The organism is Streptomyces spiroverticillatus, from assembly GCA_014650415.1.
Lineage (GTDB): Bacteria > Actinomycetota > Actinomycetes > Streptomycetales > Streptomycetaceae > Streptomyces > Streptomyces spiroverticillatus.
Genome location: BMUX01000001.1, coordinates 453,628 through 509,762, shown reverse-complemented (window position 1 = coordinate 509,762; position 56,135 = coordinate 453,628). Strand labels below are relative to the sequence as shown.

The following is a 56,135-nucleotide window of genomic DNA, read 5'->3' as shown; positions in this document are numbered from 1 at the left end:
GACGCTGCTCGCCGCCCTCGTCACGGCTGTCGAAGATGAAGCGGTGCGCGTTGACGATCGCCGCCGGGCCGAAGTACTGGCCGTCGTTCCAGAACACCGGGCACGAGGACGTGCACGCGGCGCACAGGATGCACTTGGTGGTGTCGTCGAAGCGCTCGCGGTCCTCGGGGGACTGCAGACGCTCGCGCGTCGGCTCGTTGCCCTTGGTGATCAGGAAGGGCATCACGTCGCGGTAGGCCTGGAAGAACGGGTCCATGTCCACGACCAGGTCCTTGAGGACCGTCAGGCCCTTGATGGCCTCGACCGTGATCGGCTTGTGCGGGTTGATGTCCTTGATCAGCGTCTTGCAGGCGAGCCTGTTCTTGCCGTTGATCCGCATCGCGTCGGAGCCGCAGATGCCGTGGGCGCAGGAACGGCGGAAGGTGAGCGTGCCGTCCTGGTCCCACTTGATCTTGTGCAGGGCGTCGAGCACGCGCTCCTTCGGGTCCATGTCGACCTCGAAGTCCTGCCACTCGGCGTCCTCCGAGATCTCCGGGTTGAACCGGCGGATCCGGAAGGTGACCTTGATGTACGGAGAGTCGGCGAAGCCGGGCTCGGGAGCGCCCTTGCCGGCGGCCTCCGCCTTGTCCATCGTCGGGGTAGCCATCAGTACTTACGCTCCATCGGCTGGTAGCGGGTCTGGACGACCGGCTTGTAGTCGAGCCGGATCGAATCCGAGCCGTCGGCCGCGACCTCGCGGTACGCCATGGTGTGGCGCATGAAGTTGACGTCGTCGCGGGTGGGGAAGTCCTCGCGGTAGTGACCGCCGCGGGACTCCTTGCGCGCCAGCGCGGACACGGCCATGACCTCGGCCAGGTCGAGCAGGTTGCCCAGCTCGATGGCCTCCAGGAGGTCCGTGTTGAAGCGCTTGCCCTTGTCCTGGATGGACACGTTCAGGTAGCGCTCGCGCAGCTCGGCGATCTTCTCGACGGCCGTCTTGATCGTCTGCTCGGTGCGGAACACCATGACGTTGGCGTCCATGGTCTCCTGCAGCTCCGTGCGGAGCGCGGCCACGCGCTCGGTGCCGGTGGAGTTGCGCAGCCGCTCGACCTGGTCGACGACGAGCTGGGCAGGGTTCTCCGGCAGCTCGACGAAGTCGCTCTTGTGGCTGTACTCGGCGGCCGCGATGCCCGCACGACGCCCGAAGACGTTGATGTCGAGCAGCGAGTTCGTGCCGAGACGGTTGGCGCCGTGCACCGAGACGCAGGCGACCTCGCCGGCGGCGTACAGGCCCGGGACGACGGTGGTGTTGTCGCTGAGGACTTCGCCTTCGACGTTGGTCGGGATGCCGCCCATGGCGTAGTGCGCGGTCGGCTGGATCGGGATCGGGTCCGTGTACGGCTCGATGCCCAGGTACGTCCGCGCGAACTCGGTGATGTCCGGGAGCTTGGCGTCGAGCTGCTCCGGCGGGAGGTGCGTGAGGTCGAGGTAGACGTGGTCGCCCTCGGGACCGCAGCCGCGGCCCTCACGGATCTCCGTGTAGATGGAGCGGGACACGACGTCACGGGACGCGAGGTCCTTCATGACCGGCGCGTACTTCTCCATGAAGCGCTCGCCGTCCTTGTTGCGGAGGATGCCGCCCTCACCGCGGGCGCCCTCCGTCAGCAGGATGCCCATGCGCCAGATGCCCGTCGGGTGGAACTGGAAGAACTCCATGTCCTCCAGCGGCAGCCCGCGGCGGTAGCACGCGGCCTGGCCGTCACCGGTCAGGGTGTGCGCGTTGGAGGTCACCTTGAAGAACTTGCCGGTGCCGCCCGATGCGTAGATGACCGACTTGGCCTGGAAGACGTGGATCTCGCCGGTGGCCAGCTCGTACGCGACGACGCCCGCCGACTTCTTGACGCCGTCCTCCTCCACGATGAGCTGATCGAGGACGTAGAACTCGTTGAAGAACTCCACACCCTCCTTGATGCAGTTCTGGTAGAGGGTCTGGAGGATCATGTGGCCGGTGCGGTCGCCCGAGTAGCAGGCGCGGCGGACCGGGGCCTCGCCGTGGTTGCGGGAGTGACCGCCGAAACGGCGCTGGTCGATCTCACCTGCGGGCGTGCGGCCGAACGGCAGGCCCATCTTCTCCAGGTCGAGGACCGCGTCGATGGCCTCCTTCGCCAGGATCTCGGCGGCGTCCTGGTCGACCAGGTAGTCGCCGCCCTTGATCGTGTCGAAGGTGTGCCACTCCCAGTTGTCCTCCTCCACGTTCGCCAGCGCGGCGGCCATGCCGCCCTGCGCGGCGCCCGTGTGGGACCGGGTCGGGTACAGCTTCGTCAGCACGGCGGTGCGGCTGCGCTTGGTCGACTCGATGGCCGCGCGCATGCCCGCGCCACCGGCGCCGACGATGACGGTGTCGTACTTGTGAATCTTCATCTTGATTGCCTCAGCCCCGGGCCTAGCGGATGTTCGGGTCGAAGGTGAAGATCACCAGCGTGCCCAGAAGGACGGTGAACACCGTGGCGGTGTACAGCAGGTTCTTCAGCCAGAAGCGCGTCTTCGGCTTCTCCGCGTAGTCGTTGATGACGGTACGCAGGCCGTTGGCGCCGTGCAGCATCGCCAGCCACAGCATGACGAGGTCCCAGGCCTGCCAGAACGGCGAGGCCCAGCGGCCGGCCACGAAGGCGAAGCCGATCTTCGACACGCCGCCGTCCAGCACCAGCTGGATGATCAGGTGGCCGAGGACGAGGACGACGAGCACGATGCCGGACAGGCGCATGAACAGCCAGCCGTACAGCTCGAAGTTGGTGCGCGTGGTGCGCGGGGTCTTCGAGGTGCGCTTGCGCGGCGGCTCGATGACCGGTGCCGGGTTGTCGGCGTCGTAAAGGCTCACGCCCTCGACGGGGCCGACGCCTGCGGAAGAGGTCTCAGCGGACATGTTCTGACTCAGCTCCCGAAGACTTCGCGTACGGCGTGACCGAGCACGGGGTACAGGGCGCCGACCATCAGCACGATCCAGACGGCCAGCACGGTCCAGAGCATCTGCTTCTGGTAGCGGGGGCCCTTGGACCAGAAGTCCACCGCGATGACCCGCAGGCCGTTCAGCGCGTGGAACAGGATGGCGGCGACAAGGCCGTACTCGAGGCAGGCCACGAGCGGGGTCTTGTAGGTTGCCACGACGTCGTCGTACGCCTCGGGGGAGACGCGGACGAGAGCGGTGTCGAGGACGTGTACGAACAGGAAGAAGAAGATGAGGACACCGGTGACTCGATGAGCCACCCATGACCACATGCCTTCCCGGCCGCGATACAGCGTTCCAGCCGGCACGGAAATACCCTCCGGGAGCGGGGATTGGGGTCGGCCGGCTTGGTTTGTCGGTCAGACCCGGCCGGGTACGGTCCACCGGCCCCGGTCATCGTAGCGACGAGTTGTCGGTTCCCTCGCGCGGGGGCCTCCGGTGTGATCAAACAGGCAGTCAAACGGCCACGGACGGGCTATCCGGACCGGCCGCCAGCCCTTCGTGGTCGTTCCGTACCTCTTGTACGGTCCTGGCGAGCCGCCCCCGGGCCAGCCGCCGGAGCTCCTCGGCGGCCACGGCCCGCTCCTCGTCCCGCTCGTTGCCGAGGCGGAAGCGGATTCCGGCCAGGACCTGGTCGAGCTGCTCGCCGGGGGCGAAGCCGTCCAGGCAGATCACGAAGGCGTGCCCGAAGCGGCTCTCGTACGCGGCGAGCGCGGCCCGCAGCGCGGTGTGCGCGGCGGGCGGCGTGTCGGCGGCCGGGCGGGGCGGGACCTCGCAGGCCAGGGCGTCGGCGACCTCCGCGACCGACAGGTCGTAGGAGGCTTCGTCGGCGGCGGCGAGGAGGGAGTCCAGATCGGGGTAGGGGCGGTGTGCGGCGAGCCGCTCGGCCCACCGGCGGCTGCGGCAGCAGGTGAGCAGCGCGGCCTCGGCCGTGTGCGCGGGGGCCGTGTTGAACCGCTCCAGGGGTGACAGATGTGCCGGGCCGCCACGGCCGCTCGTTGTAAGGAAGCCAGGAAAGACGGAGGGGTGCAGCGTGACTCCTTGGACGGGCTCGGCGGACGGGACACCGGCCGGGGCCGGTCCTGTGGCGGGGGCGGTAAACGCTAGCGAGGACAGTAAGGAAGTGTCCGACGAATGCGCGAATTTCATCCGAACGGGAGGGTTTATGCGCGCGCGGTAGACGTTTCAGGCCCCGGGGGCTCGTACTTTCGGGGTGGTTGGGTGCGGTATGTGACACAAGTGAAAGTTGGGCACGGATGAGTTTTTCCCGAGGGCCGCAGGAACCGGAGTCACGCGCGCACGGGACGGGCGCGCACCGGGCCGGTGCACACCGCGCCGCGCGCCGGGCGCCGCGCGGTGCGCTGGTGGCCGGGGCGGTCGTGGCGATCGCCGCGGCGACGACGGTCACCGTCGCCGCCTGGCCGCAGTCCCCGGAGCCGGCCGCGAAGACTCCGGCCGCGCCCGGCGCGTCCACCCCCTCGGGGGCGTCCGGCGGCGACGCCAAGCCGCCCGCCCCGCCGGCCCCGGCCGCTTCCCCCACCCGCCCGGTGAGCGGGCCGCCCCGCACCATCCCCTTCGTACGGGACGTGAAGGCGGCCAGGGGCACCGGCTGGCGGCCCGTGGCCACCACCAGGGTCGTCGTCGCCGCGGGCAGCGAGAAGGCCCTGGCCGACGAGGGCAGGCTGCTCGCGGGAGAGCTGAAGAAGAGGTACGCGCAGGGCGTCCCCGCCCGGCCCGGTGACGTGGAGCTGGCGATGGGGGCGCCGGGCGCGCCCGAGTCGTACACCGTCACCACCTCCGGCGGGAAGGTCCGCATCAGCGGCGGCGACGAGGCGGGCGTCTTCTACGGCACCCGCACCCTCAAGCAGGCCGTCCGCTCCGGCGGCGGGCTCGCGGAGGGCGTGCTGAAGGACGCACCGGCCAAGCCGAAGCGCGGGTTCGCGCTGGACACCGCCCGCAAGCACTTCGACGCGGCGTGGATCGAGGACCGCATCCGCGAGATGGGCGACCTCAAGCTGAACGAGTTCGGCCTGCACTTCTCCGACGACCAGGGCTTCCGGATCGCCTCCGACTCGCACCCGGAGATCGTCTCCAAGGACCACCTGACCAAGGCCGAGATCCGCCGCATCGTCGCGCTCGCCGCCTCCCGGCACATCCGGGTGATCCCCGAGATCGACTCGCCGGGGCACCTGGGCGCGGTCATCGCCGCGCACCCGGACCTCCAGTTGCGCAGCGTCTCGGGCAAGGCGTCGCGGGGTGCGGTCGACATCGCGAACCCCAAGGCGGCGAAGATCGTCGACGAGCTGCTGGCCGAGTACGCGGACCTCTTCCCCGGCTCGTACTGGCACCTGGGCGGCGACGAGTACCGCGCGCTGACCGTCTCCGACCCGGAGGCCACGTATCCGCAGCTCACCCGGGCCGCACGGGCCAAGCACGGCGCGCGGGCCCGGGTCCAGGACCTGGCCACGAGCTGGCTGAACGACCGGGCGACGGCGGTCCGGAAGAAGGGCAAGTCGGACATCCGGGCCTGGAACGACGGTTATTTCGAGGGGGGAATCGTCGACGCCCCGAAGTCCCGCGAGGTCGCGTACTGGACCGGCAAGGAGATCGGTGCGCGCAAGCCCCTCGCATACCTCCAGGAGGGCCGTCAGGTCCTGAACGTCAACGACGAGTACCTCTACTACGTGCTCGGCGAGCCCAACACCTTCACCTACCCGACCGGCCGCCGCATCTACGACGAGTGGACGCCGCGCGTCCTGCGCCACAGCGACAGCGTCCCGGCGCGCTACGACGCGCAGATCACCGGCGGGCAGCTCGCGGTCTGGTGCGACTACCACAACGCGCAGACGCAGCGGCAGGTGGCGAAGGGGGTCCGGCTGCCGCTGCGGGCCGTCGCCCAGAAGCTGTGGGACCCGAGGAAGCCGAAGCTGGACTGGGAGGGCTTCAAGGGGCTGGCGGGGGAGGTGGGTTAGCCGGCGTGACTGTGGGCCTGGGCCCCCGCTGTGTGGCGGAACACCGCCGTCTGCAAGCAGAATGCTTGCAATGCGGCTATTCTTGCTGCATGGCGACTCTCTATGTACGCGACCTGTCCGAGGAAGCGCTCACCGAGCTGAAGATAAGGGCGGCGCGCAACCGCCAGTCCTTGCAGGCCTATGCGCGGACCCTGCTGGAGGAGGAAGCGGCCACGCCCTCACTGGAGGACGTGATCGGGCGCATCGAGGAACGGGCGACGGCCGACCTTTCCGCGACCTCGTCCACCGACGAGATCGTCTCCGACATCGATCACGGAAGGCGTCGCGGATGATCGTGGTCGACGCGGGGCTGCTGGTCTGGCTCCTCTGCGACAAGGGCCGCATCGGCAGAGCGGCGCGGGACAGGGTGCGGGGCGAGCGACTGCTTGCCCCGCACCTGGTCGACGTAGAGGTGACCTCGGCCCTGCTCGGGCGTCATCGGGGCGGCAAACTCACCGACACCGAACGGGACGAGGCCTTCGCGGCTCTTGCGATGTTGCCGGTGCGGCGCTTCAAGCACCTCCCGCTGGTGCCGCGCGCCCGGGAGCTCTCCGCCAATCTGTCGCCGTACGACGCCATGTACGTCGCTCTCGCGGAGGGCTTCGGCGTCCCGCTGCTGACGAGCGACGGGCGCATCAAGGACGGTGCGGCGAGCGTCGGGGCCAAGTGCGAGGTCGAAGTTCTCAACGAGCGCACCGTGCCGAACGACGGAAGCTGACCCGCATGCAGGACGCCAAGGCCGGAAGGGCAATTCCGGTCGGATCAGCGGTGTGATTCAGGCCGCAGTCGGACTCCGATGGCCATGACCCCCCGTCATGTGGGCACAATGTGCCAGGACTGTGGTGGATACGTGCGCAACTGGCCGTTCCGGCAAAGTCCGGGTGAGGCTTGAGCCTCTTGAGGTCAACGCGTGGGGGGAGTGGGAAACATGGGTTTCTGGGGTTACTTCGTCGTAGGGAAGAACGCCGGGCCGCTCTCGGAGCTGGATGCATTGGCCGAGGTCAGACAGGATCTGGCGCTATACGACGAGCGCACCGGCGGCTGGCAGGTCTGGGAGCGTCCGAGCGAGCCCGAGGTCGGGGACATGGGCGCGCTGGCGCGCGGCGTGTGCCGGGACACCGGGGCGCCGGCGCTGTTCGCGTTCGTCATGGGCAGCGACTGCGTGGTCATCGAGGCCGCGTCGCCCGAGGGCGGTTCGTGGTTCGCGTGCCTGGGCCGCGAGGCGATGGCCGAGTACCTGAAGGCGGACGGGCTGCTCCTGGAGGACCTGTTCCTGTCGGCGGAGGACGCCGCCGAGAAGGCCGTGGCCTGGGCCGCGGAGGCGGGCCGGACCGTCGAACTGGAGCCGCTGACCGCGGTGCTGAAGGCGGAGGCCGACCCGCTGGCCGAGGAACTGTTCGGGTACTTCCTGGACGTACTGGGCCTTGAGCGCCGGCAGTGACGTTCCGCCACGCGTGAGGCGTCGTGTGAGGCGTCGTGTGAGGTGACGTTTCCTCGGGGCCTGCCCCTCGCTGCCGCTCGGCGGTGGCGAGGGGCAGGCCCCTGTGCGTGGAAGATGCCGGTGTGACGCATTTCGTCCCCCGTACGCAGACGGAAGCAGAGGGTCCGTGTCAGGCGGGCCGAACTGCCGCCGTACGGTGGCGTCCACCGTCCCGCGCGGGGCGGCCGGGGACACCGCCCGTACCGGGGCCGAGGAGGACGCGTGAGCCTGCCGACGGTCGAACTGACCGACCGGATCTCCCGTGCCGACGAGCGCGCACTCGCCGTCAGTGCACTCGCCTGCCTGGATCGTTGCCTGCCGCTCCTGGAGTACGAGGCCGGAGTCGCCGTCGACTCGGACGCCGCCCTGCGTCCGCTCTGGGAGGCCGCCGAGGGCGGCGAGGAGTGGCTGAGCCGGTTGCGGCAGGCCGCCGCCCTGGTCGTACGAGCCGTGACGCAGACGGAGTCCGCGCCGGTGGCGGTGCTGCGCCGGGCCGCGGCCGTGCCCCGTGTGTACGCGGCGGACGAGCTGCGGATCTGGGCCGGGGAGTGCTCGGCCGCCGCCCTCGCCGTGCACCGGTACCTGGACGGCGACCGGGACGACGGGCCGCTGGCCACCGGTGAACTCCGCCGCCAGGAACGCCTGCTCGGCCTGCTCGCCGGGGACGGCGACGGACTGCGGGCGGCCTTCGTGCAGTCGACGGAGGGCAAGCGGGTACTGCGGGCTGCGGCGGCGCGGAGGGCGCGGCGGGCCTGAGATTCCCGTGGGCTGTGGGGCCGGAAGGGCGGCCGGAGTCGCCACCCCCCACAGGAGTGACCCCGGCCGCCGATCCGTGCGGGCTGTGCGACGAGCCCGTATCCCTTACTGCGCCGCCGGTGCGTTTTCTGTCACACCTCGGTGAGTCAGCAGGTCGTTGCAGGTTGTACAAGTCATGGACTAATCGCCCGTCGGCGTCGTAGCGTGCACATTCGCGCTGGGGCGGGTGCAAGTGGTGCACGTGGTGCACGGGGTGCACTCCGGGGACCGGCACCGACTGGGGACAGCCAGCATCGACTGGGGACAGGTTGAGATAGTGCTGGGGGACGACGCGGAGCTGACCGCCGCGGTGCTCGCGGCACAGGACGGGAACGAGCAGGCGTTCCGGACTGTGTACCGTGCCGTGCATCCACGGCTTTTGGGCTACATACGCACACTGGTCGGCGAACCGGACGCGGAGGACGTCGCGTCCGAGGCCTGGCTCCAGATAGCCCGTGACCTGGACCGCTTCCACGGCGACGCGGACCGGTTCCGGGGCTGGGCGGCGAGGATCGGCCGCAACCGGGCGCTCGACCACATCCGGATGCGGGGCCGGCGTCCCGCCGTGGGCGGCGACGACACCGAACTCGCCGAGGAACCCGCCGCCTCCGACACGGCGGGCGAGGCCATGGAGTCGCTGGCCACCGACCGCACCATGGCGCTCATCGCGCAGCTCCCGCAGGACCAGGCGGAGGCTGTCGTGCTGCGCGTGGTCGTCGGGCTGGACGCGAAGAGCGCCGCGAAGACGCTGGGCAAGCGGCCCGGTGCCGTGCGCACGGCTGCTCACCGGGGCCTCAAGCGGCTGGCCGAACTGCTCGGCGGTGCGGGTCAGGAAGGTGGGGCGCCCTGGGGCGACGGTCCGGCGGATGGTCTGCTGGACGTCGTGCCGCCGCAGCGGGACAGGCGGCATGCGGGGCCTGCGGGTGCGGGTGTCGGGGCGATGGTGCAAGGCCCGTGTGTGACGCATTCACGCGCGCGGACGCAGAGGGAAACGTGATGGCCGACGAGCGCTACGAGTGGCTTGACGAGGCGGCGGCGGAACGCCTGCTGCGCGGCGAGCCGGACGAGAACGCGGGGCCCTCGGGCGGGGGCGCGTTGGGTGTGGGTTCCTCGGGTGATGGTGCGGTTCCGTTCGGTACGGACGCGGAGGGTGCGGCGGCAGCGGCGGCGGGTGCGTCGGGTGAGGCCGTCTCCGGTGCGGGCCTCTCCCGGGCCGGGGCGGATTCCTCCCGGGTGGGAGAGGTGGAAGTCGCGGCTGCGCTCGACGGCTTGCGCGCGGCGGCGGACGGGGGCACGGCTTCCGGACACGGATCCGGTACGGGCTCGGGCTCCGCTGCCGGCTCCGGGGTGCGGGAGTTGCCAGGGGAGGCGGCTGCGCTGGCGGCGTTCCGGCAGTCCCGGTGCGTGGCTTCGGCCCGGCGGCGCTCCCGGTGGGGGCGGCCCCTGCGGCTGGGCCTGGTCACGGTGGTGGCGGCCGGAGCGTTGGGCGGTGTGGCCGTCGCCGCCGGTACGGGAGTGCTTCCCGGCCCCTTCCTGTTCGGGCACGTGGAGCCCGACCCCGCCTCCTCGGTGTCGGTGGCGAGCCCCGACTCCGCGGAGCACGAGGTTGATCCGGAATCCACCGAGGGCCCTCAACCGGAACGTTCCGGACCGCCCGAGAAGCCGACCGGGGGCAGCCCTCCGCCGGCCACCGGCGGCGAGTCCTCCGGCGGCAGCCGGGTGAGCGGAGGCACCACCGGCGACGACCGGGACGGTTCGGCGGATCCGGGCGGCGGCTCGAAGGGCACCGACCAGGACACCGGTTCCGGGGCGTCGACCACCGACCCCTCAAAGGGCCGGGAACCGGACTCCTCCCAGGGATCGGGCGACAAGGAGGGCCAGGGCAAGGGGTGGCAGCAGCGCACCGTCAAGGCGTGCCGCGACTACCGGGCCAACCGGCTGCCGGACCAGGTCAAGCAGTACCTGGAGGCCCAGGCCAAGGGTGCCGACGGCATCGCCCGCTTCTGCGACCGCCTCCTCGACGGCAAGGGCGGCGACAACGGAGCCGTCCCGCCGCTCCCCGGCGATGACGGCAACCAGGGCCCCGGCAGCGGAAACGGAACCGGTTCCGGAGGCGGAACCGGCGGCAAGGGCGAGAACGACGACCACGTCAACGACGACGGGGGCCGCGGCAACGGCTCCCGGGGCGGCAAGGGCAACCACCGCACCGACGCGAAGGCCCTGAAGCGCGCCCCCGCGCGTGCCCTCACCCCCGCCCGCCGCACGGCGTTCACACCCTCCGGGAAACTTCCTTCGTCGCAGGTGTGACGTTTTTCGAGCCGGTGACGCTGTAGGGAATGTGCCGACTGGTCATCGGCCGCGCACGAGCCGGGGTTCCCCCCGTACCTGTGGCTCTGCGCACCTGGCGCGGGCGGGATTCGTTCCCCCGATCCCGCCCGCGCCTCCTTTCCTCGCGCTCTCCGCCGCGTCCCGTGTCTCGCGCACCTCCCGCACACCTCGTATGCGCAACAGGGCTGACGCGCACAGCGGCCCCCACACCGCCCCGCCCTTCGCGCATGTCACACGCGTACGGACCCGTGTTGACACATCCGGACCCGACGACCTCTAATGATCGGCGTGCAGCGCGGTCCCGGCCACAGAGCAGTGGGCAGGCCGGTGACCGAGCCAGCACCCTTCCCGCAGAGGGCGATCGCGATGAGCCGAGACTCCGCACGCTTCCGCAGTACCTGACGCCAGCACCTGACGCCACCGTTCCGCGTCCCCGCACCACCCCTCCTTCCTCTCCTCCGTGCCGCACGGGCGTGCCTTGTTCAGGGCACCCCGCCTGCCGCGGAGTCACCCACACCTGTTCAGGAGACGGCGACACCGTATGAGATTCAACCAATGGGTCATCGACGAGTTCCGCGCCCACGAGGGAAAGGTGGGCGGCCCCTTCGAGGGCGGTGACCTGCTCCTCCTCACCACCACCGGCGCGAGGTCCGGCGCCCGGCACACCGTCCCGCTCGGTTACGCCCGCACCGAGGACGGCCGACTCCTCGTCACCGGCTCGAACTTGGGCGCCGACACCCACCCCGCCTGGTACCACAACGTCCTCACCCACCCCGCCGTCGAGGTGGAGGTCGGCACGGAGTCCTTCGGCGCGGTCGCCGTCCCGGCCGAGGGGGAGCGCCGCGACCGCCTCTTCGAGCGGATCGTGCGTACGTCCTCCGGTTACGCCGACTACCAGGCGCAGACCGCGCGCATCCTCCCGGTCGTCGTCCTCGAACGCACCGAGTACGGTCCCGCAGGCGGCCCGCGCCCGGCCCTGACCGTCGGCGACAAGCTGCTCGAGATCCACGTCTGGCTGCGCGGCCAGCTCGCCCGCGTCCGCGCCGACGCCGAGGCCCACTTCGCGGCGGCCGCCGCCGACCCGGGCGCGCCGACCCTCCCCGGCCTGGGCCTCCAGATCCGCCAGCACTGCCTGGCCTTCTGCGAGACCCTCGACTTCCACCACCGCAGCGAGGACGCGGCGGTCTTCCCCCAGATCGAGCACCATCAGCCGCACCTGGCGGAGGCCCTCGCCCGGCTCCGGGAGGAGCACCGCAAGGTGGCCGACCTGAAGTCCGAACTCGCCGCCCACATAAGGGAGTTCAGGACCGCCGACCCCGGCACCTTCCTCGCCGAACTCACCCGGATGTCCGAGGAGCTGACCGCCCACATGGACTACGAGGAGTCGGTGATCCTGCCGATCCTCTCCGGCATCCCGCTCCCGTCGGGCCCGCCCCCGGCTACCGCATGACCGAGGCGGCGAACTGGCCCACGTAGGAGGCCAGTTCGCCGCCGTCGCGCCCGGCCCAGGTCAGATACCCGTCCGGCCGGACCAGGAAGAGCCCCTCGCCGTACGCCGCCAGCCCCGGCGCGTGCACGGTGTGCAGCCAGTCCTTCTCGTACTCGTACGCCGCCGGGGCCGCCGCCCCCACCGCCACCAGCGTGAAGTGCGGCCCCCGGTAGGCGTCGAACAGCCGCGTGCCGTCCGCGAGGCGGGCGTCCGGTGCGCGGTCGCCCGCCTCCAGCGCCCCGGCGGCACCGGCCGACAGCGGTCCGCCCCGGTAGCCGAGCCCCAACTGCTGGGTGGCAGCGCCGCGTTGCCGCTCGCCCCGGTGCACCTGTGTGCTGAGGCCGAGCATGTCCGCCGCGACGGGGCGGCGCTCCTGCTCGTACGTGTCGAGGAGGGCGGGATCGGCCCCGTACCGCAGTACCTGGCCGAGCTTCCACCCGAGGTTGTACGCGTCCTGCACGGAGGTGTTGAGGCCCTGGCCGCCCGCCGGGGAGTGGATGTGCGCGGCGTCCCCGGCGAGGAAGACGCGCCCGTTGCGGAAGCGCTCGGCGAGGGCGGCGCGCGGGCGGAAGTCGGAGGTCCACAGGACGTGCGCGATGTCGTCGGGCCTCAAGTGGCTGCGCGCGCCGACGAGTTGACGTACGCCGTCCGGAGAGGTGTCGGGGGTGGCGGTCTCGTCGGCGTACTGGGCCATCAGCTGGAAGTCGTCCGTGCCGGGCAGTGGGCACAGCGCGAGGAGACCGTCCTCGGCCTGCGGGAAGAGGTGCCAGTTGTCCCGGTCGAGCGCCTCGGGCCGTACGCGGACGTCGGCGACGAGCATGGGCGCGGGGTCGACGGTCTCGCCGTCCATGCGGATGCCGAGTGCGCCGCGTACGGTGCTGCGCCCGCCGTCGGCGGCGACCAGGTAGGCGGCGCGGATGCGGCGCCCGTCGTGGAGGCGGACGGTGACGCCGTCGGTGTCCTGCGTCAACTCGGCTACCGCAGCGTCGAACTGGACCGTGCCACCCAGCTCCCCGAGCCGCGCGTGCAGGATCTCCTGCGTCCGCCACTGGGGGATCATCCGGGGCCGCCCCGCGTACGGCTCGGCCTCGGTGCGCTCGGTCGGCTCGAACATGTCGTACGGGCCGAGGCGTGAGCCGTCCGCGCCCCAGGCCATGCCGACCGGGGCGGGACCGCTCGCCGCGAGGACCGCGTCCACGACCCCGAGGTCGTCGAAGACCTCCAGGGTGCGCGGCTGGAGGCCCTTGCCGCGCGAGCCGGGGAACAGGCGGCCGGCGCGCTCGACGACCAGGGCGTCGACGCCGCGCCGGGCGAGGTCGCAGGCGAGGGCGAGGCCGGTGGGTCCGGCGCCGACGATCAGCACGGAGGTCTCGGTGATCGCGGAAGTGTCGATTCCGGAGGTGTCCTTAACGCTGTTAAGTTCCATGTTCGCCAGCCTGCGCTTAACGCTGTTAAATTGTCAAGGTGGCTACGACGAAACTGGACCGGAAGCTGGTCGCCGAGACGGCCCTGCGACTCCTCAACGAGGTGGGGCTGGAGGGGCTGACCCTGCGCCTCATCGCCAAGGAGCTGGACGTCAAAGCCCCCGCGCTCTACTGGCACTTCAAGAACAAACAGGCCCTGCTCGACGAGATGGCCACCGAGATGCTGCGCCGAATGACGGCCGACTTCATGGGCCACACCGACGGTCTGGCCTGGGACGAAGCGCTGGTGCTCGCCATGCGCGGCCTGCGCGCCCACCTCCTGCGCCACCGCGACGGCGCCAAGGTCTACAGCGGCACGCACTTCACCGACCTGTCCTACGCCGCCCCCATGGAGGCCCACCTGCGCACCCTTGTGGACGGGGGTTTCACACCGGCCGGGGCGGCACGGGCCTGGTTCACGGCGTACGGCTACACGATCGGTTACGTCATCGAGGAGCAGTCGATGGGCCCCGCCCCCGACGCCGACCCGGACGGGGGCTACGACCTCGCCGCCCGCGCGGAACGCCTCGCCGCGTACCCGCTGGCGGCACAGTCCGGGCCGGTGATCTTCGCGCAGACGGAGGAGAGCTTCGAGCAGGGGCTGCGGGCCGTGGTGACGGGGATCGGGGCGGTCCTGCGGGCCGGGCCGGACCCGGCCTGAAACGCCCCGGCGGGCCTGTCAACTCACCGGTTGCCGGAGGAGTCCTTACCGGCAAGGGGGCGCCCGGCGGACGGTGTGTGCCCAGGGAATGGCACCGGGAGCCGGGGCAAGACGCGGGGAGACGGCGTTGCACGCGGAGGGCGGGAGGGGTGACCGGACGTGACGGTGCGGGAGAGGGGCTCGGCCCCGGGGATGTTCCTCAAGCGGGCCTACCGCACCGTGCAGCCCCTCCTGCCGCTCCTCGCCGTGTCGATGCTGGTGCAGACGGCCTGGCAGCTCGGCCCCGACGCGCTGTGGGGGAAAGTCCTGGTGTCCCTGGGCGTGTTCGCCGTGCTCGCCCTCTTCCTCTGGTGGCGGTGGGACGGCGACGGGCCCCCGCCGGACCCCGAGGAGATCAAACTCCGGTTCCGCCGCGAGACCGCCGCGACCGGCGAGTGGGTGCGGCTGGTGATCCCCGTACGGGCCGTGGAGCAGGGCCTCCCGGCCGGCGGCCACCATCTGGCCTTCACCGACCGCACGGTCACGGCCTTCACCTACGATCGCGAGACCGACACCTGCACCCGCCTGTGGCGCGCCGACCGCGACACGGTGACCTTGGAAGGCAAGTACCTGGTCGTGGCGCAGGGCGGGGAGTCCGAGCGGCGGGCACTGGTGCCGTACGTACTGCGCGGCGACGTGGAGTACTGGCAGCAGACCGGCTGAGCGTGGGGGAGCCGGTCGGCCGGAAGGGGGAGGGCATGGCGGCGGTACGAAGAACGACCCGGGCGGTGTCGGGTGCGGCGGGAGCGGTGGCCTTGGCGGCGGCGGTGACCTCGGGGGCCGTGGAGCTCGGCGCGTTCCGGGGCGCGTTCGCCGTGCTCGCGCTGACGATGGCAGTGCTGCCCGCACGGCTGCTGCTGCCGTCCCGGCGTCCGTCGGCGCCGGACGGTAGGGGGATCCCGCGCGGCCCGGTCGGCTGGCGGGCGACGCGCGTGCTGTACGGCGCGGCCATCGTCCTGGCGCTGGTCGCAGCCGGGTCCAGCGCAGCCGAGGGGGACTGGGGGGAGGCCCTCTTCCCGGCTGCCGTGGCCCTGTTCTTCCTCTCCTCGCTGCTGCTCCTCGTCGACATCCGCCGGGCCGGGCGGACGGGGCGGCCCCCCGGTGAGCCCCGCCGACGGCACCCGCACGACGCTCACCGAACGCGTTCTGCTCGCGTCCCTGCGGAAGCCGGACCCGGAGCAGTACGCGATCCGCATACGCCGCGTCTAACGTCCGCCCAGCACATCCACACTCGGCTGACCGCGATGCTCCCGCACCGCCGTCACCAGCTCCGCCAGCAGGGGCCGGTCCAGGGCCGTGTACGCCAGGACCAGCAGTTCATGGGCCTGGGCCTCCCGCACCGGGTCGCCCCACGACGCCCAGTGGAGGTCCCGGCCCAGGACGAGGGCCTCCGCCGGGTCGCCCGCCGCGCAGCGGGCACGCGCCTCCGTGACCCAGGCGGCGACGGTCTCGGGCTCGTCGAACCTGGCGTACAGGTACTGCGCGAACTTCTCCTCGTCCGCCCCGTTGTGCGGCGGCCGGTCCAGGATCGTGTCGCCGGTGACCAGGGCGCCCGCGCCGTCGAGGGTGGTGAGGCGGGCCGGTTCGGCGGGGGAGCGGAAGAAGGACCGGTCGTGGGCGCGGGAGTAGTCGAGGCCGGTCTCGGGCCGGTCGTCGGTCTCGAACGCCCTTATGTCCGTACGGAGTTGAGCCGCCGCCTCGATGCGGGCGGTCACCGCCGGATCGGTGGTGTCGTCGTCGTGGAGGTCCCGCCAGACGCGCTCCAGGGTGTCGCGGACGGTGGTCAGGGGGGTTCCGGTGGGGTCGTACTCGATGCCCCCGCCGTCGTGCGTGTAGTAGGACGCGACGCCCGCGCAGGTGCGGCCGTCGTCGAACCAGAGGCCGTGGTGCAGGCCGTCGGAGCCGCCGTGCAGGAAGGTCAGGAACTCCGGGGGGTCGCAGTAGTAGCGGCCGTGGGCCCGGAACTCCTTGCCGGGGAGAGGGGTGCGCGTCGGGTCGGCGAGGACGTCGACGACCCCGGCGGAGGAGACACCGAGGTCGGCGAGGGCGCGGGCGCTCCCGGGGGTGAGCGCGGCGAGGAAGTCGCGGAAGCGGAGGAGGGAGTCGGGGGTCTCGAACCCCCACGGGTGCAGGGCGGTCGTCGTCATGGGGTGAGGCTAACGACCGCCGCTTCCGGGCGGGCCGGGGAGTCCGGGGAGCCCTGGGCCTGCATCAGCGGAATGTGCAGGACGAGGGCGACGCAGGCGATGACGAGGTGTCGGCGGGGGATGCGGGTGGCCACGGGAGGACTCCCTTCGCTGGTTCCGGTGGTGCTGGGGGGCCAGTGCTTCGAAGGTAGGTCCGGCACGGGTACCGGGTCGTCACCCCGTGGTTCTCACTTCCGCGTAGTACTTGGGTACGAGGGGGCCAGGGCCGCGCCCCCCTCGCCCCGCCAGGGGGTCGCGCCCCCTCACCCCGCCAGTCGGCGGACCCGGCGGGCCACCCTGCGCACCGTCGGGTTGCGCGGGACGAACGCCAGCCGCCTCGGCAGCCCCCCGGGCAGGCCCAGCGCGGTCAGCCGCCGCCGCTTGAAGTAGCGGCGCGTGCGGGCGGAAAGGCCGGAACGGAGGTAGCGTTCCGCCGCCCCCCGCCGGTCGGACAGCACCTGTGGCTGCATCGCGTACCCCACCGCCGCGACCAGTGCCGCCGGGTCTGCCTGCGCGGCGGGGGCGGCCGCAGGAGCCTCCAGGTCCGGGAGGAGGGCATCCGCGAGCGTCACCGGGATGCGGTTGCTGTTCTCGTACGGAGTGAGGCGTTCGAGCAGCACGTCCGTGCCGACCCGCGCCACCGGAATCCCGTACAGCGCCTGCGCGGTGAACAGGGCGGTGGAGAAGCACCCCACCACCAGCGCCGGCCGCAGCCGCCGGAACAGGACCTCCGCGAGCAGCGGCGAGTCGAAGACCGCGAGGTCCGCGCCGAGCGCCCCCGCCTCCTCCTCCAGCCGCCGCGACCAGCCCGCCGGTGCCGACGGGTGCGGCTTGAACACCACCCGCCGGTGCCCGCGCGCCACCGCCCCCCGCAACATCCGTACGTGCAGGGCCTCTTCCTCCTCCGGCGTGAGGATGTCCAGCGCGGACAGGTACTGGCCGAGGAGCAGGGCGGGAGCGGTCGACGTATCTGTCAAGTCGCCGTCCGTGTAAGGGAGTTCACCGAGCACCTTGAGGAAAGCGTCCGTGGGTACGAGCGTCGACGGCACCCCGAACTCGCTCAGCAGCAGCGGCTTCAGCCCCGGTACCAGGTCCAGGTGGAGCAGCCGCCGCACCCGCCCCCCGACCAGCGGATCGAGCTTGTTGCGGGTGGGCCCGTAGCTCATCAGCCCGTCCGCGTACACCTCGATCGGCGCGTCCGGGAAGAGCTGCGCCACCGCCTGCGCGGGAGCGACCTGGATGGACTCCAGGACGAGGGAGACCGAGCAGCCCTCCAGCTCCCAGTTCCGCCTCAACTGCCGCTCCCACAGCGGCACATCGTCCGGGCGGGGCGTCCACCCGGAGGGGTGCAGCGGGGCGATCGTCGCGTTCCAGTCGAGTACGTCGTCGAAGCGCGTCCGGAGTGCCGCGAAGCCCGGGGCCTCGGTGAACGGCGGGGTGACCTCGGGGGTCGCCGCGTTGTTGCTGGTCAGCAGGATGCGGCGGTCGGCGGGCGGGAAGCTGCCGCTGTCCAGGGCGGCGGCCAGGGTGGCCGTCCCGTACAGGGTGGAGGCCAGGAAGAGCTGCACGGTGTCGCTCACGCGGCGGCCCCCGTACCGGTCCCGGTGCCCGTACCCGTGCCCGAGCCCGAGCCCGGGAGCGTGCCCGGGAGCCCCCGCCGCAGCCGCCGCAGCCGGGTCGCCCGGTCCACATCCATCGCGTTCAGGGCCTCCGCCAGAATTCCCTGCGGCATTCTCCGCAGTGCCGCCGCACTCATCGCCCGCAATTTCCTCGCCACCGCCGGTTCGAACCTTTTCGAGTCGTCCGCACTTCCCAAGTGGTGCGAAATGATCGCGCAGTAGGTACGCACCGCTTTCGGCAGAAGTGCGCGCGCATCCGAATCCCGTGCGGTTTCTTCGAGTACCTGGTCGAATGCACGAATGAAGTCGAGTTGTCGTACGTCCCCGATCTGCGTCAGCGAGGACGCGATGCCCCGCCGGTAGAAGACCCCCAGCAGCCCCACGACCCCGAAGGATTCCGCCTCCCGGTGCAGCCGCCAGATCCACGGCCGGTCCTCCGCCGTGCGCAGCCCGTCGGTGAAGTGCAGCAGTCCCCGGTCCAGGAGCCGGCGGTGGTAGACGCCCGCCCAGGCGTACGCGTAGTCCACCGAGGTCGAGCGGTCGGCGGGCAGGATCGCCTCGCGCGGCGGCATCGACTCGCCGCGCCGCCCGTGCGGGACGCGCTGCACGACCCGGGTGCGCCCGGTGCACTGCACATGGTCCGTACGGACGAAGTCACACCCCAAGTCCTCGATCGCATCGACCAGTTGACCCAGATACCCCGGAGCCAGCCAGTCGTCGCCGTCCAGGAAGGTCAGGTACTCGCCGCGCGCCGCGTCCAGGCCCGTGTTGCGGGCCGTCGCGAGCCCGCCGTTGCGTTCGTGTCTGAGCAGCACCGCCCCCGGAAGATCACGCTCCGCCCGGGCGAGGAGTTCCGGGGTCGCGTCCGTCGAGCAGTCGTCGACGAGGAGGAATTCGAAGTCCTCGCGCGCGTTCGCACGCAGACTTCGCAGGGCATCGGGGGCGTATGTCTGCACGTTGTAGAACGGCACGACGACGGAGAGCTTGACCACAGCCGGGACATTAGGGCGCGGGGGCGGATGTCGGATGAACCGGCCGTGTCCGGGCGGTGAAGTGCGCGGGTATTCGCCCCCGAATTCGCTGCGGGTAACGCCTTGTCGGCTCCTGTTAACCCTTTGTTGCGGCCGAGTTGGGCCGCTCAGTGGAACCGGTCCCTAACTTGTCCGTCGTGCCCACGCTTACGAGTGCAACATTCACCGGCACGGCAAGTGCGAGGAATTCCCTGCGAGTTGCCGTCATCGCGGATTCGGACACCCGTTGGAAATGGGGTGCGCTGACGGCGCGCCGCATTGCGGAGGGGTGTGCGGACGCGGAACTGACCGGCTTCCTGCTGCGGGGCCGCGCGACGCCGACGGCCCGTCAGCTCTCGGAAGTTGGCGCGGACTTGGCGGACCCCCGCGAGGTCACCGGGGCGGAATTCCTCGCTTCGGTCGAGCGAGGGCCGTACGACGTCGTTGTCCTCGCCCTCGTCGGCGGCTCGGTGCAGGCGCTGCTGCACGGGATGGCGCGGCTGTGGCCGGGCCCGCAGCACCGGCCGGTGCTCGTCACCGGATACGTGGGTGTCGTATACGAAAAGCTGACCGACGGGCTGTTGCTGCGCCACGGCGCGGACCTCGTCCTCGCCAACTCCCCTTACGACGAACGCCGGTTCACGCAGGTGTACGAGGGAGTGGGTGCCGACGCGTCCGCCGTGACCCGCGCCGCGCTGCCCTTCCTCGGCGGCGCGCCCTATGCCGGGGTCGCCGACGCGGTGGTGTTCGCCGCGCAGCCGTCGGTGCCGGAGCGGCGGGCGGACCGGGCGTACCTGCTGCGACGGCTGGTGCAGCACGCGCGGCTGCACCCTGGCCGGGAGGTCGTCCTCAAACTCCGCAGCAAGCCGGGCGAGCACACGACCCACATCGAGGAGCTCCCCTACCAGCGTCTCGTACGGGACCTCGCTCCGCCCGCCAACTTCCGCCTCGCATACGGGCACATGGGCGAGATCCTGGACCGCGCGGGCCTCCTCGTCACCGTCAGCTCCACCGCCGCGCTGGAGTCCCTGCACCGGGGCATCCCCACCGCGATCCTCACCGACCTCGGCGTCCGCGAGCCGCTCGGCAACCACTACTTCCTCGGCTCCGGCTGCCTGACCTCCTGGGACGCCCTGGACGCGGGCCACCGGCCGGAGGCGTCGGGGGAGTGGCTGCGGGACCAGGGGGTGGTCGCGTCGGGCGATTCGTACGACCCGTACGACGCCGTACGCGACCGGATCGCCGACCTCCTCGCCCGCCCCGTCCTCCCGTCGCCGTCCCCCTACTACAGCCCCGCCACCGCGACCGGCTACCTCCCCGGCATCCTCGCCCGCCACCGCCTCGACGAGGCCCCGCGCGGAGAGGTGTCCAGGGCGCGCCGGCTGGTCCGGGAGGCGGCACGGGGGGCGTACCGGCACGGGGTGCAGAGGGTCGCGCCGGTCATTCGACGCATGGGAGAGCTGTGATGGAACGCGTTCCTGGCCGCAGGGTGCTGGCCGTGATCCCCGCCCGGGGCGGCTCGAAGGGAGTGCCGGGCAAGAACCTGGCACCGGTGGGGGGAGTGCCGCTGGTCGTACGGGCGGTACGGGCCTGCCTCGCTGCGCGGCACGTCACGGAGGTCGTGGTCTCGACGGACTCCGAGGAGATCGCGGCGGTGGCGCTGGCGGCCGGGGCGGAGGTCGTGATCCGCCCGTCCGCCCTCTCGGGCGACACGGCCTCCAGCGAGGCGGCCGTCCTCCACGCCCTGGACGCCCAGGCGGAGGAGCCGGATGTGGTCCTCCTGGTCCAGTGCACGAGCCCCTTCGTGACCGCGTCCGACGTGGACGGCGTCGCCTCGGCAGTCCTCGCCGGAGCGGACAGCGCACTGACGGTCGCCCCGTTCCACGGCTTCGTATGGCGCGAGGCACCGGGGGAGGCTGCGGAGCAGCCCCCCAGGGGCGCGGGGAACTGCGCGACCAGCCACGACGCACCCGCACGCAACGGGGCCCCGCTCCCGCAGGGTCTAGGTGAAGGGGCGGGGCTGGGGCAGCCCGCCGCAGGCGAGACCCGCACGTGGACGCACCCGAGCACAGGCACCGGCGTCAACCACGACAAGGCGACCCGCCCGAGGCGCCAGGACCGCCCCCAGGACTTCCTGGAGACCGGTGCCGCCTACGCCATGGACACCGCAGGGTTCCGAGCACACCGCCACCGCTTCTTCGGCCGCACCGAGCTCGTGCACACCGACCCCGCCCGCGTACTCGAAATCGACGACCCCCACGACCTGGCAAGGGCCCGCGCCCTCGCCCCCCTCCTCGACCCGCCCCAGCACCCCGCCCTCGCCGACATCGACGCCCTCGTCATGGACTTCGACGGCACCCAGACCGACGACCGCGTCTGGATCGACGCGGACGGGCACGAAACGGTCTCCGTGCACCGCGGCGACGGCCTCGGCATCGCCGCCCTCCGCAGGAGCGGCCTGCCCCTCCTCACCCTCTCCACCGAGGTCAACCCCGTCGTCGCCGCCCGCGCCCGCAAGCTCCGCATCCCCGTCCTGCACGGCATCGACCGCAAGGACGCCGCCCTCAAGGAGTGGTGCGCCGAGCAGCGGATCGACCCCTCCCGAGTCCTCTACGTCGGCAACGACGTCAACGACCTCCCCTGCTTCTCCCTCGTCGGCTGGCCCGTCGCCGTGGCCGACGCCCACGACCACGTGCGGGCCGCCGCCCGCACCGTGACCACCACCCCCGGCGGCCGCGGAGCGATCCGCGAAATCGCCGCCTGGCTCCTCGGACCCGAGCTCAACACCCCCAACACCCCGTAAGGACCCCGCACATGAGCAACACCAGCACCAACACCACCCGCCTCCGCACCCTCGGCACCAAGACCGCCGGCCCCGGCCACCCCGTCTACATCACCGGCGAGATCGGCATCAACCACAACGGCGACCTCGACAAGGCCCTCGCCCTCGTCGACGCCGCCGCCGAGGCCGGCTGCGACGCCGTGAAGTTCCAGAAGCGCACCCCCGAGATCTGCACCCCCCGCGACCAGTGGGACATCGAGCGCGACACCCCGTGGGGCCGGATGACGTACATCGACTACCGCCACCGCGTCGAGTTCGGCGAGGACGAGTACCGCGCCATCGACGCCCACTGCAAGAAGCGCGGCATCGACTGGTTCGCCTCCCCGTGGGACACCGAGGCCGTCGCCTTCCTGGAGAAGTTCGACGTCCCCGCCCACAAGGTGGCCTCCGCATCCCTCACCGACGACGAGCTCCTCCGCGAGCTGCGCGCCACCGGCCGCACGATCATCCTCTCCACCGGCATGTCCACCCCGGCCCAGATCCGGCACGCCGTCGAGGTCCTCGGCAGCGCCAACATCCTTCTCTGCCACGCCACGTCGACGTACCCCGCCGTCGCCGACGAGCTGAACCTCCGCGTCATCCACACCCTCCAGGCCGAGTACCCCAACGTCCCCATCGGCTACAGCGGCCACGAGACGGGCCTGCAGACCACCCTCGCCGCCGTCGCCCTCGGCGCCGCCTTCGTCGAGCGGCACATCACCCTCGACCGCGCCATGTGGGGCTCCGACCAGGCCGCCTCCGTCGAGCCCGGCGGCCTCACCCGCCTCGTCCGCGACATCCGCACCATCGAGGCGTCCCTCGGCGACGGCGTCAAGAAGGTCTACGAGTCCGAGCTCGCCCCGATGCGCAAGCTCCGGCGCGTCCCCGGCGTCGTAGCCCAGCAGGAAGCCAGCACCGAAGCCAGCACCGAAGCCCGCACCGAAGCCGACCACCCCCAGCCCGCAGGAGTCTGACGGCCATGACCCCGAGCAGCGCCGCCCCGCCCGCCCCCACCACGCTCGCCTTCGTCGAAAGCCCCGTCCAGCTCCTCAACGTCCTGGAGTGGGCCCACGTCCAGGCGGCCCCCACCACGCCGCTCGACATGACGATCGTCGTCCTCTCCCCCCGCGACCCCATGTCCCGCGGCCAGCTCCGCCGCATGGCCGAACTCGCCCGCGGCGAGGGCTGCGCGGTGCGCTGGGAGGACGCCCGGGAGGGGGCCGGGGCGCCGCTGCGCACCGTCGCAGGGCTCGCCCCCGCCCTGCGACGGGCCCGTACCGTCGTCATCGGCGACCCCTTCTCCCGGTACGTCCAACTGCTGCTGACCCTCGTCAAGGCCCCGCACCTGGTGGTCGTCGACGACGGCACCGCCACCATGGAGTTCGCCGGCCAGCTCGCCCGCGGCGAGCGCCTGGTGCGCTGGCACCGGCGCGGCAACGGCGGCGGGGCGCGCGAACTCCTCCTCGCCCCCGTCACCACCTCCGCACGCCGCCGCCTCGCCCCCACCCCCCGGCGCACCGTGGAACTCTTCACCGCGATGCCCGTCACCGAGGCCCTCCCCGGCCTCACCGTCACCGCAAACGAGCTGGCCTGGACCCGGGCCCGCTTCGGCCCGCCCCGCCTCACCCGCACGGCCGACCTCGTCGGTACGTCCCTGGTGGAGACCGGTGTCGTGGACCTGGAGCACTACATCGGCGCGGTCCGCTCGCTCACCCTGGACCACGGCGCCACCCGCTACTTCGCGCACCGGCGCGAGAACACCGACAAGCTGCACCGGCTCGCCCTGGAGACGGGTCTCGAAATCGTCCGCCCCGATCTGCCCCTCGAACTCATCGCCCGCAGAGGCCCGATCGGGCGTACGATCCTGAGCTTCCCCTCCACGGTCGTACACACGCTCCCCAGGGCACTCGTGGGGACGGACGTGAAGGTCGCGGTCTGTGACGTCGATCCGGGGTGGCTGGCGGCCGACGCCTCGCCGCGGGCCCGGGGCTTCCTGGCCGGGGTCACCGGAACCGCCCGTGACGTGCGGAAACTCCGGGTACTGCCCGCGACGTAACCCCGCTTCATACCCGTCTTACATCCTGGACACACCTCTGTCATGCAAATTTCTTACGCCTATCGGGCTGAACTTTTGTTGATGGGTAGGCAGTTGGGGGTCGGTTGCGCCTACCGTTGACGGGGTGAACCAGTTGATCTCCCTCGTGTCCGAAGCCGGTCCCGACGCCGGAGACGATCTGCCCGGCACGCTGCCCGACGCGCTGCGTGCCGAACTGATCGCCTTCCGCCGGGACTTGCACATGCACCCCGAGCTCGGCAACCAGGAGTTCCGCACCACCGCCGCCATCAAGGCGCGCCTGGAGAAGGCGGGCCTCAAGCCGCGCGTGCTCCCCGGCGGAACCGGGCTCATCTGCGACATCGGCGAGTGGGACGGCGTGACGCCGATGCTCGCGATGCGGGCGGACATCGACGCGCTGCCCATTCCGGACGCCAAGGTGGGGGTGGCCTACCGCTCCACGGTCCCGGACCGGGCGCACGCCTGCGGGCACGACGTGCACACCACGGTCGTCCTCGGCGCGGGCCTCGTCCTCGCCGAGCTGGACCGCAGGGGTCAACTGCCGCGTGCGGTACGGCTGCTGTTCCAGCCCGCCGAGGAGGTGCTGCCGGGCGGCGCCGCCGACGCCATCAAGGCGGGTGTTCTCAAGGGCGTCGGCCGCATGATCGCCGTGCACTGCGACCCCAAGGTCGACGCGGGGCGTATCGGCCTTCGCGTAGGCCCCATCACCTCTGCCTGCGACCGGCTGGAAATCGCTCTTGACGGCCCGGGTGGACACACGGCGCGCCCGCACCTGACCACGGACCTCGTGACGGCCGTGGCGAAGGTGGCCACCGAGGTTCCCGCCGTCATCTCGCGCCGCGTCGACGCCCGCTCGGGGCTCTCCGTCACCTGGGGCCGCATCGAGTCCGGCCACGCCTGCAACGTCATCCCGATGCACGCCGAACTGGCCGGCACGGTCCGCTGCCTGGACCTGGAGACCTGGCGCGAGGCCCCCGACCTCATCCACGCGGCCGTCGCCGACATCGCCGACCTGCACGGCGCGAAGTCCCAGATCAACTACATCCGGGGCGTCCCGCCGGTCGTCAACGACGGCACGGTCGTCGAGCTCCTCGTCAACGCCATGGCCGCACGCCTGGGCCCGTACTCCATCGAGGACACCGAGCAGAGCCTCGGCGGCGAGGACTTCTCCTGGTACCTCGAACACGTCCCCGGCGCGATGGCCCGTCTGGGCGTACGCACCCCCGGCGACACCGTCAAGCGCGACCTGCACCGCGGCGACTTCGACGTGGACGAGAGCGCGATCACCGTCGGGGTCGAACTCTTCACGGCTGCCGCACTGATGGACGCGAAGGGCTAGCGCGCAGGGCGATCCGGCCCTAGCTTCGTATGCAGCGGGGGCGTCCGCGGTGACCGAAAGGTGCCGCAGACGCCCTTTGTGCATTCCTCCAAGACGGTTCGCTATGTCCGTTGTGAGTATGTACATTGCTTATGTACGACACACCCTGGTGAATCGAACGCGCGACGATCCGGTAACGACTCATGAACGGGTCTTTAACCGGCATCTACGCGCGTTACGATCGCCGCGAAACCAGCGCCGGACAGAGGCGCTTCGGTCAGGTTGAAGGAGCGTCCCGTGCGCCGGGTATCCAAGATCGCTGCTGCGAGCATCGCCACTGCGGCCCTCGCTTTCACCGCCACCGCGTGTGGCGAGTCGTCCACCGGGGGCTCCGGCTCCGGCGATGGTGGCGGCAAGCTCAAGATAGGCATGGCCTACGACGTCGGCGGCCGTGGCGACAACTCGTTCAACGACTCCGCCGCGCGCGGCCTGGACAAGGCCAAGAAGGAGCTCGGCGCCGAGACCAAGGAGCTCACCGCCAAGACCGGTGAGACCCCGGCCGACCGCGAGCAGCGCCTCGCGTCGCTGGCCGAGGGCGGCTTCAACCCCGTCGTCGCCGTCGGCTTCGCGTACAAGGACGCCCTGGACAAGGTCGCCAAGAAGCACCCGAAGGTCACCTTCGGCCTGGTCGACTCGGTCGCCGAGGCGAAGAACATCAACAACATCGTCTTCACCGAGGAGCAGGGCTCCTACCTGGCGGGCGTCGCCGCGGCGAACAAGTCCAAGGACGGCAAGATCGGCTTCATCGGCGGCGTCGACATCCCGCTGATCAAGAAGTTCGCCGCGGGCTTCCAGCAGGGCGTCAAGGAGACCAAGCCGGACGCCACCGTGCAGATCCAGTACCTCTCCTCCGGCTCGGACCTCTCCGGCTTCGGCAGCCCCGACAAGGGCAAGGAAGCCGCCAAGGGCATGCTCGACAAGGGCACCGACGTGATCTTCGCGGCCGCGGGCGGCTCCGGCGCCGGCGCCATCGAGGCCGTCGCGGGCAAGAAGGGCACCTGGGCCATCGGCGTCGACTCCGACCAGGCGCTCGACCCGTCGCTGTCGAAGTACAAGGAGTCCATCCTCACCTCGGTCGTCAAGAACGTCGACGCCGGTGTGTTCGAGCTCGCCAAGTCCATCAAGGACGGCAAGCCGAAGACGGGCACCTCGACCTACTCCCTCGCGGAGAACGGCGTCACCCTGACCACCACGGGTGACCACCTGAAGGACGTCCAGACCAAGCTGGACGAGGCGAAGAAGAAGATCGTGGACGGCACCATCAAGGTCAAGTCCACCCTCTGAGCCATCGCTTGAGGACGGGGCCCGAAGAGTTGCTTCACGCGGCTCGTCGGGCCCCGATTCCTGTGCCCGGGCGGAAGTCACCCCGCCGGGCAACCGGAATCAGCCCTGCCCCGCTTCACTTTTGAGCAAGGCTGCTTCACAATTCGGCGTAGCTACGCGCGTAGCACGCGCGGTGCGCGGTAACTTTCCCGCCACACCCCTTCACGCCGTACAGCGTCGTCCGTACGAACCCCTCGCCTCAGCTTCTTCGCCTCCTGCCTAGGAGAGTGCGCCATCAAAGCGTCCAGCAGTCCCCACGCCGCCTCCCGAGCCGCCGACAGCACGCCCGCTGTAGAGCTGCACGGCATCACCAAGCGGTTCCCCGGTGTCGTCGCCAACCACGACATCGCCATCACCGTGCGCCGCGGCACCGTGCACGCCCTCGTCGGTGAGAACGGCGCGGGCAAGTCCACCCTGATGAAGATCCTCTACGGGATGCAGAAGCCGGACGAGGGCACCATCGCCATCGACGGCGAGCAGGTGTCCTTCAACAGCCCCGGCGACGCCATCGCCCGCGGCATCGGCATGGTGCACCAGCACTTCATGCTCGCGGACTACCTCACGGTCCTCGAAAACGTCGTGCTCGGCTCGGAGAAGCTGTACGGCATCGGCGACAAGGCACGCGCCAAGATCAAGGAGATCTCCGACGCGTACGGGCTGAACATCAGGCCCGACGCCGTCGTCGAGGACCTCGGCGTCGCCGACCGCCAGCGCATCGAGATCCTCAAGGTCCTCTACCGCGGCGCCCGCACCCTGATCCTGGACGAGCCGACCGCCGTCCTGGTCCCCCAGGAAGTGGACGCGCTCTTCGAGAACCTGCGCGAGCTGAAGTCCGAGGGCCTGACCGTCATCTTCATCTCGCACAAGCTGGGCGAGGTGCTGTCGGTGGCCGACGACATCACGGTCATCCGACGCGGTACGACGGTCGGCACCGCCGACCCGGCGAACACCACCCCCAAGCAGCTCGCCGAGCTGATGGTCGGCAGCGAGCTGCCCTCCCCGGAGACCCGCGAGTCGACCGTCACCACGACGCCGATGCTCACCGTCTCCGACCTGAAGCTCAGCGCGATCGACCCGGACGGCGTCGCCCGCTCGGTCCTCGACGACATCGCCTTCACCATCCACAAGGGCGAAGTCCTCGGCATCGCCGGCGTCGAGGGCAACGGCCAGGCCGAGCTCGTCGAGGCCATCATGGGCATGCGCACCCCGGACGCCGGCGCCGTCACCCTCGACGGCACCGACATCTCCACCACGCCCACCCGCAAGCGGCGCGAGGACGGCATCGGGTACATCCCCGAGGACCGCCACAAGCACGGCCTCCTCCTGGAGTCCCCGCTGTGGGAGAACCGCATCCTCGGCCACGTCACCGAGAAGCCCAACAGCAACAAGGGCCTCCTGGACCTCAAGGCCGCCCGCGCCGACACCCAGCGGATCGTGCGCGAGTACGACGTCCGCACCCCGGGCATCGACGTCACCGCGGCCTCCCTCTCCGGCGGCAACCAGCAGAAGCTGATCGTCGGCCGCGAGATGAGCCACAAGCCGAAGCTGCTCATCGCCGCCCACCCCACCCGTGGCGTGGACGTCGGCGCGCAGGCGCAGATCTGGGACCAGATCCGCGAGGCCCGCCGCGACGGCCTGGCCGTCCTCCTCATCTCGGCCGACCTGGACGAGCTGATCGGCCTCTCCGACACCCTGCGGGTCATGTACCGGGGCCGTCTGGTCGCCGACGCCGACCCGGCCACCGTCACCCCCGAGGAGCTGGGCTCCGCCATGACCGGCGCGGCCACCGGCCACCTGGAGGCCTCCGCCGAGGACCTGGCCCAGGCCCAGGCCGAGGCAGCCGCCGGACGCGAAGACGCCCCCGGCACCGTGACCGGTACCGCCCCCGACACCGACCCCCGGACTGGGGGAGAGGACCGATGAAGAAGTTCGACAAGGAGCGGTTGCTCCTGGGACTCGCGGCCCCGCTGCTCGCGATCGTGGCCGCGTTCCTGGTCACCGCCGTGGTGCTGCTCGCCACCGGCAAGGAGCCGTTCAGCGCCTTCGGGATCATGTTCGACTACGGCGTCAAGTCCGACAGCCAGGTCTACATCCTGAACAAGGCCACCACGTACTACCTGGCAGGTCTCGCGGTCGCCGTCGGCTTCCGCATGAACCTCTTCAACATCGGCGTCGACGGCCAGTACCGCCTCGCGGCGTTCTTCGCCGCAGCGGTCGGTGGCGCGCTCACGCTCCCCGGCTTCCTCCAGATCCCGCTGATCATCCTCACCGCGATGATCGTCGGCGCGATGTGGGCCGGTATCGCCGGTGTCCTGAAGGTCACCCGGGGCGTCTCCGAGGTCGTCTCGACGATCATGCTCAACATGATCGCCACCGCGATCATCGGCTACCTCCTCCAGCAGGGCCGCCTCGGCCACCTGGACAGCGCGGGCACGAAGGTCGCCACCAAGCCGCTGCCCGAATCCGCGCACTTCTTCTCCTTCACCACGCAGCCCGACGCCGACCCCATCTGGGGCTTCATCGTGATCGCCGCCATCGCGGGCGTCGCGTACTGGTTCATCCTGTCGCGCACCCGCTTCGGCTTCGACCTGCGCACCGTCGGCGCCTCCGAGTCGGCGGCCGACGCGAGCGGCGTCAACGTCAAGAAGATGGTCATCACCTCGATGCTCATCTCCGGCCTCGTCGCCGGTCTGATCGGCATGCCGACCCTCCTCAACGACTCCTACGAGTACGGCGGCGACTTCCCGACCGGCATCGGCTTCACCGGCATCGCCATCGCCCTCCTCGGCCGCAACCACCCGGTCGGCATCGCGCTGGGCGCCCTCCTCTGGGGCTTCCTGGAGCGCGGCACCGGCAAGCTCGAATTCGAGGGTTACGACAAGGAGATCGTCGGCGTGATCCAGGGCGTCATCGTCCTGTGCGTCGTCATCGCGTACGAAGTCGTCCGCCGCTACGGCCTCAAGCGCCAGCAGCGCCAGGTCGGCGCGAAGCTGGCCGCCCAGGCCGCCAACAACTCCGAGAAGCAGGAGGTGTCGGCGTGAGTACGGCGACTCCCACCCCGGCGCCCAAGAAGCAGGGCCCGGTGAAGGCGGCGGCGTCCCGCCTCACCTTCCCGATGGTCCTCCTGATCATCGCGGGCGGGCTCGTCGCCCTGTCCGCCGTCCGCGCCATCACCGGCGCACAGGACATCACCGCCGCCGGCCAGATCGGCGCGGCGCTCTCCATGGCGGTCCCGATCGGCCTCGCCGGTCTCGGCGGCCTGTGGGCCGAGCGCGCGGGCGTCGTCAACATCGGCCTCGAAGGCATGATGATCCTCGGCACCTTCTTCGGTGCCTGGGCGGGCTGGCAGACCAGCCCCTGGATCGGTGTCCTCGCGGGCGTCGTCGGCGGCATGCTCGGCGGTCTGCTGCACGCCATCGCGACCGTCACCTTCGGTGTCGACCACATCATCTCCGGCATCGCGATCAACATCCTGGCGCTGGGCTTCACCACCTACCTCGCCAAGCTGTGGTTCAACACCGGCAAGGCGCAGGCGGCGGGCGGCAGCCCCAAGCAGTCCCCGCCGGCCGAGAGCATCGACACGGTGACGATCCCCGGTCTCTCCGACTGGCTGCACTCGATCGAGACGCACCACTGGTTCTTCATCTCGGACCTGGCGGGCATCCTCGGCGGCCTGGTCACCAAGGTCTCGCTCCTGACGATCGTCGCCGTCCTCCTCTTCGCCCTGACCTTCTGGGTGCTGTGGAAGACCTCGTTCGGCCTGCGCCTGCGCTCCTGCGGCGAGAACCCGATCGCGGCCGAGTCCCTCGGCGTGAACGTCTACAAGTACAAGTACATCGCCGTGATCGTCTCGGGCGGCATGGCGGGTCTTGGCGGTGCCTTCCTCTCCCTGGTCACGTCGCACATCTACAACGAGGGCCAGACCGGCGGCCGCGGCTACATCGGTCTCGCCGCGATGATCTTCGGCAACTGGCGTCCGGGCGGCCTCGCCATGGGCGCGGGCCTGTTCGGCTTCGCCGACGCGCTCCAGCTCCGCAACGGCGGCTCCTCCGTCCACGCGCTGCTGCTGCTCCTGGTCGTCCTCCTGGTGGGCCTGGCCCTGTGGAAGGCGTACAAGAAGGCGTACATCGCCGCCGCCATCTCCGCCGTGATCGCGGCGGGCATGCTGGTCTGGTACCTGGGTACGGACACGGTCCCGACCGAGTTCGTGAGCGCGACCCCGTACGTCGTGACCCTCCTGGTCCTCTCCCTGTCCGCCCAGAGGCTGCGCATGCCGAAGGCCGACGGAATGCGCTATCGCAAGGGGCAGGGCAAGTGACGACGACCGCGCCGGTCCCGCCGGTCGACTGGGAGAAGCTGCGGGAGTCGGCCCGGGACGCGATGTCCCGTGCGTACGTCCCGTACTCGAAGTACCCGGTCGGCGCGGCGGCCCTGGTCGACGACGGCCGCACGGTGTCCGGCTGCAACGTGGAGAACGCCTCCTACGGCCTCTCCCTGTGCGCCGAGTGCGGCCTCGTCTCCGCCCTGCACGCTTCGGGCGGCGGCCGCCTGACGCACTTCACGTGCGTGGACGGCACCGGCCAGACGCTGATGCCGTGCGGCCGCTGCCGCCAGCTGCTGTACGAGTTCGGAGGCCCGGAACTCCTCCTGGAGACCACGACCGGTGTCCGCACGCTCGGCGACATGCTGCCGGACGCTTTCGGCCCGCAGCACCTGGCCTGACCTCACCGGCGACCCACCGCCGCACCCGAACCCCCCGACCCGCCTCAGCGGGCCGGGGGGTTCGTTGCGATGATGACGCGCTCTCCTGTGACCTGCGGAAAGAAGCACGACATGACCACCCACCGGCCACCCGCGCCCCGCAGACGGGCGAGACCCGCCACCCTCGGCCTGACCGCCCTCGCCTGCGCCGCACTCGCGCTCTCGGGCTGCACGGCAACGGCAGAGAAGGACTTGACCGACAGCACGGACTACGACAACCACAACCCCCTGCGCGTCGTGGGATTCCCGAGCACGGGCACCCTCCGCACGGTGCAGCGAGTCGTATGGCGGCTCGCCGACGGTGACCCCGACGGATTGGCCGAACTGGCGATCAAGGACGACGGGGCCGAGAACGAATCACCGGAGAAGACCGCCCAGAACTGGGTCGACGCTTTCGGCGAGGGCGCGCGGGGAAAGGTGACGGCGGACTTCTACGGTGACGGTTCCTACCGCACCGCAGTGGTCCTCTACTTCGAGAAGACGAAGCAGATCAAGCAGATCCTCGTCCGGGTCGGCTCCGACGACGAATGGGGCGTCCGGCTCGCCGAGCCGGACCCCGCCAAGGTCAAGGAGAACCCCTCGTGGGTGCCCCGAACCCCGGGCGCGACCGGCTCCGGGGCCGACCCCCAGTAGGAAGGCATCCGGGGTGCCTGCACCGGGACCTTGGTCCCCCGGGAAGAGTGGCTTAGGGCGGGCCCACGCAGGCCCGGCGGCGGTGCCCGGCGGGGCGGGCGACGCGAAGAATGGGAGGGCCAGCAGGCCCGGTCCCACAGCCCATGCCCCCACACGTCCGGGCCCCACCCCTCCCCGCGATGAGGCCCCCGTGCTCGACGCCGCACTGCACGTACCGCACCCTCTGCCCGTGTCGCACGCACTGCACGTGCCGTCCGCAGCGACCGCGGAGCTCGTCCTCCTCGTGCTGGGCGCCCTCATCGGTGTCTGGCTGCTCGTCGGTCTGGCCTTCGCCGGGGCGCGGTCCTGGCGGCACCGGGCCGCCGCCTCGGACGTCTACCCGGGCAGTGCCGCCCACCTCGCCGCCCTGTCGAACCCGCAGTCCTCACCGGCCGCGTGGCGCGAACACCGCCCCACCCACCTCACGGCCCTGCCGGAAGCGGTCCCCACGACGGCCGAATGGCGGGCGATGAGCACCGCCCAGCAGGCCGAGTGGGACGCCGAACGCCTCCACGCGGAACGCGCCCGCGCGGCCCGCGCCGAGGCCCTCGACCTCCGCCGCCGCGCCCTCACGCACGCCCGCTTCGACCCGGAAGCCACCCCGAAGGCCGGCTGACTCTCCCTGCGATCTCGGAGGCGGAGTGTTACGCGCTGGCGGAGGTGGCGGGGGAGTGGTTCCGGCGCGGGGCGAGCGAGACTCAACTCGTCTACGGGATCACCCTGTTGATGCCCTCGCAGATCACCCATCCCTTCGGCTTCGTGCAGTCGCGCCTGCTCGCCAAGCTGCCCCCGGAGCTTCCCGCGACCCCGCCCGGCGTCCCCATGACGGAATGCCTGGGCTGCGGCGCGGCCGGCCGCCCCGACGAACTGCCCGGCGGCCTGTGCCGCCCGTGCCGGAGCACGGAGCCCGTACGGTGCGGGGTGCGCGGGGGTTGCGGACGCGCTTCCTGTACGGACCCCACGTGCGGCCCCTCGCCGAAGACTGTGCGGGGTCGTGCCGCCCGCATCCGCCGGGAAATGCGGAACCGCCGCGAACGGGGCGGCCCCGGCATGCCCCCGCCGCGCCGGTCGAGGCGGGGGCGTAAGCGGAGGTAGGGGCCCGGCTCCCTATACGGCGCGGGGGAGCCCGGCGACGAACGCGGTCCAGACCTCGGCGCGTACGACGAAGGCGGGGCCGTCCGGGACCTTGGAGTCGCGTACGGCCATCAGCGTGCCGTCCGCGAGGTGCGCGCCTTCGACGCAATCCCCGCCCTGGTCGTTGCTGTGGCTGGACTTGAACCAGTCCAGGCCGCGCACGGCGTCGGCGCACAGGCGCGCGCCTTCGACGCAGTCGCCGCCCTGGCTGTTGCTGTAGCTGGACTTGAACCAGGCAGCACCGCTCAAGGTTTCCGCGTTCGTGATCTTCACTAGCTGTGCTCCTCGATTGCTCTCTTGATCATGTCCAGGGACTCGTCAGGCCCTGCGGCGATCGCACTGAGGTCCGCGAAGGCTTCCTCGTACTGCTGGATGGCGTCAGTTTGACGGATCACCCAGGTCGATGCGCGGTTCTCCAGATATACCAGCGGCTTGAGCGCCGTACGTGGCGGGAAGTGCAGCACGGAGAACTTCCCGTCCATGCCTGGGTGCGCACCCGCCGCGAAGGGGACGATCTGGATGCGGACGTTTGGATGGGCCTCCATGACGTGGGCGATGTGCGTCAGTTGCTCACGCATCAGGGCGTGGGAGCCGATCACCCGGTGCAGGACGGCCTCGTTGATGATCGCCGTGTACTTGAGCGGCGAGCGCTTGCGTCGCAGGACCTCCTGTCGGGTCATGCGGATCTTCACCACCTTGTCCTTGTCCTCCGGCCACATCCGCCGGTGCGCGGGCTTGGAGATCGCGCGGACGTACGCCTCGGTCTGGAGCAGTCCGGGGACGAACTCCGCCTCGTACGTCTGGAGTACGGACGCGGTGGATTCGAGGCCGAAGAAGGCGCTCGCGCCGGGCTGGATGACCTCGCGGTTCTCCCGGGTGTCCCACCAGTCCGTCTTGGTCTTGGTGACCTTCGCGTACCCGACGAGACGCTGCTTCTGCTCGGGCTCGGCCCCGTACGTGTCGCAGAGGGCGATCACGACGGAGGGTTCGACGATGGTGTTGTCGCCCGACTCCAGCCGGGAGAGTTTGGACGGGCTCCAGATCAGCTGTTTGCACACGGTCGCGGCCTTGAGGTCCATTGCCAGTCGCATCGCTCGGAGTTCATTGCCGAGCTGAAGGCGGCACAGGGTGGGGCTTGCCGCCTCCGGGTCGAAGCTCATTGCTGTCCCCTCTGCGTTGTGTTCAGTCTGATGGGGAACGTTCCGCCGACGCAAGCAACGTTGCGCGAAATCGTGGAACGTTGCGCGCTGTGGCGTGAACTACCGCTCTGAGCTGGGGGGTTGGGAGGGTAATTTGAGCGGTGAAATTGCCTTCTCCTCGATACACGTTAGCCAGCGCGGTGCCACGCTTGGTCCAAGTCGCCGAATTGGTGCGGGATTCTTCTTTGGCGTGCGCCTATTGCCGTTGCCAACATCCGCACCCGTCACACCCGGAACTCCGGTAACGCGTCCGCCCACCTGGCGAGTGCCTTTCCGAATGCGGGTGCGATGCGAGGCATCGGAGCGGAAAGGACGCAGCAATGAAGGCGTGGAGCAATGAGGAGCGCGGGCGCGAAGCGGGCGGCGGCGGCCCGGAGGCCGAGGAGCCCCGCACGCTGATGACCCTGCGGGTGTCCCGCGATTCGGGCCGCACGTGGTCGGCGGAGGAGGTGGTCCGGGAGGGGGACCCGGTGGCGATCCTGGAGAACCCGGTCCGCTTTCCGGCCTGCGGGTGCGTGCGGTGCGTGCGCCCGGCCCGTTCGATGCGGCCGGCCGTCTGATGCGCTGCACGGACCGGGTGGAACTCCCGGACGTACTGGTGGAGAAGGCCTCCGCGCGCTGCGGTCAGCCGCTCGCGGACGGTTGGGTGCGCTGCGACCTGTCCGAGCATGAGGAGGGCGAGCACTTCGGGCTCATCGACTCGCTGCACCGGGGCTATGCGCTGTGGGCCAAGTGGGCTGATGCGGAGGTGGAGTTGGCGGAGCTGGGGGACTGCGACGTGACTCAGCCCGCGCCCGCGCGGGACGGGTGCTGCCTGTTCGCGGGGCACGGGGGTGGGCACACGTGGGAGTCACCTGGGGGTGAGGGTCGGCACCCGGTACCGGGGCGGGTTTCGCCCCGGCCCCGCCCCTTCACCTAAAGCGCTCGCCGCGCGGCTGGGTGGGTGGCTGGTCGCGCAGTTCCCCGCGCCCCTGGATGCCTGCGGCATCATTCAGCCCGTCCGGCGTTTGAGGACGCGCGGGCGCAGCCCGTGCAGGGGGCAAGGGGCGTAGCCCCATCACGGACACCAGCCCACCAACCGTCCCGCAGGGTTTAGGTGAAGGGGCGGGGCTGGGGCGAAAACACCCCGGTTCCGGGGTGCGGCACACGACCGACCGCCCCCGAGGGCGCCCCCGGGCGGCGGTCGGTCAGGACTCAGGCCAGCCGGCCCGCCGCGTACGCCTCGATGGCGTCACGCTGGTAGGCCGCCAGGCCGGGGGCGATGGCCTCGTACGCCGCCCGCCACGTCTCGTTGTCGACGACGGAGCGGCCGATGGCCCGGTAGCCCTCGGCGGAGACCGCGCGCAGTTCGGTCAGCGTCCGGTACTGGGCGTCGATCTCGGCCTGGACCGGGTCGGCGTCGGCCGGGTGGCCCGCCGCCATCAGTTCGGCCAGCCGGATCATCTGCGCGGTACGCGCACGGTGCGCGGCGTCCGCGTCGGACTGGCTCATCGCGTCGGCACGGCGGCCGACCGCTTCGGCCAGTTCGGGGAAGGCGCGCATGTTGTCCTCGTACTGGGAGGGCTGAACGCCCTCGAAGAGGTTCTCCGGTCGGTTGATGGTCATGGGACTGCCGTCCTTCCTGGACTGCTCCAGTTCGGCGATCGTGCGGGAGACGGTGCGGGCCAGCGCGTCGAGCCGGTTCCGTTCGGCGAGCAGGCGCTCACGGTGGCCGCGCAGGGCGTCCACCTCGTCGACCTGCTCCGACAGGATCCGGCCGATCTCCGGCAGCCCGACGTCCAGCGCCCGCAGCACGAGGATCTGCTGCAGCCGCAGGAGTTGGGGCTCCGCGTAGTAGCGGCGTCCGCCCACCCCGATCCGGGCCGGCGGCAGCAGACCCGTCTCGTCGTAGTGGCGAAGAGTCCGCGCGGTGACGCCCGACATCCGGGCGACCTCCTCGATCGGCCAGTCCATCGCCACTCCCTGCACATGTGTGTCGCCGGGCCGGTTTCTCCGGCCCTGTTCACGACGGTAGGAACTGCCGCAACGGCAACTGCAACCCCGCGAGCCAAGTTCCTCCGGCGGGCCCCCGGTAGCGCCATACTCCGGCCCGGAGGACGGCCCCGCCACCACCCGACCCGGGAGAGGAGGCCGCCGGCCGCTCCCCGCGCCCCCCGTCGGCCAATTTGTTGCCTGCCCTGGCTTCCCACCCGGCGTGACGCGCGTAGATTTATCCGTACAGCCGTACCAAGAGCCGTACCAACCAGCCGTAGCCGTACCCCTGGAAGGAACCCCATGGACGTCATCTCCGTCATCCGCACCAAGCGTGACCGCGGCGAGCTGAGCCCCGAGCAGATCGACTGGGTCATCGACGAGTACACGCGCGGCGCGGTCGCGGACGAGCAGATGTCCGCGCTCGCCATGGCGATCCTGCTGAACGGCATGAACCGCACCGAGATCGCCCGCTGGACGGCGGCCATGATCGCGTCCGGCGAGCGCATGAACTTCGACGCCCTCTCCCGGCCCACCGCCGACAAGCACTCCACCGGCGGCGTCGGCGACAAGATCACGCTGCCGCTGGCCCCGCTGGTGGCGGCCTGCGGTGCGGCCGTGCCGCAGCTCTCCGGCCGGGGCCTCGGCCACACGGGCGGCACGCTCGACAAGCTGGAGTCGATCCCGGGCTGGCGCGCGCTGCTGTCGAACGCCGAGATGCTGGACGTACTGGAGTCGACCGGCGCGGTGATCTGCGCGGCGGGGGACGGCCTCGCCCCGGCCGACAAGAAGCTGTACGCGCTGCGCGACGTGACCGGCACGGTCGAGGCGATTCCGCTGATCGCGTCGTCGATCATGTCGAAGAAGATCGCCGAGGGCACGGGCTCGCTCGTGCTCGACGTGAAGGTCGGCTCCGGCGCGTTCATGAAGAACATCGAGGACGCGCGTGAGCTGGCGTCCACGATGGTGGGCCTCGGCACCGACCACGGCGTGAAGACGGTCGCGCTGCTGACGGACATGGCGACGCCGCTGGGTCTGACGGCGGGCAACGCCCTTGAGGTGCGGGAATCGGTCGAGGTCCTGGCGGGCGGCGGCCCGGCGGACGTCGTCGAGCTGACGATCGCGCTGGCCCGCGAGATGCTGACGGCCGCCGGGCTCCCGGACGCCGACCCGGAGAAGGCGCTGCGCGACGGTTCCGCGATGGACGTGTGGCGGCGCATGATCCAGGCGCAGGGCGGCGACCCGGACGCGACCCTTCCGGTGGCGCGCGAGCAGCACGTCATCAACGCGTCCTCCTCGGGCGTGCTGACCAAGCTGGACGCGTACGCGGTGGGCGTCGCGGCCTGGCGGCTCGGCGCGGGCCGCGCGCGCAAGGAGGACCAGGTGCAGGCGGGCGCGGGCGTCGAGCTGCACGCCAAGCCGGGCGACAAGGTCGTCGCGGGCCAGCCGCTGATGACGCTGCACACGGACACCCCGGAGAAGTTCGCGTACGCCATCGAGGCGCTCGACGGCGGCGTGCTGACGGCGCCCGAGGGCACGGACTTCGTACCGTCGCCGATCGTGCTGGACCGCATTGCCTGAGGCAGTGCGGCCGTGAGGTGAGGCCGCGGGAGCGGTGAGTGACGGGCGAGGCCGGTGCGTACGTGCGCCGGCCCCGTCCGCCGTTCCCCGGCGTTTCGGGCGGGCGCGCATGGAACGCATACTCACACGTACGCGTGTTCCTCTACGGGACGCGCAATCGAGCCGTGAGTTGCCCGACCCACGCCGAACCGAACCGCACGCCGTCGCAGGAGTACGCCCATGACCGTCGCGCCCCCGCCCCGGCGGACCGCGCAACAGCCCGCCGTACCGGCCCAGCGGAAGCCCTCGGGCGGCCCTCGGGCGGGCTCCGGCGCGGGCCGCCCGGGGAAGCGGCTGCCGCAGCGGATCCTGCGCCCGCTGTCCCGGCTGGACGGCACGGACCGCGACGTGCTGTGGCTGTACCTCTTCACCCGGATCGGGCTGTGGATCACGTCGTACGCCGTGGCCTGGGTTTTCCCGAGCGACGGGAACGCGAAGGAGGCGCGGTCGGCGCTGTCGCGGTGGGCCCAGTGGGACTGGACCCACTTCCTGCACATCGCTCAGGAGGGCTACTTCCCCGAGGGGACGGGACCGGGGTCCGGCCCCGGCTCGGAGGGCTGGGACAACCGGGAGGCCTTCTTCCCCGGCTTCCCCCTCCTCCTGCGCGCCGTGCACGTCGTCGTCCCGAACTGGACCCTCGCGGGGCTGCTGATCTCGTTCGTGTCGGGGGCGGTGGCGGTGCTGGCGCTGGTGCGGATAGCGCGGCTGGGGATGCCGGGGGAGCGCAGTGCTCTCGCTTTGGAGCGGCGCTCCGGGGCGGGGGCGGGGACGCGTTCCGGCTCGGGCAAGAGCACTGCTCTCACTTCGAAGCAGCGCTCCGGCACGGCCGCAGGCACACGCTCCGCCGGCCCCCGCGAGAGCACCGCTCCCGTTCTGGGGCAGCGCTCCGTCCTCTTCCTCCTCCTCTCCCCCTGCGCGGTCTTCCTCGCCGCCGGATACACCGAAGCCCTCTTCCTGGCCTTCGCCCTGCCCGCCTGGCTCGCGGCGCAGAAGCAGCGCTGGCTGCTGGCCGGTGTCCTGACCGCGCTGGCCACCACCGTCCGCATATCCGGCCTCTTCGTCGCCGCCGCCATCGGCGTCCACTTCCTGATCACCGCCTGGCGGGCCAAGGACGCCCGCACCTGGCGCGGCCTCCCCTGGACCCTCCTCCCGGCCCTCCCGGCCCTCCTCTACAGCGGCTACCTCTTCAACCGCACCGGCGACTGGATGGCCTGGAAGCACGCCCAGGAACGCGGCTGGTACCGCACCTTCCACCCGCCGTGGGAGGCCTGGAACACCACCTGGCACGCCGCCTTCGACGGCACGTACAGCACGGGCTACGCCTTCATGTGGCAGGCGGAAATGGTCGCGCTCGTGATCGGCGTGGCCCTCCTGATCACGCTCATCGCCCTCCGCCGCTGGCCCGAGGCCGTCTACATCGGCCTCAGCCTCTGGGCCCTCGCCACCTCCTACTGGCTGACCTCGGTCCCCCGCGCCACCCTCCTGTGGTGGCCCCTGTGGACCCTCCTGGCCGCATGGAGCGTGCGCAGGCCACGGGTGAAGACGGCATATGTGGCGCTGGCCGCACCCCTGATGGTCCTGTTCGCCGCGTCGTATCTGAGCGGCCGCTGGACGGGCTGACCGGCTGCGAGCGAAGCTCTGGGCGAGTGGTGTGATGTGGGTGGCGGACAGTTGAGCAGGGGGCGCGCAGTGCGAGTGGTCATCGCCGAGGATTCGGTCATTCTCCGTGAAGGCATGGTGGAGTTGCTGACCGCCCGCGGCTGCGAGGTACTCGCCACCGCGGGTGACGGGGACGAGCTGCTGTCGGCGGTTGCCGAGCACCTTCCGGACGTCGCCGTGGTCGACATCAGGATGCCCCCGACCCATACCGACGAGGGCATCCGGGCAGCCGTGCGACTGCGCGCCGACCACCCGGGCGTGGGCGTCCTGGTCTTCTCCCAGCATGCCGTTCCCTCCCTCGCGGCCCAGTTGCTGGCGGGGGACCCGTCGGGCGTCGGCTATCTGCTCAAGGAGCGCGTCTCCGCCACCGCCGACTTCATCGAGGCTCTGCGCCGGGTCGCGGCCGGCGGCGTGGCCCTCGACCCGCTGATCGTCAGCCGGATGCTGAGCAACGGGACCCGCCCGCTCGACCGGCTGACCGCCCGGGAGCGGGAGGTGGTGGACCTGATGGCGCAGGGGCACTCGAACCGTTCCATCGCCGGGCGGCTCGTCATCTCGGAGCGGGCGGTGGAGAAGCATGTCGCGTCCGTATTCCTGAAGTTCGACCTGCCGTCGACCGACGCGGACAACCGACGGGTCAAGGCCGTGGTGACGTACTTGCAGGAGGTCGGCCCCTAGCCCGCGCAGCGGCAAGGGGGGCGGATATCCGAACCCTCGGAACGGGCGCTACCCCCGTGGTCCACGGGCCTGCTGAGAACAAGAATCGAAACATGTCACCGACCACCGATGTTCCCGCCCGCTTCCCGGCCACAGCGGACCCCGCCCTGCCGCAGAGCCCGAACCCGCGACCTGGGCTGGGGCTGCGCGCCGAGAACCTGCGCCGTTCGTACGGCCGTGGCCGTGAGGCCGTCCACGCGCTGCGCGGCGTCGACGTCACCTTCGCCCCGGGCACCTTCACCGCGGTGATGGGCCCCTCCGGATCGGGAAAGTCGACACTGCTGCAGTGCGTCGCGGGAATGGACCGGCAGACCTCCGGAACGGTCCACTGGGGGACCACGGAGATCACCGCGCTGCCCGAGCGGCGGCTGGCCCTGCTGAGGCGGGCGGACGCGGGCTTCATCTTCCAGTCGTACAACCTCATGCCCGCCATGACGGTCGAGCAGAACGTCAGCCTGCCCGCCCGGCTCGCGGGCGACCGGATCGACCGGGCGGCGGTGGCCGAGGCCCTTGACCAGGTGGGGCTCGCCGACCGCCGCAAGGAGCGGCCGGGGCGGCTCTCCGGCGGCCAGCAGCAACGGGTGGCGGTGGCGCGGGCGTTGTACACCCGGCCACGGGTCCTCTTCGCCGACGAACCCACCGGTGCGCTCGACCGGGCGAGCGGCCTCCAGGTGCTGCGGCTGCTGCGCGCGGGCGTCGAGCACGAGGGGCGCACCTGTGTGATGGTGACGCACGACCCCGTCGCGGCGAGCTTCGCCGACCGGGTGGTCTTCCTCGCCGACGGGATGGTCGTCGAGGACCTGCTCCGCCCTTCCGCCGCCCGGATCGCCGAGCAGCTGAGCGGGTCGGCATGCTGAAATTCGCGTTCGCGGGCCTGCGGGCCAAGCCCGCTTCCTTCGCGGGGCTGGCCGTGGCCCTGCTGCTGGCCGTCCTCGTGATCACCCTCTTCGGCTCGCTCGTCGTCACTGCCCTCGGTGGGGGCGGGGACGAGCGACTGGCGATGATCGGTGGTGCGTTCGGTGAGATCGCGATGCTGATGGCGCTGTTCGTGGTGGCCAACACCCTGGCGTTCTCGGTACGGCAGCAGGCCCGCGAGCTGGTGCTGCTGCGGACCAGCGGGGCGACCCCGGTGCAGATCAAACGGCTGATCCGGCACGAAGTGCTGCTGGTGACCCTCCTCGTCTCGCCGCCCGGGTGGCTGCTCGGCGGCTGGGGTGCGCGACGGTTCCTCGCGGAACTGGTCGCCCGGGACCTCGCTCCGGCCGGTGCGCTCGTGCAGTGGTCCCCGTGGCCGCCGCTGGCCGGGACGGCGGTGACGCTGCTCGTCGGGGTCGGCGCGACGAAGATCGCCGTCCGGCGGGCCGTCGGCGGCAGGCCGTCAGCGGCGATGGCGCAGACGCGGGAAGAAGGCCGAACGGGGTGGCTGAGGGGACTCCTCGGCCTGCTCGTCATCGGCGGGACCGTACCTCTCCTGGTTCTCACCACTCGCCAACCCCTGGACAAGGCGGCCCAGTTGGCCCTGCTGGGATCGCTGCTGTGCATGACGGCGGTCGGCCTGCTCGCGCCTGTCCTGGCCCGGCCGGCCGTGACCCTGCTCGGGCTGCCGTTCCGGCTGGCGGGCGCCCGGCACCGGGGTGACGGCGGGGGCGCGCTCGCCGCCGACAACCTTCGCGGGAACGCCCACCGGCTTTCCTCCGCGCTGATTCCGATCGCGCTGCTGGTCGGGCTCTCGACCACCTTCGCCGCCGTCACCGGCACCCTCGAACAGGTGGCCCCGCCCGGGGCGTACGCCGAGAGTGACGCCTGGCTGCGGGGCGTGGAACTGGCCATGCTGGCCGGCTTCGGTGCGGTGGCCACCGTCAACACCCTCGTCTCGCTGACCGTCGCGAGGCGGCGCGAGTACGCCCTGCTGGCCCTGACCGGCGCGACCCGAAGGCAGCTGATGCGGATGCTCGGTACGGAGGCGACACTGACCGCCATGGCGGGAGTGCTGCTCGGGCTGCTGGTGGCGGCCCCCATGAGCATCGCGTTCGCCCTGTCCGCCACGGGCAGCGCACTTCCCGCCGTCCCGCTCCCGTCGGTCGGCCCGCTGGTGCTCGGGGCGGTGGCGCTGACCGTCCTGACCGTCCTGCTCACCGGCACCCGGGCCACCGCGCAACCGGCCGTCGCCGCGGCGGTGACCCCGTGACACGCCACCGGACCGGCGGAGTCCCCACCGGCTCCCGGCGTCCCCTGCCCCGAGTCGCCCTCTTCGTCCTCACCGGTCTTCCGCTCTCCCTCCTCGGCGCCGCCTACGTACTGCTCGTCCTCTACATCGGCGGTCTGCTCTCCCTCACCCTGATCGGCCTGCCGCTGCTCGCGCTCGGCCTGCGCGGAGCCCGTCACCTCGGCAGGGCCCACGCCCGGCTGGTGCGGGCCCTGCTCGGTGAGGACCTCGCGCTCCCGGCGCCCCCGCCGGCCACCACCGGTGCGATTGCCTGGGTGCGCGGCAGCCTGTCCGACCTCACCGCCTGGCGCGGCGTGCTCTACCTGCTGCTCCGGCTCCCGGTCGACCTGCTCGCCTTCGTGGCGACGCTCGGCCTTCCGGCGTTCGGCGTGTGGTCGTTGATCTGGGCGCTGGCCGACGACCAGGCGGCATGGGTCGTGGCAGCCGCCGTCCTGGTCGCACTGGCCGCCGTGGCGCTCACCCCGACGGCCGTCCGTGCGGCGGCGGGGCTGCACCGTCGGCTGGCCCGTGCGCTGCTCGGCCCCAGCGCCTCCCAACTGAGGGTGCGCACCCTCGAACGGGCGCGCAGCACGGCTCTCGCCGAGGGCGACCGCGACCTGCGGCAGGTCGAACGCGACCTGCACGACGGCACTCAGGCCCAGCTCGTCGCGATCGCGATGACCCTGTCCCTGACCGCCGACGCGCTGGCCGACGACGTACGGGAAACGGCCGGAGACGTGGGCGAAACGGCCGGTGGCGCAGGCGAGACGGCCGGTGCCGTGGGCGAAACGGCCGGTGACAAGTCCTTGGACCGGCCCCGTGCCCTCGTCGCCCGCGCCCGCACACAGACCGACGCCGCCATCGCCGAACTGCGCCGCCTCATCGACGGGATCAGCCCCGCCGCCCTCGACCGCGGCCTCCTCGACGCACTTCCGCACCTGACGGACCGGGCCGGGGTGCCCGTCACCCTGGCGGTGGACATGCCGCACAGGCCCGGCCCGGCGATCGAACGCGTCGCGTACTTCTGCGCGGCCGAGCTGCTCACCAACATCGCCAAGCACAGCGGTGCCACCTCGGCGACGGTGGACGTGCGCCTCGTGGACGAGAAGCTGCGCATCACGGTCCATGACAACGGCATCGGAGGCGCCGCGCTGGACAAGGGCAGCGGCCTGCCGGGGCTGCGGGAACGGCTGACGGCGGTCGACGGCACCCTCACCCTCGACAGTCCGCCCACCGGCACGACCACCGTCGTCCTCGAAATGCCCCTCCACATCTGACGGCCGAGCGAGTGCCGGACCCCCGCCTCCGATGAGTTTCGGCCGCCCGGCCGGTCATACCCCCGTGGAAGACTCGACGTACGACCCCATGGCGATCGTCGGCCGCGTCACCAAGGCCGACGTCCCGCCCCTCTGCGAGCGCCTGCACGCCCGCCTTCTCCGTACCGGCGAGACCGAGCTGACCTGCGACGTCTCCGCCCTCACCGAACCCGGGCTGGCCGCCGTCGAGGCGCTCGCCCGGATGCGGGTCGCGGCCCGCAGGCTGGGGTGCCGCCTGATTCTGCGGCACCCCGGCCCCGACCTCCTCGGCCTACTCGACCTTGTCGGCCTCACCTTCGAGACCACCGGGAGCGGCACCAGCACCGGCGGCAGCCGCAGCCGCAAAAGCGGCTTCGAATCCGGAGATCCCCCCGGGAGCCGCGACCGGCCCGGGAGTCCCGTCGGCCTCGATCCGCTCCGGGAGGTCGAAGAGCGGGAACCACCGCTTGGTGTCCAGGAACGTGTTGATGTGCGAGATCCGGCCGTCTGAGATCTCGATGACCTGGAGCGCCCAGGGGAGGAAGATGCCCTGGGGCGTCGGGTGGTACTGCGCGAAGGCCGGCGTCCCGTTGGCGACCGTCGCCAGCATGCGCGAGCCGTTGCACGCGGCGCCGTGCGTGAGCATGAAGCCCGTGATGTCCTCGGCCCCGACCAGCCACAGGTCGAACGGGGGCATGGAGAGCACGGCGTCCTCGTGGAGCAGGGCCGTCAGTGCCTTCATGTCGTAGCCCTCGAAGGCCGCGACGTACCGCTCCAGGAGCTTCTGCTGCTCCTCGTCCATCGGCTTGACGGTGTCCGAGCCGCCCGTCTTGGACTCGGCCAGCGTCGCCCGGGCCCGCTGGAGCGCGGAGTTGACCGAGGCGACGCTCGTCTCCAGCAGCTCCGCGACCTCGCTCGCCTTCCAGGCCAGCACCTCGCGCAGGATCAGCACCGCCCGCTGCTTCGGCGGCAGGTGCTGCAGCGCGGCCACGAAGGCCAGTCGTACGGACTCGCGCGCGACGGCGGTCTCCGCCGGGTCCGCGACCGGGCTGAGCACCCGCCCGTCCGGCACCGGCTCCAGCCACACCGCCTCCGCGTGCGGGTTCAACTGGGCCTGGGCGAGCGGCTTGGGGTCCGTGAAGTCCATCGGCCGGGCGCGCTTCTTGCTGCTGCCCAGCATGTCCAGGCACACGTTCGTCGCGATGCGGTACAGCCAGGAGCGCAGCGAGGAGCGGCCCTCGAAGCGGTCCTGGCTGCGCCACGCGCGCACCATCGTGTCCTGCACGGCGTCCTCCGCCTCGAAGGCGGAGCCGAGCATCCGGTAGCAGAAGCCGGTCAACTCGGTCCGGTAGTCCTCCAGCTGTGCGTCCACACCTGGCGTCGCGACATCACTCACAGGGTCCACCCCACCCGCTCATCCACCCACGTTCCTACTGTGCTGTGGACTTTACGGGAGGGGTCTGACAACGGGAGGGGCAAAGCCGCGAACTCGCCCCGCCCACCGGCCGGTTGTGCGTACGGAAAACGGCTCAGGTCCCCGGCTTGCGGCCGTACACGAAGACGTTGCTGCCCTTCTTCAGCAGCCCCCAGTACTTCTTCGCGTCCTTGGGCCGCATGTTCACGCAGCCGTGCGACCCGGGCGGCGCCGACATCGCGATGCCCACCGAGTGGAAGGCGATGCCCCCGTCGAAGAACTGCGAGTACGGCATCCGCACGTGGTACAGCGTCGAGTAGTGGTTGATGCTGCGCAGATAGACCTTCTTCAGGCCGGTGCGCGTCTCGAACCCGTTGCGGCCCGAGCGGATCGGCACCGCGCCGTACACGACCTTCTTGCCGTCCTGGATCCAGCTCAGCTGCCGGGTGAGGTCGACGCAGGCGATGCGGCCCTTGTTGGTGGGGCACTTGCCCGCCGCGTTCGGGTTCTTCGCGGCCTTCTGCTGGTTGATCGCGTCCATCGCGCGCCAGGTCACAGGACCCGCGTAGCCGATGGCCGGGGTGATGTCGTTCTTCACCTGGAAGCTGCGGATCGCCTTGCAGTCGGCCGCCGACTGCTTGCCGTCCACCTTCAGCTTCAGGAACTTCTCGACCTGCTTCTGGTACGGCCCGGTCTTGGCCGTGCACGAGGCGGCGGCCTGTGCGGGAGCCGCGGCCCCCACCGTCAGCACCGCCGGAATCACCAGCGCGGTGATCCCCACGGCTATGCCCGTACGGGCGCGGAGCGCGGCGCGCACTCTCTTCGAGTCCCCCATGGACTTGTCCCCTTTTCCCTGCGTCCCCTGCCGTGCAGCACGCGCGTGCGTGCCGTACTGCACGTTTCTTGCCCGGTAGACGTCGGGGGAAGCGAATCCGTTGTACCGACAAGGGCGTTGAAGTGTCACGACTTCGTGACAGGGCGCAGAAGCGGAACGGGGGCGCCCGTGAAGGCACCCCCGTCATCCGCTCCGTACGAGAGTCAGGAGCGCGCCGCCACGATCAGCGAGCGCCGCTCGACCCGCGCGCAGCGCGTCCCGTACAGCGTGATCGCGGCGACCCCGACGACGGCCAGCAGGCCGAGTGCGACGGTGCCCTCCCAGCCGCCCGCGTGGAACGCGGTAGCGCCGAGCGTGCCGCCGACGCTGGAGCCCAGGTAGTACGCCGACTGGTACAGCGCGGATGCCTGCGCCCGCCCGGTCTTCGCGGTGTGGCTGACCGAGGAGGAGGCGACGGCGTGCCCGGCGAAGAAGCCCGCGGTGATGAGGATCAGGCCGGACAGGACCCCGGCGAGGGAGTCCGAGAGCGAGAGCAGCAGGCCGAGCGTGGTCGTGGTCACCGCCAGGTACAGGGCCCCGCGCCGCCCGGTGCGGGCGACCAGCTTGCCCGCCGCCGCGGAGGAGACCGTACCCACCAGGTACACGAGGAAGATCGAACCGACCACGCCCTGCGGCAGGTTGAAGGGCGCCTCGACCAGCCGGTACCCGATGACCGTGTAGACCGCGCCGAACACGGTCATGAAGAGCGCGCCGATCGCGTACAGCCTGCGCAGCAGCGGATCGGAGAGGTGCGTGCCCACGGTCTTCGCGAGGGCCTTCGGGTTCAGCGTCCCGGGACGGAAGTTGCGTGCCTTCGGCAGCAGCAGCCGGAAGACGACCGCGCACACCAGCGCCATCAGCGCGACGGCCGCGAGCGCCGCCCGCCAGCCCCACAGCTGCGCGACCCAGCCGGTCACGATGCGCCCGCTCATGCCGCCGATCGAATTCCCCGCCACGAACAGCCCGATCGCCGCCACCAGCGCCTTCGGCCGCACCTCTTCCGCGAGGTACGCCATCGCCGACGCGGGGAGCCCGGCCAGGGCCGCACCCTGCACGGCACGCAGCGCGATCAGCCATCCGACGTTCGGCGCGAGGGGTACGAGCAGCGCCACCACGACGGCCACCACGAGGGAGTACGTCATGACCGTACGCCGGCCGAACCGCTCGGAGAGCGCGCTCAGGGGGAGTACGAACAGGGCGAGCGCGCCCGTCGCCGCCGAGACCGTCCAGCTCGCCTGCGCGGCAGTGACGTCGAGCCCGGCGGAGATCGCGGGCAGCAGCGCCTGGGTGGAGTAGAGGAGGGCGAAGGCCGCCATGCCGGCCGCGAAGAGCGCGAAACTCATCCTGCGGAAGCCGGGGGAGGAGGGGGCGAGCCGGGTGTCGACGGGCTCACTCGCCACGGGAGTAACTGAGGAATCAGAGGCAACGGGAGAATCGGCGCCCACAACTACAGGTATGGACGCCGTGGTACTGGCGGAAGGCATGCCTGAAACCTAGACCTGGCCTTCTCATGCGTCCAATGCACAGAACGGCGATAATCCATCCCATGCTGCATAAGCAAAGCTCACAGGGTCGGCTGTCACCGAGTAGTTACGAAGAAGACATTCAGCAGGTGCTGGCGCCGCGCCTGGCGCAGTTCGCGGCGGTCGCCCGCCACGAGCACGTGACCCGTGCCGCGCACGAACTCGGCGTGCCCCAGTCGACCCTCTCCCGCGCGATGGTCCGCCTCGAAGAGGACCTGGACGTCGCCCTCTTCGCCCGCAAGGGCCGCACGGTCGCCCTCACCCCGGCCGGCCGCACCTTCCTGACCGCAGTGGAGCGCGCCCTCGCCGAGGTCGAGAAGGCGGCGGACGCGGTACGGGCGGACGCGGACGCCACCACCGGGAAGGTCGCCTTCGGCTTCCTGCACACCATGGGCTCGGAGACCGTCCCCGCCCTGATCCGGGCCTTCCGCGCCGACCACCCCCACATCCGCTTCCAGCTCGTGCAGAACTACGGCGAAGCGATGCTGGAACGCCTGCGCGCGGGCGACCTCGACCTGTGCCTGACCTCGCCGGTCCCGGAGGCCCCCGATCTGGTCGCCCGCCGCCTGGACGAGCAGCGCCTGCGCCTGGTGGTCCCGGACGACCACCGCCTCGCCTCCCGCAAGCGGGTCCGTCTCGCGGAGGCCGCGGACGAGACCTTCGTGACCCTCGAACCCGGCTATGGCCTGCGCCGCATCACGGACGACCTGTGTGCGCAGGCGGGCTTCCGGCCGAAGGTGGCGTTCGAGGGAGAGGAGGCGGAGACGCTGCGGGGGTTGGTGGCGGCGGGGCTGGGGGTGGCGCTGCTGCCGCCCCCTGCCGTGGCCCGCCCCGGTGTCGTAGAGCTGACGGTCACAGCCCCCCGCGCGGCCCGCGAGATCGGCGTCGCCTGGCTGGACGGCCACCCGGACACGCCCCCGGTGGCCGCCTTCAAACGCTTCCTGCTCTCCCGGCGGGGCCACATCCTCCCGCAGACGGCGCTGGTGGAGGTGACCGGCGCCGACCCTACGGACTGACCGCGAGGACGAGGTACGCCGCGAACAGCGACAGGTGCACCCCGCCCTGGAGGGTCGTCGCCCGTCCCGGTACGAAGGTCAGGGTCCCCACCGCCACGGTCAGCGCCAGCAGCACCATGTGGGTGGCCCCGAGCCCGAGCATCAGCGGCCCGTCCATCCAGATTGACGCGAGCGCCACGGCCGGAATGGTGAGACCGATGCTCGCCATCGCCGACCCCAGTCCCAGATTCAGACTGGTCTGTACGCGGTCCCGCTTGGCGGCGCGGACGGCCGCGATGCTCTCGGGCAGCAGCACGAGCAGCGCGATCACCACACCCACCACGGACGCGGGCAGCCCGGCCGCCTCGACGCCGCTCTCGATGGTCGGCGAGACGCCCTTCGCCAGCCCGACCACCGCCACCAGGGACACGGCCAGCAGCCCGAGGCTGATCAGCGCGACCTTGGCCGGCGGCGGGTCGGCGTGCTCGTCCTCGTCGATGACCTTGCCCTGCTGGGTGACGGGCAGGAAGTAGTCGCGGTGCCGGACGGTCTGGGTGAGGACGAAGAGACCGTAGATGAAGACGGCCGCGACCGCCGCGAAGATGAGCTGGGTCGGGGTGAACTCGGGGCCGGGGGTGGAGGTCGTGAACGTCGGCAGCGCGAGGCTGAGCCCGGCGAGGGTGGCGACGGCGCCGAAGGCGGCGACGGACCCCTCGGGGTTGAAGACGGCGACGCGCCGCTTCAGTGCGCCCACCAGGAGCGAGATACCGACGATCCCGTTCAGCGTGATCATGACGGCCGCGAAGACGGTGTCCCTCGCCAGCGAGGCACTCTTCTCACCCCCGTCGGCCATGAGGGTGACGATGAGCGCCACCTCGATGATGGTGACGGCCACGGCCAGCACGAGCGACCCGAAGGGCTCGCCGACCCGGTGCGCGACGACCTCCGCGTGGTGCACGGCGGCCAGCACGGCCCCGCCGAGGAACACCGCGAGCAGCGCGACGACGGGGCCTGGCATTTCCCTTCCCCACGAGAACGCGAGGAGGACGAGGGCGAGGACGGGCACGAAGGAGGCCCAGTGGGTCGGTTTGATGCGGTCGACGCTGGTGCTCATGGTGTCGAGGGTGTCAGAGGGACTAAAGTCCCGCGCGCGGTGCCCTCGGGCGGGCGGCGGTCGGGGGGCTCGCTGCTGCGGGGCGAGGAGGCTTGGCCGGGGGCCGGTGGGGCTCGGCCGGTGTCGGGGGGTGCGGGCAAGGGCCGGTACCGGGGCGGGCCCGGATCGGGCGTACCGCCCCCTTGCCCGCCCGTCCCGCCCCCGGGGGGCGGCCCCGCCGCCCAAGGGGGCGAGGGAGAAGGGGGGAGGCGGCTGCGGAGCAGCCCCTCCAGGGGCGCGGGGAACTGCGCGACCAGCCACGACGTACCCGCACGGGACCGGGACCACCACGAACCCGCACGGGACCGGGACCACGACGAACCCGCACCGACACCCTCAGCCCCGAGAGCCCCCGAAGCCGGAGGCCAGGGGCATTCGCAGCCCCAGCGGCGGCGGAGCTGCCAGCGCGTCCGTGACGGCCCTCGCATACGGCTGCCCGAACAGCGAGCCGAGGACGAAGTCCTTGGTGAGGGCCCGCACCTCGGCCCGGTGCTGCCGAAGGGCGTGCCCGTCGGAGTGGACCTCGAACCGGCACGTGTCCCGGTTCGCCTTCTTCGCCCGCTCCGCGAGCTGGAGCGAGAGCCCCGGCGAGGCCCACTCGTCCTCCGTGCCGTGCACGATGAGCACCCGGCGGCCCACCAGCTGCCGCACCGGTTCCTCCGCCACGGACGGCGGCAGCCACGGCGCCCACGCCACCACCGCCCCCACCGCCCCGTGCCCCGCCGCCCGCAGCGCCGCCCGGCCGCCCATGCCGACCCCGACCAGCCCCACCGGCACGTCCCCGTAGCGCCGTACGACTTCCTCGACCGCCCACGCCGCGTCCGCCGCGAGCCGTGCGTCCGCCCCGTTCCAGCCCCGCCCCCGGTACCGGACGACATGGGCCCGCAGCCCCTCCGACGCGCCCGCCCCGGCCAGCTCCCGCGCGAGGCCGCGCCCGGCCGCGTACGACGCGACGGAGGGCCCCCGAGCCGACGTGACCTGCCCCGAGGGCAGTACCAGAACGACCCCGCCGACCACGTCCGTCCCGACGGCCCGCCCCAGCCGGGCGTGCGGACCCGGCTCGACTTGCTGTGTCATGACAGAACAGTCTCAGAACCCGAGATGGACTCCACCCGTCCGCACGGTCACTGTTACGTATCGAGTTGCCCGTCGATCTGGCGTGATCTACGCGCGTAGGGGCTAGAGTGCCCAGATGACGAGCCAGACCACCGCCCAGGCGCCCAACACGCCCTCCGCAGAACAGATTCGCCGCGCACCGAAGGTGCTGCTGCACGACCACCTCGACGGCGGCCTGCGCCCCGGCACGATCGTCGAGCTCGCCCGCGAGGTCGGCTACGACAACCTCCCCGAGACCGACGCCGACAAGCTCGGCATCTGGTTCCGCGAGGCCGCCGACTCCGGTTCGCTGGAGCGGTACCTGGAGACCTTCGCCCACACCTGCGCCGTCATGCAGACCCGCGAAGCCCTCTTCCGGGTGGCCGCCGAGTGCGCCGAGGACCTCGCCGAGGACGGCGTCGTGTACGCCGAGATCCGGTACGCCCCCGAGCAGCACCTGGAGTCCGGCCTCACCCTCGAAGAGGTCGTCGAGGCGGTCAACGACGGCTTCCGCGAGGGCGAGAAGCGCGCCAAGGAGAACGGCCACCGCATCCGCGTCGGCGCCCTCCTCACCGCGATGCGGCACGCCGCCCGCGCCCTGGAGATCGCCGAACTCGCCAACCGCTACCGCGACGCGGGCGTCGTCGGCTTCGACATCGCCGGCGCCGAGGCGGGCTTCCCTCCCACCCGCCACCTCGACGCCTTCGAGTACCTCAAGCGCGAGAACAACCACTTCACCATCCACGCGGGCGAGGCCTTCGGCCTCCCGTCCATCTGGCAGGCCATCCAGTGGTGCGGCGCCGACCGCCTGGGCCACGGCGTGCGCATCATCGACGACATCGAGGTCGACGAGACCACGGGCGCGGTGAAGCTGGGGCGTTTGGCCGCGTACGTACGGGACATGCGCATCCCCCTGGAGATGTGCCCCACCTCCAACCTCCAGACCGGAGCGGCCGCTTCGTACGCCGAGCACCCCTTCGGCCTGCTGCGGAAGCTCCAGTTCAGGGTCACGGTGAACACCGACAACCGCCTGATGTCCGGCACCAGCATGAGCCGCGAGTTCGAGCACCTGATCGGCGCTTTCGGCTACACGCTCGACGACATGCAGTGGACGACGGTCAATGCGATGAAGAGCGCCTTCATTCCTTTCGATGAACGTCTCGCCATGATCAACGAGGTCATCAAGCCCGGCTACGCCGAGCTGAAGTCGGAGTGGCTCTTCCAGTAAGCCCCTGTGACCAGCAGGTTTACTGCCGGAAAGAACTGATCTCACGTTTCGCACAATCGGCCGGGAATAGCAACTCCCGGCCGATTGAGTGTGTTTGCGGGGCGCGGAAAGCTCTGACTAGCTTGCAGAGCCGCTCACTTCCCCCCATTTCCGAGGACGTTGTTTTCATGAAGCAGTCTGCTGCCAAGACCCTCGGTGCCGCCGCTCTCGGTGCCGCCTTCGTCGCCGCTGCCGCCGGTTCCGCCAGCGCCGCCGCCGCTCCCGCCGCCCCCGACGCGGCCGCCGCGCTGGGCGCCGTCTCCCAGGCCCTCCCGGTCGACCAGGTCGCGAGCAAGCTCCCGGCCGGTGGCCCGGAGGCCCTCAAGGCGGGCCAGGACGCGCTGGGCAAGAGCGCGATGACCGCCCCCCAGACCGCCGAGAAGACCCTCCCCCAGGTCATGCCGGCCGGCGAGGGCCAGGACCCGGTCAACGGCCTCCTGGGCGGCCTGCCGACGAAGGGCCTGCCCACCGGCGGCCTGCCCACCGGTGCCGTCCCGGGCGTCGGCGCCTGATCCGCCGCACCCGGGCACACGAGAAGGGGCGCACCTCCCGAGGGAGGTGCGCCCCTTCTTCGTACCCCGACAGCCGTTACCAGGCGGTCTTCGACGTCTTCTCGCCCGGCAGGAAGACCCACAGGCCGAGGTAGATGAGGAACTGCGGCCCCGGCAGCAGGCACGAGGCCAGGAAGATCACGCGCATCGTGGTCGCGGAGGTGCCGAAGCGCCGGGCCAGCGCTGCGCACACTCCGCCGATCACACGGCCGTCGCGGGGGCGGACAAGTGCGGTCATGGCGGGCTCCTTCGCGAGCTTCAAGTGGGGGAGCATCCGACGTGCTCCCGATGTACTCAATACTCGCGCTCCCACCCCAACCGGGCATCGCCCTACGGGGCGACCCCGACCCTGGAAATCCTCGGGGTCGACCCCAGGGCGGTCTCCTCCTCAGTCGGGGTCGCACCCCCTACCCGGGTACGAGCCCGCTCCCACCTGCGACGCAGCCGCGCCCTCGTCACCGGTACGACGACGAGGTGGGCCAGCGCCACCCCCACGGTGTTCAGCAGGACGGCGTCCACGTCCACGACCTGACCGGGCACCCCGGTCTGCCACAGCTCGATCCCCAGCGAGAGCAGTGCTCCGGCCGCCACGGTCCGCAGCAGCGACACGAACGGCGACACCCGCAGCCGCCCGCCCGCCATCGGCAGCAGCACGCCCAGCGGGGCCAGCAGAAGCAGCCCGGAGCCGATCCGGCGGGCCGCCTCGACGGGCCCGAGCGCGAGATCGGCCCGCAGGCCGGCCAGCGGCTGGAGGTTGGGGGCGGTCACCCACTGCACGTCGTCGAGGGGCCGCAGACAGGCCCACGCCACGAACAGAAGATGCGCGAGGAGGAGAAGACTCCCCGCCACGCGGAAGCGGATGACGGCACTGCCGCTCGGACCTGGACGCACGCCCCCCTAGACGCGCCCCCCGTCCGGATCGGTTCCGCAGTACGTCCAAGACTCCCCGTAAGGCGGCAATCGTCCCTTCCGGAACACCGGCCTCCGCACCTCGCGCGAGCCGGAGGCTCAGCCCGTCGGCCCCGCACTCGGCTCCGGCGGCGTCCCCCGCACGTCGCCCAGCGTCGGCACCGCCTCCGGGCGGGCCTTCAGCGCGGCCGTGCACTGGTAGGCGCGGGGCGGGTCGTCGGAGGGCCCGGCCAGCTCCACCGAGCCGCCGCCGTCGTCGGCCGCGCTCCCGGAGTACGTGCAGACGATCTGGGCCAGCGCGTGCGTGGGCAGGTCGTCGGGCTGCCGGTTGAGCCGCAGCGACTGCCGGGAGTCCCCGGGCCGTGGCCCCGACACCGTCAGCGAGCCGCGTACGTCCGTGGTGAACCCCGCCTGCTCCTCCGCTGCCGAGGGCTCCTTCTGCAGCTCGTCCAGCAGCGTCTGCGCCGCCCGCATCCGGTCGGCGGCGAGCACCTGCTCCGGTACGCCCACCACGCGCTGCACCGACACCAGCCCCGCCCCGCACACCAGGAACACCCGCACCGTGGCGCCCTGCGCCGGGGCGTCGTTCTTCCGGGCGGGCACGTCGCAGGACACCCGGGACGGCGCCGCCCCGGCGTCCACCGGCACCTGCGTGGTGCGGATGCCGCAGGCCGTGCCGGTCACCAGGACACCGAGTGCGGCAGCCAGGAGCCCGGCCCGACGACGTACGGAAGCAGCCTTCACGACCCTCATCAGCTCTGCTCCTCGCGCACCTGCGCGTCGTCGGTCCGGCTCTCGTCCACCGCGGCTTCCGCGGCCTCTGCGTCCCGGGGCAGCCGCAGCGTGAACACCGCGCCGCCCTCGGGGGAGTTGGCGGCGGAGATGTCGCCGCCGTGGATGTGCGCGTTCTCCATGGCGATGGAGAGCCCGAGGCCGCTGCCCTCGGAGCGCGGGCGCGAGGCGCTCGCCTTGTAGAAGCGGTCGAAGACGTGCGGCAGGACGTCGGCGGGGATGCCGGGCCCGTTGTCCCGCACCTCGATGACCAGCTCCCCGTCGAGCGCGCGTACGGAGACGTGGACGGGCGAGCCGCCGTGCTTCAGGGCGTTGCCGACCAGGTTCGCCAGGATCACGTCGAGCCGCCGGGGGTCGAGCCGGACCATCAGCCCGCGCTCGCCGTCCAGCTCCACCGCGTCCAGCCAGGCCCGCGCGTCCAGGCAGGCCGTCACCTGGTCCATGACGTCCACGTCGTCCAGGACCAGCCGGGCGGTGCCCGCGTCGAAGCGGGTGACCTCCATCAGGTTCTCGACCAGGTCGTTGAGCCGCCGGGTCTCGCTCACCACCAGGTGCACGGCGGGCGCGATCATCGGGTCGAGGCTGTCCGCCTCGTCCTCCAGGACCTCGGCGACGGCCGTGATCGCGGTCAGCGGGGTGCGCAGCTCGTGCGACATGTCGGCGACGAACCGCCGGCTCGCCTCCTCCCGCGCACTCATGTCCGCGACCTTCTTCTCCAGTTGGGCGGCGGTCCGGTTGAACGTCCGCGAAAGATCCGCCAGTTCGTCCGTCCCCGACACCCGCAGCCGCGTGTCCAGCTTCCCCTCACCCAGCCGCCGCGCCGCATCACCCAGCCGCTGCACGGGCTTCAGTACGGTCGTGGCCGCGGCCTGCGCCAGCAGCGCCGACCCCAGCAGGGCCAGCCCCGTCGCGATCCCCAGCGACCAGGCCAGCGAATTCAGGTCGTCCCGCTCCTGCTTGAGCGAGGTCAGCATGTACCCGGTGGGCCCGCCGCCGATCACCTTCGCGCCGCCCACCAGATACGGCGAGGAACGCAGATTCGTACGCACCCAGAACAGGTGGTACGGATACGCGTTGCCCGCAGTGATCGGCTGCTTCCGGTTGACCTGCTCCTGGAGCTTCGGCGGCACGTCCTTCAGCGTGAACGCATCCAGGTCCGAGTACCCGACGACCGGCTTCCCGGCCTCCCGGGAGTCCACCAGCAGCACGCTGTAACCCGGCTTGGCGCTCATCGCCGCCATCTGCTGCGCCGCACTCTGGAGTTCGGCCTGCGTCGGCTGCAACGGCAGCTTGGCCACCCGGTCCTGCATGGCCTGCCGGAAGTCGTTGAGCGCCGTGTCCTGGGTGCGGGTGAGGACCGCTTCCCGGTTGAGCCAGTACGCGATCCCCGCCACCGACACCGCCGCCGTCAGCGCGACCAGCGCGAACACCACCACCAGCCGCAGCCGCAGGCTGGTCCAGCGCAGGCCCGCGATCAGGGCCCGCTTCGCGACCGTACTCACGAAGGCGTGTCCAGCCGGTAGCCCACACCACGGACCGTACGGATCAGCGTCGGCGAGGACGGCACGTCCTCCACCTTCGCCCGCAGCCGCTGCACGCACGCGTCCACGAGCCGCGAGTCACCGAGGTAGTCGTGCTCCCACACCAGCCGCAGCAACTGCTGCCGGG

General features: G+C 71.4%; 56 protein-coding genes and 1 pseudogene (2 of these 57 only partly in view). 34 read left to right on the top strand and 23 right to left on the bottom strand.

What is annotated here, in order from left to right; genetic code table 11:
• The 5 genes from IE269_RS02350 to IE269_RS02330 form a co-directional block, all read right to left on the bottom strand.
• On the bottom strand, positions 1-646 hold the 5' portion of the coding sequence (locus tag IE269_RS02350) for a succinate dehydrogenase iron-sulfur subunit (protein ID WP_189820964.1). It extends 137 nt beyond the left edge of the window; only the first 646 of its 783 coding nucleotides appear in the window; it begins with the start codon at positions 644-646; its stop codon lies beyond the left edge, outside the window.
• Positions 646-2,400, bottom strand: a complete 1,755-nt coding sequence (sdhA, locus tag IE269_RS02345; protein WP_189820963.1) for a succinate dehydrogenase flavoprotein subunit — start codon at positions 2,398-2,400, stop codon at positions 646-648. Before sdhA ends, IE269_RS02350 begins: the two co-directional genes overlap by 1 nt.
• Positions 2,401-2,422: 22 nt before the next feature.
• On the bottom strand, positions 2,423-2,902 hold the full coding sequence (locus tag IE269_RS02340) for a succinate dehydrogenase hydrophobic membrane anchor subunit (RefSeq protein WP_189820962.1): 480 nt from the start codon (positions 2,900-2,902) through the stop codon (positions 2,423-2,425).
• A gap of 8 nt (positions 2,903-2,910) precedes the next feature.
• Positions 2,911-3,291: a succinate dehydrogenase, cytochrome b556 subunit gene (gene sdhC / locus IE269_RS02335; RefSeq protein WP_189820961.1), complete on the bottom strand. Its 381-nt coding sequence runs from the start codon at positions 3,289-3,291 to the stop codon at positions 2,911-2,913.
• A 148-nt stretch (positions 3,292-3,439) separates the two neighbouring features.
• Complete coding sequence (locus IE269_RS02330; RefSeq protein WP_189820960.1) at positions 3,440-4,132, bottom strand: 2-oxo-4-hydroxy-4-carboxy-5-ureidoimidazoline decarboxylase; 693 nt, start codon at positions 4,130-4,132, stop codon at positions 3,440-3,442.
• A 107-nt stretch (positions 4,133-4,239) separates the two neighbouring features.
• Here IE269_RS02330 and IE269_RS02325 point away from each other — a divergent pair, with 107 nt between their 5' ends.
• The 8 genes from IE269_RS02325 (at position 4,240) to IE269_RS02290 (ending at position 12,047) form a co-directional block, all read left to right on the top strand.
• Positions 4,240-5,955, top strand: a complete 1,716-nt coding sequence (locus tag IE269_RS02325; protein WP_189820959.1) for a beta-N-acetylhexosaminidase — start codon at positions 4,240-4,242, stop codon at positions 5,953-5,955.
• 89 nt (positions 5,956-6,044) lie between these two features.
• Positions 6,045-6,287: a FitA-like ribbon-helix-helix domain-containing protein gene (locus IE269_RS02320; protein ID WP_189820958.1), complete on the top strand. Its 243-nt coding sequence runs from the start codon at positions 6,045-6,047 to the stop codon at positions 6,285-6,287.
• Entirely contained in the window at positions 6,284-6,712 is a 429-nt protein-coding gene (locus IE269_RS02315; RefSeq protein WP_189820957.1) for a type II toxin-antitoxin system VapC family toxin, read from the top strand. Before IE269_RS02320 ends, IE269_RS02315 begins: the two co-directional genes overlap by 4 nt.
• Before the next feature lie 210 nt (positions 6,713-6,922).
• Positions 6,923-7,435 carry a hypothetical protein gene (locus tag IE269_RS02310; RefSeq protein ID WP_189820956.1) on the top strand — a complete coding sequence of 171 codons (513 nt, stop codon included), beginning with the start codon at positions 6,923-6,925 and terminating at the stop codon, positions 7,433-7,435.
• Positions 7,436-7,696: 261 nt separating this feature from the next.
• Positions 7,697-8,230 (top strand): hypothetical protein, encoded by a 534-nt coding sequence (locus IE269_RS02305; RefSeq protein ID WP_229897411.1) that lies wholly within the window; start codon positions 7,697-7,699, stop codon positions 8,228-8,230.
• 316 nt (positions 8,231-8,546) lie between these two features.
• Positions 8,547-9,266, top strand: a complete 720-nt coding sequence (locus IE269_RS02300) for an RNA polymerase sigma factor (protein WP_189820955.1) — start codon at positions 8,547-8,549, stop codon at positions 9,264-9,266.
• Positions 9,266-10,576 carry a hypothetical protein gene (locus IE269_RS02295; RefSeq protein WP_189820954.1) on the top strand — a complete coding sequence of 437 codons (1,311 nt, stop codon included), beginning with the start codon at positions 9,266-9,268 and terminating at the stop codon, positions 10,574-10,576. Before IE269_RS02300 ends, IE269_RS02295 begins: the two co-directional genes overlap by 1 nt.
• Positions 10,577-11,138: 562 nt before the next feature.
• Positions 11,139-12,047 (top strand): nitroreductase/quinone reductase family protein, encoded by a 909-nt coding sequence (locus IE269_RS02290; protein WP_189820953.1) that lies wholly within the window; start codon positions 11,139-11,141, stop codon positions 12,045-12,047.
• Here IE269_RS02290 and IE269_RS02285 read toward each other — a convergent pair.
• Positions 12,037-13,512, bottom strand: a complete 1,476-nt coding sequence (locus tag IE269_RS02285) for an FAD-dependent monooxygenase (RefSeq protein ID WP_189820952.1) — start codon at positions 13,510-13,512, stop codon at positions 12,037-12,039. The two genes, IE269_RS02290 and IE269_RS02285, sit on opposite strands and share 11 nt — an antisense overlap.
• Positions 13,513-13,550: 38 nt before the next feature.
• Here IE269_RS02285 and IE269_RS02280 point away from each other — a divergent pair, with 38 nt between their 5' ends.
• Positions 13,551-14,210: a TetR/AcrR family transcriptional regulator C-terminal domain-containing protein gene (locus tag IE269_RS02280; protein WP_189820951.1), complete on the top strand. Its 660-nt coding sequence runs from the start codon at positions 13,551-13,553 to the stop codon at positions 14,208-14,210.
• 159 nt (positions 14,211-14,369) lie between these two features.
• Positions 14,370-14,912, top strand: coding sequence for a hypothetical protein (locus IE269_RS02275; RefSeq protein WP_189820950.1), 543 nt, complete (start codon positions 14,370-14,372; stop codon positions 14,910-14,912).
• A 542-nt stretch (positions 14,913-15,454) separates the two neighbouring features.
• Here IE269_RS02275 and IE269_RS02270 read toward each other — a convergent pair.
• From IE269_RS02270 to IE269_RS02255, 4 genes are all read right to left on the bottom strand, one after another.
• On the bottom strand, positions 15,455-16,396 hold the full coding sequence (locus tag IE269_RS02270) for a DUF2228 domain-containing protein (RefSeq protein ID WP_189820949.1): 942 nt from the start codon (positions 16,394-16,396) through the stop codon (positions 15,455-15,457).
• Positions 16,393-16,530 carry a hypothetical protein gene (locus IE269_RS02265; protein WP_189820948.1) on the bottom strand — a complete coding sequence of 46 codons (138 nt, stop codon included), beginning with the start codon at positions 16,528-16,530 and terminating at the stop codon, positions 16,393-16,395. The genes IE269_RS02270 and IE269_RS02265 overlap by 4 nt, the downstream gene beginning before the upstream one ends.
• 168 nt (positions 16,531-16,698) lie before the next feature.
• Positions 16,699-18,015: an alpha-2,8-polysialyltransferase family protein gene (locus IE269_RS02260; protein ID WP_189820947.1), complete on the bottom strand. Its 1,317-nt coding sequence runs from the start codon at positions 18,013-18,015 to the stop codon at positions 16,699-16,701.
• A complete protein-coding gene (locus IE269_RS02255; RefSeq protein WP_189820946.1) occupies positions 18,012-19,046 on the bottom strand; it encodes a glycosyltransferase family 2 protein in 1,035 nt (344 codons plus the stop codon). Before IE269_RS02255 ends, IE269_RS02260 begins: the two co-directional genes overlap by 4 nt.
• 176 nt (positions 19,047-19,222) lie before the next feature.
• On the opposite strand from IE269_RS02255, the gene IE269_RS02250 reads away from it, so the two are divergent.
• The 12 genes from IE269_RS02250 to IE269_RS02200 all read left to right on the top strand — a co-directional run bounded on the left by IE269_RS02250 (position 19,223) and on the right by IE269_RS02200 (position 32,709).
• Positions 19,223-20,530, top strand: a complete 1,308-nt coding sequence (locus IE269_RS02250; protein ID WP_229897410.1) for a DUF6716 putative glycosyltransferase — start codon at positions 19,223-19,225, stop codon at positions 20,528-20,530.
• Positions 20,530-21,867, top strand: a complete 1,338-nt coding sequence (locus tag IE269_RS02245; protein WP_189820945.1) for an acylneuraminate cytidylyltransferase — start codon at positions 20,530-20,532, stop codon at positions 21,865-21,867. Before IE269_RS02250 ends, IE269_RS02245 begins: the two co-directional genes overlap by 1 nt.
• A gap of 11 nt (positions 21,868-21,878) precedes the next feature.
• Positions 21,879-22,859, top strand: a complete 981-nt coding sequence (locus IE269_RS02240) for an N-acetylneuraminate synthase family protein (RefSeq protein ID WP_189820944.1) — start codon at positions 21,879-21,881, stop codon at positions 22,857-22,859.
• Positions 22,860-22,864: 5 nt separating this feature from the next.
• Entirely contained in the window at positions 22,865-23,941 is a 1,077-nt protein-coding gene (locus tag IE269_RS02235; protein ID WP_189820943.1) for a hypothetical protein, read from the top strand.
• A 133-nt stretch (positions 23,942-24,074) separates the two neighbouring features.
• On the top strand, positions 24,075-25,298 hold the full coding sequence (locus IE269_RS02230) for a M20 family metallopeptidase (RefSeq protein WP_189821356.1): 1,224 nt from the start codon (positions 24,075-24,077) through the stop codon (positions 25,296-25,298).
• 276 nt (positions 25,299-25,574) lie between these two features.
• Positions 25,575-26,621, top strand: coding sequence for a BMP family lipoprotein (locus tag IE269_RS02225; RefSeq protein ID WP_189820942.1), 1,047 nt, complete (start codon positions 25,575-25,577; stop codon positions 26,619-26,621).
• A 273-nt stretch (positions 26,622-26,894) separates the two neighbouring features.
• The gene (locus IE269_RS02220) at positions 26,895-28,583 is read left to right on the top strand and encodes an ABC transporter ATP-binding protein (protein ID WP_189821355.1); all 1,689 of its coding nucleotides are present in this window, start codon (positions 26,895-26,897) and stop codon (positions 28,581-28,583) included.
• Positions 28,580-29,701, top strand: coding sequence for an ABC transporter permease (locus IE269_RS02215; RefSeq protein WP_189820941.1), 1,122 nt, complete (start codon positions 28,580-28,582; stop codon positions 29,699-29,701). Before IE269_RS02220 ends, IE269_RS02215 begins: the two co-directional genes overlap by 4 nt.
• Positions 29,698-30,978, top strand: coding sequence for an ABC transporter permease (locus IE269_RS42930; protein WP_438817520.1), 1,281 nt, complete (start codon positions 29,698-29,700; stop codon positions 30,976-30,978). Before IE269_RS02215 ends, IE269_RS42930 begins: the two co-directional genes overlap by 4 nt.
• The gene (locus IE269_RS02210; protein WP_268253585.1) at positions 30,975-31,382 is read left to right on the top strand and encodes a cytidine deaminase; all 408 of its coding nucleotides are present in this window, start codon (positions 30,975-30,977) and stop codon (positions 31,380-31,382) included. Before IE269_RS42930 ends, IE269_RS02210 begins: the two co-directional genes overlap by 4 nt.
• Positions 31,383-31,493: 111 nt before the next feature.
• A complete protein-coding gene (locus IE269_RS02205) occupies positions 31,494-32,054 on the top strand; it encodes a hypothetical protein (protein WP_189820940.1) in 561 nt (186 codons plus the stop codon).
• Positions 32,055-32,283: 229 nt separating this feature from the next.
• Positions 32,284-32,709 carry a hypothetical protein gene (locus IE269_RS02200; protein ID WP_189820939.1) on the top strand — a complete coding sequence of 142 codons (426 nt, stop codon included), beginning with the start codon at positions 32,284-32,286 and terminating at the stop codon, positions 32,707-32,709.
• A gap of 491 nt (positions 32,710-33,200) precedes the next feature.
• Here the strand turns inward: IE269_RS02200 and IE269_RS02195 are convergent, their stop codons facing one another.
• The gene (locus IE269_RS02195; protein ID WP_229897409.1) at positions 33,201-33,500 is read right to left on the bottom strand and encodes a DUF397 domain-containing protein; all 300 of its coding nucleotides are present in this window, start codon (positions 33,498-33,500) and stop codon (positions 33,201-33,203) included.
• Positions 33,500-34,387 carry a helix-turn-helix domain-containing protein gene (locus IE269_RS02190; RefSeq protein ID WP_189820938.1) on the bottom strand — a complete coding sequence of 296 codons (888 nt, stop codon included), beginning with the start codon at positions 34,385-34,387 and terminating at the stop codon, positions 33,500-33,502. The genes IE269_RS02195 and IE269_RS02190 overlap by 1 nt, the downstream gene beginning before the upstream one ends.
• 359 nt (positions 34,388-34,746) lie before the next feature.
• Between IE269_RS02190 and IE269_RS02185 the strand changes: the two genes are divergently transcribed.
• Positions 34,747-34,986: a hypothetical protein gene (locus tag IE269_RS02185; RefSeq protein WP_189821395.1), complete on the top strand. Its 240-nt coding sequence runs from the start codon at positions 34,747-34,749 to the stop codon at positions 34,984-34,986.
• The gene (locus IE269_RS02180) at positions 34,947-35,345 is read left to right on the top strand and encodes a hypothetical protein (RefSeq protein ID WP_189820937.1); all 399 of its coding nucleotides are present in this window, start codon (positions 34,947-34,949) and stop codon (positions 35,343-35,345) included. Before IE269_RS02185 ends, IE269_RS02180 begins: the two co-directional genes overlap by 40 nt.
• Positions 35,346-35,620: 275 nt before the next feature.
• Here the strand turns inward: IE269_RS02180 and IE269_RS02175 are convergent, their stop codons facing one another.
• Positions 35,621-36,379: a MerR family transcriptional regulator gene (locus IE269_RS02175; RefSeq protein ID WP_189820936.1), complete on the bottom strand. Its 759-nt coding sequence runs from the start codon at positions 36,377-36,379 to the stop codon at positions 35,621-35,623.
• Between the two features lie 321 nt (positions 36,380-36,700).
• Here IE269_RS02175 and IE269_RS02170 point away from each other — a divergent pair, with 321 nt between their 5' ends.
• The 7 genes and pseudogenes from IE269_RS02170 to IE269_RS02140 form a co-directional block, all read left to right on the top strand.
• Entirely contained in the window at positions 36,701-37,978 is a 1,278-nt protein-coding gene (locus tag IE269_RS02170) for a thymidine phosphorylase (protein ID WP_189820935.1), read from the top strand.
• Between the two features lie 219 nt (positions 37,979-38,197).
• The gene (locus IE269_RS02165) at positions 38,198-39,637 is read left to right on the top strand and encodes a hypothetical protein (protein WP_189820934.1); all 1,440 of its coding nucleotides are present in this window, start codon (positions 38,198-38,200) and stop codon (positions 39,635-39,637) included.
• Between the two features lie 69 nt (positions 39,638-39,706).
• Positions 39,707-40,354 carry a response regulator transcription factor gene (locus IE269_RS02160; RefSeq protein ID WP_268253584.1) on the top strand — a complete coding sequence of 216 codons (648 nt, stop codon included), beginning with the start codon at positions 39,707-39,709 and terminating at the stop codon, positions 40,352-40,354.
• Positions 40,355-40,446: 92 nt separating this feature from the next.
• A complete protein-coding gene (locus IE269_RS02155; protein ID WP_189820933.1) occupies positions 40,447-41,250 on the top strand; it encodes an ABC transporter ATP-binding protein in 804 nt (267 codons plus the stop codon).
• Entirely contained in the window at positions 41,244-42,581 is a 1,338-nt protein-coding gene (locus tag IE269_RS02150; protein WP_189820932.1) for an FtsX-like permease family protein, read from the top strand. Before IE269_RS02155 ends, IE269_RS02150 begins: the two co-directional genes overlap by 7 nt.
• Positions 42,578-43,876 (top strand): sensor histidine kinase, encoded by a 1,299-nt coding sequence (locus IE269_RS02145; RefSeq protein ID WP_229897406.1) that lies wholly within the window; start codon positions 42,578-42,580, stop codon positions 43,874-43,876. Before IE269_RS02150 ends, IE269_RS02145 begins: the two co-directional genes overlap by 4 nt.
• 31 nt (positions 43,877-43,907) lie before the next feature.
• Positions 43,908-44,147: pseudogene (locus IE269_RS02140) on the top strand (STAS domain-containing protein); the annotation flags it as partial.
• Between the two features lie 39 nt (positions 44,148-44,186).
• On the opposite strand, the gene IE269_RS02135 reads toward IE269_RS02140, so the two are convergent.
• The 3 genes from IE269_RS02135 to IE269_RS02125 form a co-directional block, all read right to left on the bottom strand.
• On the bottom strand, positions 44,187-45,290 hold the full coding sequence (locus tag IE269_RS02135; RefSeq protein ID WP_189820931.1) for a sigma-70 family RNA polymerase sigma factor: 1,104 nt from the start codon (positions 45,288-45,290) through the stop codon (positions 44,187-44,189).
• Positions 45,291-45,423: 133 nt separating this feature from the next.
• Positions 45,424-46,143 carry a L,D-transpeptidase family protein gene (locus IE269_RS02130; protein WP_189820930.1) on the bottom strand — a complete coding sequence of 240 codons (720 nt, stop codon included), beginning with the start codon at positions 46,141-46,143 and terminating at the stop codon, positions 45,424-45,426.
• Positions 46,144-46,346: 203 nt separating this feature from the next.
• Positions 46,347-47,666, bottom strand: a complete 1,320-nt coding sequence (locus IE269_RS02125) for an MFS transporter (RefSeq protein WP_189820929.1) — start codon at positions 47,664-47,666, stop codon at positions 46,347-46,349.
• Positions 47,667-47,728: 62 nt separating this feature from the next.
• Here IE269_RS02125 and IE269_RS02120 point away from each other — a divergent pair, with 62 nt between their 5' ends.
• The gene (locus tag IE269_RS02120; RefSeq protein ID WP_189820928.1) at positions 47,729-48,721 is read left to right on the top strand and encodes a LysR family transcriptional regulator; all 993 of its coding nucleotides are present in this window, start codon (positions 47,729-47,731) and stop codon (positions 48,719-48,721) included.
• Here IE269_RS02120 and IE269_RS02115 read toward each other — a convergent pair.
• Both IE269_RS02115 and IE269_RS02110 read right to left on the bottom strand, forming a co-directional pair.
• Positions 48,711-49,814, bottom strand: coding sequence for a calcium:cation antiporter (locus tag IE269_RS02115; protein WP_189820927.1), 1,104 nt, complete (start codon positions 49,812-49,814; stop codon positions 48,711-48,713). The genes IE269_RS02120 and IE269_RS02115 overlap by 11 nt on opposite strands.
• A gap of 375 nt (positions 49,815-50,189) precedes the next feature.
• Positions 50,190-50,930 (bottom strand): dienelactone hydrolase family protein, encoded by a 741-nt coding sequence (locus tag IE269_RS02110; protein WP_189820926.1) that lies wholly within the window; start codon positions 50,928-50,930, stop codon positions 50,190-50,192.
• 115 nt (positions 50,931-51,045) lie between these two features.
• Between IE269_RS02110 and IE269_RS02105 the strand changes: the two genes are divergently transcribed.
• Both IE269_RS02105 and IE269_RS02100 read left to right on the top strand, forming a co-directional pair.
• On the top strand, positions 51,046-52,176 hold the full coding sequence (locus IE269_RS02105) for an adenosine deaminase (RefSeq protein ID WP_189820925.1): 1,131 nt from the start codon (positions 51,046-51,048) through the stop codon (positions 52,174-52,176).
• 167 nt (positions 52,177-52,343) lie between these two features.
• On the top strand, positions 52,344-52,727 hold the full coding sequence (locus IE269_RS02100) for an ATP-binding protein (protein WP_189820924.1): 384 nt from the start codon (positions 52,344-52,346) through the stop codon (positions 52,725-52,727).
• 76 nt (positions 52,728-52,803) lie between these two features.
• On the opposite strand, the gene IE269_RS02095 is transcribed toward IE269_RS02100, so the two are convergent.
• The 5 genes from IE269_RS02095 to afsQ1 all read right to left on the bottom strand — a co-directional run.
• Positions 52,804-53,004 carry a PspC domain-containing protein gene (locus IE269_RS02095; protein WP_189820923.1) on the bottom strand — a complete coding sequence of 67 codons (201 nt, stop codon included), beginning with the start codon at positions 53,002-53,004 and terminating at the stop codon, positions 52,804-52,806.
• A 92-nt stretch (positions 53,005-53,096) separates the two neighbouring features.
• Positions 53,097-53,657, bottom strand: coding sequence for a VanZ family protein (locus tag IE269_RS02090; RefSeq protein ID WP_189820922.1), 561 nt, complete (start codon positions 53,655-53,657; stop codon positions 53,097-53,099).
• Positions 53,658-53,774: 117 nt separating this feature from the next.
• Entirely contained in the window at positions 53,775-54,428 is a 654-nt protein-coding gene (locus tag IE269_RS02085) for a hypothetical protein (RefSeq protein ID WP_189820921.1), read from the bottom strand.
• The gene (locus IE269_RS02080; RefSeq protein ID WP_189820920.1) at positions 54,428-55,969 is read right to left on the bottom strand and encodes a sensor histidine kinase; all 1,542 of its coding nucleotides are present in this window, start codon (positions 55,967-55,969) and stop codon (positions 54,428-54,430) included. Before IE269_RS02080 ends, IE269_RS02085 begins: the two co-directional genes overlap by 1 nt.
• On the bottom strand, positions 55,966-56,135 hold the 3' portion of the coding sequence (afsQ1, locus tag IE269_RS02075) for a two-component system response regulator AfsQ1 (protein WP_189820919.1). 508 nt of this gene lie beyond the right edge of the window; 170 of the gene's 678 nt are visible here — the last part of the coding sequence; its start codon lies beyond the right edge, outside the window; the stop codon is at positions 55,966-55,968. The genes IE269_RS02080 and afsQ1 overlap by 4 nt, the downstream gene beginning before the upstream one ends.

Bases quoted from the DNA above. Each gene is read 5' to 3' on its own strand.
- sdhA (WP_189820963.1), bottom strand. From the start codon at position 2,400: ATGAAGATTCACAAGTACGACACCGTCATCGTCGGCGCCGGTGGCGCG.
- IE269_RS02340 (WP_189820962.1), bottom strand. From the start codon at position 2,902: ATGTCCGCTGAGACCTCTTCCGCAGGCGTCGGCCCCGTCGAGGGCGTG.
- IE269_RS02330 (WP_189820960.1), bottom strand. From the start codon at position 4,132: ATGAAATTCGCGCATTCGTCGGACACTTCCTTACTGTCCTCGCTAGCG.
- IE269_RS02325 (WP_189820959.1), top strand. From the start codon at position 4,240: ATGAGTTTTTCCCGAGGGCCGCAGGAACCGGAGTCACGCGCGCACGGG.
- IE269_RS02320 (WP_189820958.1), top strand. From the start codon at position 6,045: ATGGCGACTCTCTATGTACGCGACCTGTCCGAGGAAGCGCTCACCGAG.
- IE269_RS02315 (WP_189820957.1), top strand. From the start codon at position 6,284: ATGATCGTGGTCGACGCGGGGCTGCTGGTCTGGCTCCTCTGCGACAAG.
- IE269_RS02310 (WP_189820956.1), top strand. From the start codon at position 6,923: ATGGGTTTCTGGGGTTACTTCGTCGTAGGGAAGAACGCCGGGCCGCTC.
- IE269_RS02295 (WP_189820954.1), top strand. From the start codon at position 9,266: ATGGCCGACGAGCGCTACGAGTGGCTTGACGAGGCGGCGGCGGAACGC.
- IE269_RS02290 (WP_189820953.1), top strand. From the start codon at position 11,139: ATGAGATTCAACCAATGGGTCATCGACGAGTTCCGCGCCCACGAGGGA.
- IE269_RS02285 (WP_189820952.1), bottom strand. From the start codon at position 13,512: ATGGAACTTAACAGCGTTAAGGACACCTCCGGAATCGACACTTCCGCG.
- IE269_RS02270 (WP_189820949.1), bottom strand. From the start codon at position 16,396: ATGACGACGACCGCCCTGCACCCGTGGGGGTTCGAGACCCCCGACTCC.
- IE269_RS02245 (WP_189820945.1), top strand. From the start codon at position 20,530: ATGGAACGCGTTCCTGGCCGCAGGGTGCTGGCCGTGATCCCCGCCCGG.
- IE269_RS02240 (WP_189820944.1), top strand. From the start codon at position 21,879: ATGAGCAACACCAGCACCAACACCACCCGCCTCCGCACCCTCGGCACC.
- IE269_RS02235 (WP_189820943.1), top strand. From the start codon at position 22,865: ATGACCCCGAGCAGCGCCGCCCCGCCCGCCCCCACCACGCTCGCCTTC.
- IE269_RS02215 (WP_189820941.1), top strand. From the start codon at position 28,580: ATGAAGAAGTTCGACAAGGAGCGGTTGCTCCTGGGACTCGCGGCCCCG.
- IE269_RS02205 (WP_189820940.1), top strand. From the start codon at position 31,494: ATGACCACCCACCGGCCACCCGCGCCCCGCAGACGGGCGAGACCCGCC.
- IE269_RS02190 (WP_189820938.1), bottom strand. From the start codon at position 34,387: ATGAGCTTCGACCCGGAGGCGGCAAGCCCCACCCTGTGCCGCCTTCAG.
- IE269_RS02185 (WP_189821395.1), top strand. From the start codon at position 34,747: ATGAAGGCGTGGAGCAATGAGGAGCGCGGGCGCGAAGCGGGCGGCGGC.
- IE269_RS02175 (WP_189820936.1), bottom strand. From the start codon at position 36,379: ATGGACTGGCCGATCGAGGAGGTCGCCCGGATGTCGGGCGTCACCGCG.
- IE269_RS02170 (WP_189820935.1), top strand. From the start codon at position 36,701: ATGGACGTCATCTCCGTCATCCGCACCAAGCGTGACCGCGGCGAGCTG.
- IE269_RS02165 (WP_189820934.1), top strand. From the start codon at position 38,198: ATGACCGTCGCGCCCCCGCCCCGGCGGACCGCGCAACAGCCCGCCGTA.
- IE269_RS02155 (WP_189820933.1), top strand. From the start codon at position 40,447: ATGTCACCGACCACCGATGTTCCCGCCCGCTTCCCGGCCACAGCGGAC.
- IE269_RS02150 (WP_189820932.1), top strand. From the start codon at position 41,244: ATGCTGAAATTCGCGTTCGCGGGCCTGCGGGCCAAGCCCGCTTCCTTC.
- IE269_RS02130 (WP_189820930.1), bottom strand. From the start codon at position 46,143: ATGGGGGACTCGAAGAGAGTGCGCGCCGCGCTCCGCGCCCGTACGGGC.
- IE269_RS02125 (WP_189820929.1), bottom strand. From the start codon at position 47,666: ATGCCTTCCGCCAGTACCACGGCGTCCATACCTGTAGTTGTGGGCGCC.
- IE269_RS02120 (WP_189820928.1), top strand. From the start codon at position 47,729: ATGCTGCATAAGCAAAGCTCACAGGGTCGGCTGTCACCGAGTAGTTAC.
- IE269_RS02115 (WP_189820927.1), bottom strand. From the start codon at position 49,814: ATGAGCACCAGCGTCGACCGCATCAAACCGACCCACTGGGCCTCCTTC.
- IE269_RS02110 (WP_189820926.1), bottom strand. From the start codon at position 50,930: ATGACACAGCAAGTCGAGCCGGGTCCGCACGCCCGGCTGGGGCGGGCC.
- IE269_RS02105 (WP_189820925.1), top strand. From the start codon at position 51,046: ATGACGAGCCAGACCACCGCCCAGGCGCCCAACACGCCCTCCGCAGAA.
- IE269_RS02100 (WP_189820924.1), top strand. From the start codon at position 52,344: ATGAAGCAGTCTGCTGCCAAGACCCTCGGTGCCGCCGCTCTCGGTGCC.
- IE269_RS02095 (WP_189820923.1), bottom strand. From the start codon at position 53,004: ATGACCGCACTTGTCCGCCCCCGCGACGGCCGTGTGATCGGCGGAGTG.
- IE269_RS02085 (WP_189820921.1), bottom strand. From the start codon at position 54,428: ATGAGGGTCGTGAAGGCTGCTTCCGTACGTCGTCGGGCCGGGCTCCTG.